At 44.8% G+C, this 57,671-nt stretch carries 56 protein-coding genes, 5 tRNA genes, 1 riboswitch and 1 other annotated feature (1 of these 63 running past the window's edge); of the genes, 15 read left to right on the top strand and 46 right to left on the bottom strand.

The window, feature by feature from the left end:
* The 6 genes from AR334_RS26915 to AR334_RS26940 form a co-directional block, all read right to left on the bottom strand.
* Positions 1-82, bottom strand: a tRNA-Leu gene (locus tag AR334_RS26915).
* A gap of 8 nt (positions 83-90) precedes the next feature.
* Positions 91-165, bottom strand: a tRNA-Gln gene (locus tag AR334_RS26920).
* 59 nt (positions 166-224) lie between these two features.
* Positions 225-296: transfer RNA gene (locus tag AR334_RS26925), tRNA-Glu, on the bottom strand.
* A gap of 14 nt (positions 297-310) precedes the next feature.
* Positions 311-401: transfer RNA gene (locus AR334_RS26930), tRNA-Ser, on the bottom strand.
* Between the two features lie 4 nt (positions 402-405).
* A tRNA-Asn gene (locus AR334_RS26935) sits at positions 406-480 on the bottom strand.
* A gap of 121 nt (positions 481-601) precedes the next feature.
* On the bottom strand, positions 602-1,075 hold the full coding sequence (locus AR334_RS26940; RefSeq protein WP_066321433.1) for a SprT family protein: 474 nt from the start codon (positions 1,073-1,075) through the stop codon (positions 602-604).
* 98 nt (positions 1,076-1,173) lie between these two features.
* On the opposite strand from AR334_RS26940, the gene cmpA reads away from it, so the two are divergent.
* Entirely contained in the window at positions 1,174-1,287 is a 114-nt protein-coding gene (cmpA, locus tag AR334_RS29765) for a cortex morphogenetic protein CmpA (RefSeq protein ID WP_156431412.1), read from the top strand.
* Positions 1,288-1,304: 17 nt separating this feature from the next.
* On the opposite strand, the gene AR334_RS26945 is transcribed toward cmpA, so the two are convergent.
* The 6 genes from AR334_RS26945 to acpS form a co-directional block, all read right to left on the bottom strand.
* Positions 1,305-3,476: a Tex family protein gene (locus AR334_RS26945; protein ID WP_066321434.1), complete on the bottom strand. Its 2,172-nt coding sequence runs from the start codon at positions 3,474-3,476 to the stop codon at positions 1,305-1,307.
* A gap of 157 nt (positions 3,477-3,633) precedes the next feature.
* Positions 3,634-3,984: a type II toxin-antitoxin system endoribonuclease NdoA gene (gene ndoA, locus AR334_RS26950; RefSeq protein WP_019156408.1), complete on the bottom strand. Its 351-nt coding sequence runs from the start codon at positions 3,982-3,984 to the stop codon at positions 3,634-3,636.
* A 4-nt stretch (positions 3,985-3,988) separates the two neighbouring features.
* Complete coding sequence (locus AR334_RS26955; protein ID WP_066321588.1) at positions 3,989-4,270, bottom strand: CopG family ribbon-helix-helix protein; 282 nt, start codon at positions 4,268-4,270, stop codon at positions 3,989-3,991.
* Positions 4,271-4,539: 269 nt separating this feature from the next.
* Positions 4,540-5,697, bottom strand: a complete 1,158-nt coding sequence (gene alr, locus AR334_RS26960) for an alanine racemase (protein WP_066321436.1) — start codon at positions 5,695-5,697, stop codon at positions 4,540-4,542.
* A gap of 126 nt (positions 5,698-5,823) precedes the next feature.
* Positions 5,824-6,840 (bottom strand): outer membrane lipoprotein carrier protein LolA, encoded by a 1,017-nt coding sequence (locus AR334_RS26965; protein WP_066321437.1) that lies wholly within the window; start codon positions 6,838-6,840, stop codon positions 5,824-5,826.
* A gap of 166 nt (positions 6,841-7,006) precedes the next feature.
* Positions 7,007-7,354 carry a holo-ACP synthase gene (gene acpS, locus AR334_RS26970; protein ID WP_066321438.1) on the bottom strand — a complete coding sequence of 116 codons (348 nt, stop codon included), beginning with the start codon at positions 7,352-7,354 and terminating at the stop codon, positions 7,007-7,009.
* A 90-nt stretch (positions 7,355-7,444) separates the two neighbouring features.
* On the opposite strand from acpS, the gene AR334_RS26975 reads away from it, so the two are divergent.
* A complete protein-coding gene (locus AR334_RS26975) occupies positions 7,445-8,035 on the top strand; it encodes a rhomboid family intramembrane serine protease (protein WP_066321440.1) in 591 nt (196 codons plus the stop codon).
* A 3-nt stretch (positions 8,036-8,038) separates the two neighbouring features.
* On the opposite strand, the gene AR334_RS26980 is transcribed toward AR334_RS26975, so the two are convergent.
* From AR334_RS26980 to AR334_RS27000, 5 genes are all read right to left on the bottom strand, one after another.
* The gene (locus AR334_RS26980) at positions 8,039-9,490 is read right to left on the bottom strand and encodes a PH domain-containing protein (RefSeq protein ID WP_066321443.1); all 1,452 of its coding nucleotides are present in this window, start codon (positions 9,488-9,490) and stop codon (positions 8,039-8,041) included.
* On the bottom strand, positions 9,483-9,962 hold the full coding sequence (locus AR334_RS26985; RefSeq protein WP_066321445.1) for a PH domain-containing protein: 480 nt from the start codon (positions 9,960-9,962) through the stop codon (positions 9,483-9,485). The genes AR334_RS26980 and AR334_RS26985 overlap by 8 nt, the downstream gene beginning before the upstream one ends.
* A 388-nt stretch (positions 9,963-10,350) precedes the next feature.
* Positions 10,351-11,847 (bottom strand): DEAD/DEAH box helicase, encoded by a 1,497-nt coding sequence (locus AR334_RS26990; RefSeq protein ID WP_066321448.1) that lies wholly within the window; start codon positions 11,845-11,847, stop codon positions 10,351-10,353.
* Between the two features lie 362 nt (positions 11,848-12,209).
* Positions 12,210-13,586 carry a UDP-N-acetylmuramoyl-tripeptide--D-alanyl-D-alanine ligase gene (gene murF, locus AR334_RS26995; protein ID WP_066321450.1) on the bottom strand — a complete coding sequence of 459 codons (1,377 nt, stop codon included), beginning with the start codon at positions 13,584-13,586 and terminating at the stop codon, positions 12,210-12,212.
* Between the two features lie 60 nt (positions 13,587-13,646).
* The gene (locus tag AR334_RS27000; RefSeq protein ID WP_066321453.1) at positions 13,647-14,726 is read right to left on the bottom strand and encodes a D-alanine--D-alanine ligase; all 1,080 of its coding nucleotides are present in this window, start codon (positions 14,724-14,726) and stop codon (positions 13,647-13,649) included.
* A gap of 215 nt (positions 14,727-14,941) precedes the next feature.
* Between AR334_RS27000 and AR334_RS27005 the strand changes: the two genes are divergently transcribed.
* On the top strand, positions 14,942-15,598 hold the full coding sequence (locus AR334_RS27005; protein ID WP_066321455.1) for a sulfite exporter TauE/SafE family protein: 657 nt from the start codon (positions 14,942-14,944) through the stop codon (positions 15,596-15,598).
* Between the two features lie 37 nt (positions 15,599-15,635).
* On the opposite strand, the gene AR334_RS27010 is transcribed toward AR334_RS27005, so the two are convergent.
* Positions 15,636-16,412 carry a hypothetical protein gene (locus AR334_RS27010; RefSeq protein ID WP_066321457.1) on the bottom strand — a complete coding sequence of 259 codons (777 nt, stop codon included), beginning with the start codon at positions 16,410-16,412 and terminating at the stop codon, positions 15,636-15,638.
* 284 nt (positions 16,413-16,696) lie between these two features.
* Between AR334_RS27010 and mgtE the strand changes: the two genes are divergently transcribed.
* From mgtE to AR334_RS27025, 3 genes are all read left to right on the top strand, one after another.
* The gene (gene mgtE / locus AR334_RS27015; protein WP_156431413.1) at positions 16,697-18,055 is read left to right on the top strand and encodes a magnesium transporter; all 1,359 of its coding nucleotides are present in this window, start codon (positions 16,697-16,699) and stop codon (positions 18,053-18,055) included.
* Positions 18,056-18,191: 136 nt separating this feature from the next.
* Positions 18,192-19,376 carry an FtsW/RodA/SpoVE family cell cycle protein gene (locus AR334_RS27020; protein WP_066321461.1) on the top strand — a complete coding sequence of 395 codons (1,185 nt, stop codon included), beginning with the start codon at positions 18,192-18,194 and terminating at the stop codon, positions 19,374-19,376.
* A gap of 176 nt (positions 19,377-19,552) precedes the next feature.
* On the top strand, positions 19,553-20,146 hold the full coding sequence (locus AR334_RS27025; RefSeq protein WP_066321462.1) for a DedA family protein: 594 nt from the start codon (positions 19,553-19,555) through the stop codon (positions 20,144-20,146).
* A gap of 199 nt (positions 20,147-20,345) precedes the next feature.
* On the opposite strand, the gene AR334_RS27030 is transcribed toward AR334_RS27025, so the two are convergent.
* The 5 genes from AR334_RS27030 to argS all read right to left on the bottom strand — a co-directional run bounded on the left by AR334_RS27030 (position 20,346) and on the right by argS (position 24,789).
* On the bottom strand, positions 20,346-20,660 hold the full coding sequence (locus tag AR334_RS27030) for a multidrug efflux SMR transporter (protein WP_066321463.1): 315 nt from the start codon (positions 20,658-20,660) through the stop codon (positions 20,346-20,348).
* Positions 20,660-21,001 carry a multidrug efflux SMR transporter gene (locus AR334_RS27035; RefSeq protein ID WP_066321464.1) on the bottom strand — a complete coding sequence of 114 codons (342 nt, stop codon included), beginning with the start codon at positions 20,999-21,001 and terminating at the stop codon, positions 20,660-20,662. The genes AR334_RS27030 and AR334_RS27035 overlap by 1 nt, the downstream gene beginning before the upstream one ends.
* Before the next feature lie 54 nt (positions 21,002-21,055).
* A riboswitch (guanidine-I (ykkC/yxkD leader) is annotated at positions 21,056-21,209 on the bottom strand.
* Positions 21,210-21,267: 58 nt separating this feature from the next.
* Positions 21,268-22,452, bottom strand: a complete 1,185-nt coding sequence (locus AR334_RS27040; RefSeq protein ID WP_066321471.1) for an MFS transporter — start codon at positions 22,450-22,452, stop codon at positions 21,268-21,270.
* A 105-nt stretch (positions 22,453-22,557) separates the two neighbouring features.
* Positions 22,558-23,025, bottom strand: coding sequence for a DinB family protein (locus AR334_RS27045; RefSeq protein ID WP_066321474.1), 468 nt, complete (start codon positions 23,023-23,025; stop codon positions 22,558-22,560).
* 69 nt (positions 23,026-23,094) lie between these two features.
* A complete protein-coding gene (argS, locus tag AR334_RS27050) occupies positions 23,095-24,789 on the bottom strand; it encodes an arginine--tRNA ligase (protein WP_066321476.1) in 1,695 nt (564 codons plus the stop codon).
* 49 nt (positions 24,790-24,838) lie between these two features.
* Positions 24,839-25,053 (bottom strand) — a binding site (T-box leader).
* A gap of 109 nt (positions 25,054-25,162) precedes the next feature.
* Between argS and AR334_RS27055 the strand changes: the two genes are divergently transcribed.
* The 4 genes from AR334_RS27055 (at position 25,163) to AR334_RS27070 (ending at position 29,426) form a co-directional block, all read left to right on the top strand.
* Positions 25,163-25,417 carry an alpha/beta-type small acid-soluble spore protein gene (locus AR334_RS27055; RefSeq protein ID WP_066321478.1) on the top strand — a complete coding sequence of 85 codons (255 nt, stop codon included), beginning with the start codon at positions 25,163-25,165 and terminating at the stop codon, positions 25,415-25,417.
* Between the two features lie 207 nt (positions 25,418-25,624).
* Positions 25,625-27,142, top strand: a complete 1,518-nt coding sequence (locus AR334_RS27060; protein WP_253701380.1) for a spore germination protein — start codon at positions 25,625-25,627, stop codon at positions 27,140-27,142.
* Positions 27,139-28,329: a Ger(x)C family spore germination protein gene (locus tag AR334_RS27065; RefSeq protein WP_066321485.1), complete on the top strand. Its 1,191-nt coding sequence runs from the start codon at positions 27,139-27,141 to the stop codon at positions 28,327-28,329. The genes AR334_RS27060 and AR334_RS27065 overlap by 4 nt, the downstream gene beginning before the upstream one ends.
* Entirely contained in the window at positions 28,326-29,426 is a 1,101-nt protein-coding gene (locus AR334_RS27070; protein WP_066321487.1) for an endospore germination permease, read from the top strand. The genes AR334_RS27065 and AR334_RS27070 overlap by 4 nt, the downstream gene beginning before the upstream one ends.
* A 42-nt stretch (positions 29,427-29,468) precedes the next feature.
* Here the strand turns inward: AR334_RS27070 and AR334_RS27075 are convergent, their stop codons facing one another.
* Together AR334_RS27075 and AR334_RS27080 are read right to left on the bottom strand one after the other, a co-directional pair.
* Entirely contained in the window at positions 29,469-29,648 is a 180-nt protein-coding gene (locus AR334_RS27075) for an Arc family DNA-binding protein (protein WP_066321488.1), read from the bottom strand.
* Positions 29,649-29,659: 11 nt separating this feature from the next.
* Entirely contained in the window at positions 29,660-30,526 is an 867-nt protein-coding gene (locus AR334_RS27080; protein ID WP_066321490.1) for an SPFH domain-containing protein, read from the bottom strand.
* Between the two features lie 176 nt (positions 30,527-30,702).
* On the opposite strand from AR334_RS27080, the gene AR334_RS27085 reads away from it, so the two are divergent.
* Positions 30,703-31,281, top strand: a complete 579-nt coding sequence (locus tag AR334_RS27085; protein WP_066321492.1) for an undecaprenyl-diphosphatase — start codon at positions 30,703-30,705, stop codon at positions 31,279-31,281.
* A 311-nt stretch (positions 31,282-31,592) separates the two neighbouring features.
* Here AR334_RS27085 and AR334_RS27090 read toward each other — a convergent pair whose 3' ends face one another.
* Genes AR334_RS27090 through AR334_RS27100 form a run of 3 tightly spaced genes read right to left on the bottom strand, consistent with a single transcriptional unit; the run spans position 31,593 to position 34,159 of the window.
* Positions 31,593-32,375, bottom strand: coding sequence for an ABC transporter permease (locus AR334_RS27090; protein WP_172799311.1), 783 nt, complete (start codon positions 32,373-32,375; stop codon positions 31,593-31,595).
* Positions 32,376-32,381: 6 nt separating this feature from the next.
* Entirely contained in the window at positions 32,382-33,185 is an 804-nt protein-coding gene (locus AR334_RS27095; RefSeq protein WP_066321498.1) for an ABC transporter permease, read from the bottom strand.
* Positions 33,182-34,159 carry an ATP-binding cassette domain-containing protein gene (locus tag AR334_RS27100; protein WP_066321500.1) on the bottom strand — a complete coding sequence of 326 codons (978 nt, stop codon included), beginning with the start codon at positions 34,157-34,159 and terminating at the stop codon, positions 33,182-33,184. Before AR334_RS27100 ends, AR334_RS27095 begins: the two co-directional genes overlap by 4 nt.
* Before the next feature lie 170 nt (positions 34,160-34,329).
* Here AR334_RS27100 and AR334_RS27105 point away from each other — a divergent pair, with 170 nt between their 5' ends.
* The gene (locus AR334_RS27105; protein WP_066321503.1) at positions 34,330-35,250 is read left to right on the top strand and encodes a nuclease-related domain-containing protein; all 921 of its coding nucleotides are present in this window, start codon (positions 34,330-34,332) and stop codon (positions 35,248-35,250) included.
* Positions 35,251-35,826: 576 nt separating this feature from the next.
* Here the strand turns inward: AR334_RS27105 and AR334_RS27115 are convergent.
* The 8 genes from AR334_RS27115 to AR334_RS27150 form a co-directional block, all read right to left on the bottom strand.
* Positions 35,827-37,017: a M14 family metallopeptidase gene (locus tag AR334_RS27115; RefSeq protein WP_066321508.1), complete on the bottom strand. Its 1,191-nt coding sequence runs from the start codon at positions 37,015-37,017 to the stop codon at positions 35,827-35,829.
* A 100-nt stretch (positions 37,018-37,117) separates the two neighbouring features.
* Complete coding sequence (locus AR334_RS27120) at positions 37,118-38,035, bottom strand: class I SAM-dependent methyltransferase (RefSeq protein WP_066321510.1); 918 nt, start codon at positions 38,033-38,035, stop codon at positions 37,118-37,120.
* 206 nt (positions 38,036-38,241) lie between these two features.
* Positions 38,242-39,624 (bottom strand): FAD-binding oxidoreductase, encoded by a 1,383-nt coding sequence (locus AR334_RS27125; RefSeq protein WP_066321512.1) that lies wholly within the window; start codon positions 39,622-39,624, stop codon positions 38,242-38,244.
* Between the two features lie 186 nt (positions 39,625-39,810).
* Complete coding sequence (locus AR334_RS27130) at positions 39,811-41,127, bottom strand: dihydrolipoamide acetyltransferase family protein (RefSeq protein ID WP_066321515.1); 1,317 nt, start codon at positions 41,125-41,127, stop codon at positions 39,811-39,813.
* 65 nt (positions 41,128-41,192) lie between these two features.
* Positions 41,193-42,173 (bottom strand): alpha-ketoacid dehydrogenase subunit beta, encoded by a 981-nt coding sequence (locus AR334_RS27135; protein WP_066321517.1) that lies wholly within the window; start codon positions 42,171-42,173, stop codon positions 41,193-41,195.
* A complete protein-coding gene (gene pdhA, locus AR334_RS27140) occupies positions 42,170-43,237 on the bottom strand; it encodes a pyruvate dehydrogenase (acetyl-transferring) E1 component subunit alpha (protein ID WP_066321519.1) in 1,068 nt (355 codons plus the stop codon). Before pdhA ends, AR334_RS27135 begins: the two co-directional genes overlap by 4 nt.
* A gap of 207 nt (positions 43,238-43,444) precedes the next feature.
* Positions 43,445-43,921 carry an SRPBCC family protein gene (locus AR334_RS27145; protein WP_066321521.1) on the bottom strand — a complete coding sequence of 159 codons (477 nt, stop codon included), beginning with the start codon at positions 43,919-43,921 and terminating at the stop codon, positions 43,445-43,447.
* A gap of 117 nt (positions 43,922-44,038) precedes the next feature.
* Positions 44,039-44,587 (bottom strand): DJ-1/PfpI family protein, encoded by a 549-nt coding sequence (locus tag AR334_RS27150; RefSeq protein WP_066321523.1) that lies wholly within the window; start codon positions 44,585-44,587, stop codon positions 44,039-44,041.
* Positions 44,588-44,857: 270 nt separating this feature from the next.
* Here AR334_RS27150 and AR334_RS27155 point away from each other — a divergent pair, with 270 nt between their 5' ends.
* Positions 44,858-45,721: an alpha/beta hydrolase gene (locus AR334_RS27155; protein ID WP_253701378.1), complete on the top strand. Its 864-nt coding sequence runs from the start codon at positions 44,858-44,860 to the stop codon at positions 45,719-45,721.
* A 54-nt stretch (positions 45,722-45,775) separates the two neighbouring features.
* Here the strand turns inward: AR334_RS27155 and AR334_RS27160 are convergent, their stop codons facing one another.
* From AR334_RS27160 to AR334_RS27205, 10 genes are all read right to left on the bottom strand, one after another.
* Positions 45,776-46,093 (bottom strand): hypothetical protein, encoded by a 318-nt coding sequence (locus AR334_RS27160; protein WP_066321525.1) that lies wholly within the window; start codon positions 46,091-46,093, stop codon positions 45,776-45,778.
* Between the two features lie 265 nt (positions 46,094-46,358).
* Positions 46,359-46,889 carry a chromate transporter gene (locus AR334_RS27165; protein WP_066321526.1) on the bottom strand — a complete coding sequence of 177 codons (531 nt, stop codon included), beginning with the start codon at positions 46,887-46,889 and terminating at the stop codon, positions 46,359-46,361.
* A complete protein-coding gene (locus AR334_RS27170) occupies positions 46,886-47,419 on the bottom strand; it encodes a chromate transporter (protein WP_301337184.1) in 534 nt (177 codons plus the stop codon). The genes AR334_RS27165 and AR334_RS27170 overlap by 4 nt, the downstream gene beginning before the upstream one ends.
* Positions 47,420-47,490: 71 nt before the next feature.
* A complete protein-coding gene (locus AR334_RS27175) occupies positions 47,491-49,095 on the bottom strand; it encodes a gamma-glutamyltransferase family protein (RefSeq protein ID WP_066321529.1) in 1,605 nt (534 codons plus the stop codon).
* A 105-nt stretch (positions 49,096-49,200) separates the two neighbouring features.
* Entirely contained in the window at positions 49,201-50,226 is a 1,026-nt protein-coding gene (locus AR334_RS27180; protein ID WP_066321532.1) for an ABC transporter ATP-binding protein, read from the bottom strand.
* On the bottom strand, positions 50,226-51,203 hold the full coding sequence (locus AR334_RS27185) for an ABC transporter ATP-binding protein (RefSeq protein WP_066321534.1): 978 nt from the start codon (positions 51,201-51,203) through the stop codon (positions 50,226-50,228). The genes AR334_RS27180 and AR334_RS27185 overlap by 1 nt, the downstream gene beginning before the upstream one ends.
* Positions 51,204-51,212: 9 nt before the next feature.
* Entirely contained in the window at positions 51,213-52,772 is a 1,560-nt protein-coding gene (locus AR334_RS27190; protein WP_066321536.1) for an ABC transporter substrate-binding protein, read from the bottom strand.
* A gap of 60 nt (positions 52,773-52,832) precedes the next feature.
* Positions 52,833-53,729, bottom strand: coding sequence for an ABC transporter permease (locus AR334_RS27195; protein WP_066321537.1), 897 nt, complete (start codon positions 53,727-53,729; stop codon positions 52,833-52,835).
* A gap of 16 nt (positions 53,730-53,745) precedes the next feature.
* Positions 53,746-54,687, bottom strand: coding sequence for a nickel ABC transporter permease (gene nikB / locus AR334_RS27200; RefSeq protein ID WP_066321538.1), 942 nt, complete (start codon positions 54,685-54,687; stop codon positions 53,746-53,748).
* A 332-nt stretch (positions 54,688-55,019) separates the two neighbouring features.
* Positions 55,020-55,463, bottom strand: a complete 444-nt coding sequence (locus tag AR334_RS27205) for an Lrp/AsnC family transcriptional regulator (RefSeq protein WP_253701379.1) — start codon at positions 55,461-55,463, stop codon at positions 55,020-55,022.
* A 215-nt stretch (positions 55,464-55,678) separates the two neighbouring features.
* Between AR334_RS27205 and AR334_RS27210 the strand changes: the two genes are divergently transcribed.
* Both AR334_RS27210 and AR334_RS29225 read left to right on the top strand, forming a co-directional pair.
* A complete protein-coding gene (locus tag AR334_RS27210) occupies positions 55,679-56,923 on the top strand; it encodes an aminopeptidase (RefSeq protein WP_066321541.1) in 1,245 nt (414 codons plus the stop codon).
* 89 nt (positions 56,924-57,012) lie between these two features.
* Positions 57,013-57,671: the 5' portion of an SH3 domain-containing protein gene (locus AR334_RS29225; RefSeq protein ID WP_082693132.1), read on the top strand. 538 nt of this gene lie beyond the right edge of the window; the window shows 659 of its 1,197 coding nt (coding positions 1-659); its start codon is at positions 57,013-57,015; its stop codon lies off the right edge, out of view.

Genomic DNA, 57,671 nt, shown 5'->3' on the forward strand with positions numbered 1-57,671 from the left:
TGCGGGTGAAGGGAGTCGAACCCCCACGCCTTGCGGCGCCAGATCCTAAGTCTGGTGCGTCTGCCAATTCCGCCACACCCGCGAGTTAAATGGCTGGGCTAGCTGGATTCGAACCAACGAATGACGGAGTCAAAGTCCGTTGCCTTACCGCTTGGCTATAGCCCAATATTCATTAAATTAGATAAGAAACAGGAAATGAATTGCGTTTCATTCCCCATCCCTGATGACCCCTACGGGATTCGAACCCGTGTTACCGCCGTGAAAGGGCGGTGTCTTAACCGCTTGACCAAGGGGCCGAATTTTATTTAGCTGGCGGAGAAGGAGGGATTTGAACCCTCGCGCCGCTTACGCGACCTACACCCTTAGCAGGGGCGCCTCTTCAGCCACTTGAGTACTTCCCCAATATGGCTCCGCAGGTAGGATTCGAACCTACGACCGATCGGTTAACAGCCGATAGCTCTACCACTGAGCTACTGCGGAATAATCCCAATTTCACAACCTCTAAAACAGGTTGTCGTCCTTTCGACTCTTTAAATTATAATAACGTAGCATGCTAAAGTCAATACGATTTTTAATAGAAATAACTGGATGAAGGAAATCCTTATCCAATCTGAATCTCCTTTACCTTTACCAGCTTTCCTTTGCAAATTCCGCAAACATACTTACTTGTATTGATGCTTCTTTTTCTCTGGAAGGAAAGATTGCAATTTGAACACTTATATAAAAGGATTTTCTTCACGGTTCGTTTTTTCTTCACGTCCGGGAGCTGGTTGCAAAATCGTGGCGCCCCGACTTTTTTCAAAAGAAATTTGAATTCCGGGTCCCGATGCTGGTAGCCTTTCCCCTCGAGGTGAAGATGATAATGGCATAATTCATGTTTAATGATCCCGATTAATTCGGTTTCGCCCAGCTGGTCGAGATATTTTCTATTGATTTCAATATTATGGGTTCCCAACAAATAACGACCTCCGGTTGAACGTAATCTCGGGTTAAATGTCGCTTTATGGCGAAACGGCTTGCCAAAAGATTCAATTGAGATTTGTTCAACGAGCACTTGAAGTTCTGCGTCTTTCATTTTTTCGGTCTCCCCACTTTCTTTCGAACGTGACAACCTATTATAGCATATATTGTTTATACCCCTTATGAGATTTAACTTTTTGGGAGGTTTTCATAATGCCCACTTGGTTTCAAAACCAAATGAAAAGAGCTTTTTATGAAAAGAACCGCTATCAGATCAAACTGCTAAACCAATGCTGGTTTTTTTACAGAAAAAAACACTGCCAATAAGAGCAGTGTTTTGTGCATTAGGAAGGCTTTAGCATCGTCAACGCGACGCGGCCTTTTTTCATATCGACTGAATCTACCCAGACTGTGACGACATCCCCAACGGATACAATGTCGAGCGGGTGTTTGACGAAGCGGTTGCTTAGCTTGGAGATATGCACAAGCCCATCCTGCTTGACGCCAATATCGACGAACGCGCCAAAATCAACCACATTCCGGACTGTACCTTGCAGTTCCATACCCGGCTTGAGGTCCTCCAGCTTTAAAACATCCTTTTTCAATAGCGGTGCAGGAAGTTCATCTCGCGGATCCCGTTCTGGTCTCACCAGTGCATCAACAATATCCTTTAAAGTTAATTCTCCAATTGCGAGCTCTTCTGAAACAACCTTGAGATCTAGCCCGTTTAATGCGGTTTTTAACTCTTCCGACCCTAAATCGGCTGCGGAAAAACCAAGATTCTTCAGCAATCTTTCAACCTCGGAATAGTTTTCCGGGTGAATGCCAGTCCGGTCAAGCGGCTGCTTTCCGTCCAATACACGAAGGAATCCAATCGCCTGTTCAAACGTTTTTGCACCCAAACGCGGGACTTTCTTTAATTGCGAACGACTGGTAAACTTCCCGGCCTCTTCGCGCATTTTTACAATATTGTTGGCTGCGGTTTTATTAAGCCCGGCGACATACTGCAGCAACGAGGAAGAGGCAGTATTTACATTGACTCCCACCTGGTTCACAGCTGTCTCCACGACAAAGTGCAAGGACTCGGACAGCCGTTTTTGTGACACATCATGCTGGTATTGGCCGACACCTACTGATTTCGGGTCAATTTTCACAAGTTCCGCCAAAGGGTCTTGGAGGCGGCGGGCAATTGAAACCGCACTTCTTTCTTCTACATGGAGGTTCGGAAACTCTTCTCGTGCAATGTCTGAGGCTGAGTACACACTCGCCCCTGCCTCATTGACAATTAAATAAAAGATTTCTCCTCCTGCTTCTTTTAAAATATCTGCGACAAATTGCTCGGTTTCCCTGGACGCTGTCCCGTTTCCGATTGCAACCATTTCTACATTAAACTCACGAAGTATATTGATAAACTTCTGTTTAGCTTCCTTCGTTTTTGAAACAGGAGGATGCGGATAAATAACGTCTATCTTTAAAACCTTCCCGGTTTCATCAACTAACGCAAGCTTACAGCCTGTCCGATAAGCCGGGTCAACCCCCAATACCATCTTTCCTTTTAGAGGCGGCTGCAATAACAGATTACGAAGATTTTCAGAGAAGATGTGTATCGCCTGTTCTTCCGCCTTTTCGGTCAACTCACCGCGGATTTCCCGCTCGATGGAAGGCTGAATCAGCCGTTTATAGCTATCCTCTATCGCCTCCAAAACATAGGCTGCAGAAGGAGCATGCTGTTTTTTAATCCATTTTCTCGACAGATAGTTAATGACGACATCGGGATTCATTTTAATTGAAACCCGCAGGATCTCTTCCTTTTCGCCGCGATTTAACGCCAGGATGCGGTGCGGAACAATTTTATTGACCGGTTCTTCATATTCATAGTACATTTCATAAACGTTTTTCTCGTCTTTTTCGGCTTCCTTGACAATCGAGACCACAGCACCTGATTTAAATGTTTCGCGGCGGATCCATTTTCGGCCGTCAGCATCATCGGAAACCATTTCGGCGATGATGTCCTTGGCCCCCGTAAGTGCATCCTCAATTGTGAGGACCGCTTTTTCTTCGGAAAGAAATTCTTTTGCTTTTTCCTCGATACTTTCGTTTGAAAAAGTTAGCAGCCATTGTGCCAGCGGTTCCAATCCTTTTTCTTTGGCAATCGTCGCTTTGGTCCGGCGTTTTTGTTTATAAGGGCGGTATAAGTCCTCCACCTCTTGGAGTTTTTCCGCTTTGACTATGCTTTTTTGGAGATCGTCTGTCAATTTTCCCTGTTCAGCGATAATCCGCAAGACTTCTTCTTTACGCTGTTCGAGGTTTTGGATGTATTGCCAGCGTTCCTGAATGGAGCGAATTTGCACCTCATCAAGCGCTCCGGTCATTTCCTTCCGGTAGCGGGCAATAAACGGGACGGTATTCCCTTCGTCTAATAAGCCTATTACGCTTTTTACTTGTTTAAAAGATATAGCCAGTTCAGCAGCTACTTTGCTTAATAGCTGATCGTCTTTTACCAATGTTTCAGTCACTTGAATAACCTCCAATCCATCTTTACCCATTTTAGCAAAATCAGTTGGGTATTTCATTTCAAAAAGAAAAGCAAGCCGTTAAGCTTGCCTGAGCAGTTGAGTATGAGAACAGCATTATGTATGAAAAAGCGCCCTTTAAATAAAGAGCGCATATTGCTTAAAATTCGATGAGACCAAGGCTGATTTGCAAGGCTTCATCCACTTTCTCCATCATTTCGTCATCGAGATGGGTTATTTTATCGGTTAACCGCTGCTTATCAATTGTGCGAATTTGCTCTAACAGAATGACCGAATCTCGTTCAAATCCGTAGCGCTTCGCATCAATTTCAACATGAGTAGGAAGCTTCGCTTTTTGAATTTGAGCCGTAATCGCTGCAATAATAACTGTGGGACTAAACCGATTCCCGATGTCGTTTTGGATGACAAGTACCGGACGGACACCGCCTTGTTCAGAACCAACAACTGGGGATAGGTCCGCGAAATATACGTCACCACGTTTGACAATCAAGGGATTATCCTCCGCTAACTAGACGTTCGACTGTATGCTCTGCCTCATATTCTGCCTGGAATGCCTCAGATGCAATCAATAGATTAATCTTCGCCATCTCCATGTATCCGCGTCTCATGGACTCGCGAATTTGTCTCTTTTTACGTTCGCGTAAATACATCTTTGTTGCTTGGTAGATAAACTCACTGCGGTTTACGTTTTCGAGCTTAACGAAACCATCTAACTCGGTTAACAGATGTTGCGGTAATTCTACTAAGATTTCCGTAGTTGCGCTGGATTCAGACACAAACATACACCTCCACCATCACTACACACCAATTTTTTTTATGCTTTTTTCTTTCTATACGCAAAATTCAACCATGGTTATTGGCACCCAAAAAAGGGCAGTAAAAAATAAATTATCTATACCATCTTTTATAATAGCACTATTCACAGCCGATGCATAGACTAAATATCATTCCTATTGTATTATAAGCCAATCTTTCGTTCTTTTATGCACAAATCAGCCGCCCTCACATAAATATGTTGAAGTTTTAAAAAAAACGACTAATTTTTTCAAAGAAGATAATTTTTTGACTCGACAATTTTCCCGCCTTTTTTATAAAGTCGGGGTACGCGTTTGGCGATGATGCAGGGTACTTCGTAATTAATCGTCTCCAGTTTGGCAGCAATCTCATTGACGGAAATCTCTTCATTCCCTGCCCTGCCGATCAATGTAACAGTCGTCCCAAGCGGTACCTGCTCTGAGAGGCGAATCATGCATTGATCCATACAGATTCTTCCGACAATCGGCGACCGCTTGCCGTTCACGAGCACTTCCTGTCCCTGCAGCCTGCGAATCCAGCCGTCAGCATAACCGATCGGTATCGTGCCGATCCACTCCTCTTCTCCACTCTCATAGGTTGCCCCGTAACTGACTTTTTCGCCCTTTGGCAATTTTTTCACATGGACAAGCTTTGCCTTTAACGCAAAAGCCTCCATTAGCGGGAAAGGTATTTCTTTTTCCATCTCCGGAGAAGGGGTTAAACCATACATGGCAATACCAAGCCGAACCGCATTAAAATAGGCCTTTGGAAATCGAATTGCAGCTGCACTATTGCTGGAATGGATGTATTTAGGCCTGCGTTCCAACTCGCCGATTATTTTTTCAAATCGCACAAATTGCTGCTCAAAATAAGTGTTATCCATTTCATCTGCCGTGGCAAAGTGCGTAAAAATGCCTTCAAATACAAATCGCCCGTCCTCCGAAATCAGCCGCTCCAATTGCTTTAATTCCTCACTGTTTCGGACTCCAATCCGCCCCATTCCGGTGTCGACCTTAATATGAACCGTCACCTTGGCGTCCTGCGGCAAATGCTTGGCCGCTTCGTGTAGCCACTCTTCCTGAAATACGGTTAGCGTGATGTTAAAGTCCGATGCAACTTTCACATCCTGCGGGCGCGTCGCCCCCAGCACAAGAATAGGTGCTGTGATTCCGTTATTCCTTAAAGCAATCGCTTCATCCATAAACGCAACCGCCAAATAGACTGCCCCGGCATCAAGCGCCGTCTTTGCCACCTGGATATCTCCATGCCCATATGCATTTGCTTTAACCACAGCAAAAAGGGCCACATCAGCAGGCAGAAGCTTTTTTACGGCGGAAACATTTTCTGAGATACAATCCAAATCGACTTCTACCCATGTATCCCGATAAAAATATTCCTGCTCCTCCATAATTCCACTTCCCAAATGTTTAAATGATTATTGTTTCATTTTAGCAAAAAACAAGAGCAGTCTCCAAATTTTAAAAGCAGCCAAACAAAATACAGGCCCAGCACTGGAGCCTGTATTTGCATCATATTATTTAACCGCTTCACCTTGGACCGATTTAGCCACTTCAATCATTTCTTCACGTGTCAGGTTTTTCGAGGCAATCATATAATCGACCCCATCCTGTGTCCAGCTGATGGAATTGTCTGTTACCGCGCCAATTGTGACGCCAAGGTCAACCAGGTCGCCGTCCACATACGTTGGGGACGTTGCTGCGGCTTTTGCTTTTACTTTCTCCTGAACCAGAGTATATGATTTCTTCTTGCCGTCATAGGTTAGGACTACACGCTTGCCGTCCTCAATCTTCACTTCTTTTTCTCCGGTAAGCTTGGTGCCTGCAATTTCATATGTCGGGTATTTAATCGTGAAGGATTGGTCGCCGCCACCTGCCATTGCCGGCATGTTAAGCTCGGCACGGGTCATGTTTTTCTTCATATCGAAGTCGTCTTTGTCAAAATCAGCATTAAATTTTACTTTGGCAAATTCAACTGTCACCAGGGCATTGCGATCCGGATCCATCACTTTTACCACAGCTGGCGATAAATCTTTTCTATTCAGTTTAATTTCCTGTATGGGTAGCATACTATTATTTTGATAGCGGGTTTTTGTTTCAAACACATAGTGTTGTTTCGTAGTCGAGAATTTGGCTTCCTTGTCGGCAACAATATCATTGATCAGGGACTCGTACAGGTAGGCCTGACTGCTGTTTTGTGGCCAATCGCTTTGGAAGCGGAAGCTCTTTTTCAATGCTGGCGTCAGCACAAACACGCCTTCGTTATTCCTTAATATCATTTGGCTTTGATCTTTCTCCGCATTTTTCAGATTAACGCGATAGAAGTTCGGATCCATATGCCAGATTTCCACGTCGTAAACCTGTGAATCTGACCCCATCTTTAAAGTCATTTTTGCTTGAGCCTTGTAGCTTGTTAAGGCTTTCTGCTTTCCATCCAGCTCCTTCACTATATCTTCTTGCGATTTAGAGCCGCAGGCGGCGAGCATGAAGATGGCGATTAGCCCTGTGATGAGCAGCAACAACTTTTTCCTCATTCCTTCAACCCCTTCTTGTCTCATTTCATATTATTGAGAAGAGAAAGGCAGGGATCAGGCAGTGATAACCGAAATGACCATAGCTGACCTTGTCTCTCCTAATTCTCTACGAATATATGAGACAACCCGTGGGAATATGCTAATGAAGTAAACAAGCCTAAAAAAATTAATCCTCGAGAATGACTTGGGCAACCGCATAGTCTCTACTGTGTGAGATAGATAGGTGTCCCTTCGCCTCGGGCTTTACAATGTAGGGCTTGCCGAGGTCATCCGAGGCAATCTCAATATCCAGAAAGGAAAGGTCCTTCCCAATACCGGTACCAACCGCTTTGGCAAAGGCCTCTTTGGCCGCGAACCTCCCAGCTAAAAATTCAACCTTTCGCCGCTCCGGCAAGGCTTCAAATCGCTGTTTTTCTGCTTCCGTTAAGATTCGGTCGACGAATTTTTTTTGCCTGCTGATCAACTCCTTGATTCGGGAAAGTTCAATTATATCTATGCCGATTCCTTTAATCATTGCAATCTTCCTTCTATTTAAATTTACAGGTGCATAATAGTGTACAAGGTTAAGAAAACGTCTATCATGGTTATTGAGGGAGGTTTGGCCATGTTCACTAGAACCGAGAGCTTCAGTGAGTTTCTTCGCTTCTATCCGATTGTTTCGTTTATAGTTGCGATCCATATCGTCTTATATCTTTTAACCATTCTACCAGTATTCCCAAACTTCTGGTTCATCGAAAACCTATCCGGGGTGAATCTTTATATTATGGAGGGGGAATTTTGGCGGCTCATTACCCCCACCTTTATGCACAGCGGTTTTTCGCACATGCTGTTTAACAGTTTTTCTCTGGTGTTATTCGGACCAGCGCTGGAACGGATGCTTGGCGGAGTTAGATTTTTGCTTGTGTATCTAGTTTCCGGTTTTATTGCCAATGTTGCCACCTTATTGCTGGAGCCACTGACTTACACCCACGTCGGATCGAGCGGGGCAATCTTTGGGCTTTTTGGCTATTATATCGCTATGATTGTTTTTCATAAAGATAGACTTTCCAAGCAAAACTCGCAAATCATCATCACACTTTGCGTAATCAGCTTAATTATGACATTTATTGAGCCGAATATTAATATCACGGCCCACCTGTTTGGACTGCTCGGCGGTTTTATATTGGGGGCAGTTCCACAAAAAAACAGGGCTTAACCGCTAATCTAGGCTGCCCTGTTTTTGCTTTTCTCTTGAATACCATTGATAAATTTTTTGTACATCACTTATTTCCAGATCGGACACCGTGCCGCCTGCCCCGCCAAATCCAGATGATACTGACGCCCCGACTGTTCCCAAATCCTGTCTCCTTTGAAAATAGCTTTCCTGCATTTCGAGGCTTTGAATTTTATTTTTCAACATAAAAATGGTCACGCGATCTATGGTTCGATACCTCAAACTCAACTGGCGCTGGTGAATATTCCACCCGCCCGCCTTGAACTTTGCGATGGCCCAGAACGATCCAAGTGCCAAAAGGATTAACGACAGCAAGCCCCAGATTTTCAGAAAAATTATGGCCGCCGTGACAACCGGGATTGTAAAAAACCAGCTCCGAAACAGATATCGCCGCTTGGCCCGCTTTGGCAATGGGGTGAAAGCTGTTGTTAGAGCATATTCCGGCAGGTAAGGCCCGATGATGGCCCGAATCTGGTCTACCTTTACGATTGGAAGCAAAGTAACATTGGCTCCTTCCTCGTTCGCGGAGGACCCGCCGGCGCTTTCAATATAGACCGTACCATAGCCAATCAGCTGCCTGATTATCGGTTCATTGATACGAATGGCCTGAATCCGCTTTAAAGGAACGGTTATTTGCTTTTTTTCCAGCAGCCCTTGGGATATGATGAGGTCCCCTTCTTTTTTCACCACGGCAAAGTTCGCATACTTTAGCATCGTGATGATGAGGCCGATCATCCAGGCGATAAATAGGCCGATAAAGACGAAAATAACGATGGTTATTAGGTTATGAATCGCCCAGTCCTCGATGCCCCTGAACAGTCTTTTAAACGGGATGAAATCATCAAACTGCGACAGCAAGGCAAAGAGGGCGGAAATCACCACCCCGGTGCCGCCGGAGGTCAATGAGAGAATGACCAATTGCCGGGTGGAGATGTTAAAAATTTGCTCGATTTCCGGTTCGGCTTGCGTGTCCCGGGTATCGGCATTTTTCGCTGCCGCGACATAGTCTTGAATGAGACTTGCTTCTCCCTTGGAGATGGCTGATAGGACGGCTTCCGCCTCATCGTCGCCGCTACTCCCGGCTGTTTCAATTTTCACTTTAACAAGCCCAAATAATCGTTGCAAAATACCTTCGGTTAAATCCATGCTTTGGATTCTTTCAAAAGGTATATAGCGTTTTTTCCGAACGAATATCCCATATTCAATCCGAACCTCGTCATTTTCGATTCTGTATGTATAGCGGTACCACGACAAGATGCCGGAAACAAAGGTGAAAAGGACGATTACGAGTGCGACTATCAGAGAAAAAATCATTGATAATCCGCCATCTCGACCGGCCGAAAAGAGAATGGCAGCCACAGGAATCAACATGTTTTTAATTCCCTTAAGTGTATTAATCACGGTGGCAATCGGGTGAAGCCGTTTCGGTTCAAACATCCTCCTCCACCACCCTTGCCAATTTTGATATGTAGTGGCGCAGCTCATCGGCTTCGATTTCATCGAGGGCGGGAACGGTATGCATGGTTGCTGCCGTATGAACAATCACAGAAGCCAGTTTGTAGTTTCTAAGAATGGGCCCCTGGACTGTGTCGACGTGCTGGACGCGTACCATCGGGACAAGCGTACGGGTGCGGATAAAGATTCCCTCCTGCAGTTCCAGTTCTTCTTCCCTGACCTCATAGCGCCAGCGCTTCCACCTGAGTGACGGAAAGATCAATATATGTAATATGGTAAAAATAACGCCAAGTATGATGAGTATGATGGATATCCATTGAGGTCCTTCGAAAATATGCAGCAGGACGATCGCTGTAGCAACGATTGACCACTCGACAACTGCTCTAATGACCCCTGATATCCGCCACACCGTTAACGCTTTTGACGAAATTCGATTTTGTGGTTCAGTTAGCATACGTATACCCCCTTTGCGGCTTACCACATATAAGTATACATGGAAATGATTAGGGGGACTAGTGCGCAAAATGTCTGGATCGGGGGTAGACTGCTATTGCGTAACGCGCTATTAGACACTTTTACTCTAACAGCACTCATTTTGTCCTTTAGAAGCTGTCTATTAGACACTTTCCACTCTAACCCCACCCATTTTGTCTTTTAGAAGACGTCTATTAGACACTTTCCACTCTAACCCCACCCATTTTGTCTTTTAGAAGCTGTCTATTAGACACTTTCCACTCTAACCCCACCCTTTTTGTCTTTTAGACAGCTTTCCTTTGTCTCAATCTCCTCCCTAGAGCACAAAAAAAGCATAGACCGCAACGGTCCATGCTTTTTAAATAATCTTATTGATGATTGTAGCTTTTTGACTTCGGCTTACTGCCGCTAGGTCTGCGGTCGCCGCGCGGTTTTACGGGCGCCTTTTTCCGGCGGTCATCAGATCTGTAGCTGCGAGAATCATCCCTTCTTCGGCGGTCTCCGCCACGGTCGCCACGGTCAAATGACTTTCTTTCCCGTTTATTTGGAAGCGGCGCTTCTTCTGTCAGCTTCACCGGTGTTGTGTCCGGCTCTTTCGTCAGCATTTTCAAAACTGCTGCAACAACAGTCTCGGCATCATTGGCTTCCAGTAATTCCTCAGCAGCCGCTCTGTAATATTGTAGGTTGTTCGAATCAATGGTTGCTAAAATCTTATCAACCACTGCACGCTGTTGGCCTTCCAATGCCTCATCAAGGGTTGGTGGCTTCATTCTTTCCATTTTACGCTTCGTGGTTTTTTCCACTACAAACAAATATGGCTTTTCGCGCGGTGTTATAAACGTCATTGCCACACCGGTTTTGCCGGCACGGCCAGTACGGCCAATACGGTGAACATAGCTTTCCGGATCTTGAGGAATGTCAAAGTTATACACGTGGGTCACACCGGAAATATCTAGGCCGCGAGCCGCTACGTCTGTTGCCACAAGCACATCAATCGAACCTTCTTTAAACTTGCGCAGGACAGACAAGCGCTTCGCCTGGCTCAAATCGCCATGGATACCTTCAGCAGTATAGCCGCGCAGGTTTAATGCCTCTGATAATTCGTCGACACGGCGCTTTGTTCGTCCGAACACAATCGCCAGTTCAGGTGATTGAATATCGAGAAGTCTTGTTAAAATATCAAATTTGTTCTTTTCCTGAACCTCCACATAATATTGCTCAATCAAAGGTACAGTCATTTCTTTCGTTTTCACGCGGACAATCTGAGGATCCTTCATGAATTTTTCCGCAATGCGCTGAATTGGCCCCGGCATTGTCGCCGAGAACAGCAATGTCTGGCGCTCTTCAGGAATCCCCGCCAAAATGGATTCAATATCCTCAATAAAGCCCATGTTGAGCATTTCATCCGCTTCATCTAGAATTACGGTCTGAATATTGTCAAGACGCATGGTTCTTCTGTTAATATGGTCGAGAAGCCGTCCCGGTGTACCGACAATAATATGTGGAGCTTTCTTTAATGAACGGATTTGCCGTCCGATGTCCTGGCCGCCGTAAATCGGCAAGACGCGCACTCTCTTGCCCGCCCCGATTTTATAGAGCTCCTCGGATACTTGGATCGCCAGCTCCCGTGTTGGGGCAATGATAATCCCCTGAATCGCCTCTAAGCTCGTATCAACCTTTTCAACCAATGGGATTCCAAATGCTGCCGTCTTACCAGTCCCCGTCTGAGCTTGGCCAATTACGTCTTTATTTTCTAAGCTCAATGGAATCGTTTCTGACTGGATCGGGGTAGCTTCCTCAAAACCCATGCGCAGGACAGCTTTTAACGTCGCCTGGCTTATACCTAAATCTTCAAACTTGGTCAATGTTTTCAATCTCCTTCATCTATTTAAGAATATTTTTGATATTCAGTGCCAAATCTATTCTCCCGTTACGGTTCAATTCACATTATATATTTTACCAAAAAAAAGACATTCCTCCCAAGGAGTATGCCCTCATTTACCAAAACAAAATCAAACTTTCTTGATTCCGTACACATAAATTCAACTACGTCAAACGAGCAGCCATAAAACGGCCGGCCGATACGAGAGTTTTCATTTAATCATCATTAGACACATTGTAAATAATCATACCATCTTCATGATGAATATGCAAATGGGGACAAGGCATTAATTACAGCCTTGTCCCTAATTATTGTTAAAAATAAAACCCACAATAGGGGAAACTGTCAGCTTTGCAGTGCTTTGACCACTTCTTCCAATTTCATGCCCCTTGAAGCCTTTACAAGTACGAGCGAATGGTTATTGACATGCTGCTCTAGTTCTTTAATAAGTTCACTTTTTTCCATAAAAGCAAAAACCCGCTGTTCCCCTAAGGTCTTACGCGCTCCTTGGGCAATATGACTGCCTAGTACCCCAAAGGTGAACACGAAATCAATTTTATCAGGATCCAAACCTTCGCCAATTTGATAATGATACTGTTCCTCCTGCGGCCCCAGCTCAAGCATATCTCCGAGAACCAGGAGTTTTCGGTCATAGCCGCGAAGGTTGGCCACCAGTTCAATGGCTGCCATCATGGAAGTTGGGCTGGCATTATAGGCATCATTGATGACCTTTTCGCCATGCTTGCCTTCGACGAGTTCCATACGCATATTTGTCAGCTTGACTCTGCGGAGCCCTTCCTTCATTTTTTCAAATGGTATGGAAAAGTGGCGGGCAATCAGCATCGAAGCTAGAGCATTAAGAATATTATGTGTTCCCAATACAGGCAATTCAAAGGTTTCAGCCGAAGCATTAATTTTAAAACTGTTTCCTTGATCCAGCTGATGGATTTCAGTTGGGTACAGATTATTTGTATCACTTCGGCCAAAGGTCTGCACCTCGATATTGCCTTTAAAGCGGTGAATCCGTTCCATCAACAACGGTTCATCTCCGTGCAGGACAGCTAGTCCGCCTTCTTTTAGCCCCTGAAGAATTTCAAGCTTTGCTTCGGCAATGCCTTCTCTTGAACCAAGGTCAAGCAGGTGGGATTCGCCAATGTTGGTAATCACAACGGCATCCGGACAGGCAAGCTTGGTCAGGAATTCAATTTCTCCCCTGCCGCTCATCCCCATTTCCAAAACAGCAATTTCCGTATCTTCCCGTAAGCCCAGTACGGTTAATGGCAGGCCAATATGGTTATTAAAATTGCCCTCCGTTTTTTGCACCTTATATTCTAACGCCAACAAGCTAGACGTCATATCCTTGGCTGTCGTCTTGCCGTTGCTGCCTGTAATGCCAACGACTTTTACCGATAACTCCCTGCGATAGCTGCGGGCCAATTCCTGCAGTGCCACCAGGCAGTCATCTACTAGCAAAATTGGCAGATCCTTCGGCGGGTTCGGGACATCCTTTTGCCATAACGCGGCTGCCGCACCATTATGAATCGATTGGATGACATAATCATGGCCGTCTACATGCTCCCCCTGAAATGGCACAAACAGGTTCCCGCGTTCAATTTTTCGCGAATCGATGGTAACCCCTGAAATGACGATATCAGCAAACGGGGTAATGTCATTTTGTATAGAAACCATCTCGGCAATTTGCTTTAATGATCGTTTTATCATCGGTTAACCCTCCTTCAATATAAAATCGACACGGCATTAGCGAGCCGTGTCATGTCAGTCTTAGAACGTGTATTTAATCTGCTGCTTTTCGGCATGCCTTTCCTTCGCTAGATTAACAAGACGCTCGATTAGTTCCGGATACTCGACACCGGTATGCTTCCACAATAGCGGGAACATGCTGAATGGGGTAAAGCCAGGCATGGTATTTACCTCATTAATCAGGACTTTCCCTTCCTTTGTCAAAAAGAAATCAGCGCGCACCAGTCCGGAACAATCCAACGCTTTAAAGGAGCGTATTGCCATATCTTTAATTTCTTCATACTCCTCTTCTGTTACATCGGCTGGAATGATCAGGGCCGTATCGCCATCTTCATATTTCGCTTTATAGTCATAAAAATCCTTTTTCGGAACAATTTCACCGGCAACTGAACATTCCGGTTCATCGTTTCCAAGGACGCCAACTTCGATTTCGCGAGCCACGACACCTTCTTCAATAATTACTTTTCGGTCAAACTGGAACGCCTCTATGAACGCCGTCTGTAATTCCGCTCTGTTTCGGCACTTGCTGATTCCAACACTCGATCCGAGATTGGCCGGTTTGACAAAGCACGGATAACCAATTGCGGCTTCAACCTTGGCACAGGCCGCTTCCTGGTCCTTCTGCCATTCGCTTTTAATAAACGAAACGTAATGAACTTGGGCTAGGTCAGCCTGGGCAAAAACATTTTTCATCATCACTTTATCCATACCGGCTGCAGAGGCCAGAACTCCGTTACCGACATACGGAAGGTTTAAAAGTTCCAGTAATCCCTGTACGGTTCCGTCCTCGCCGTTAGGCCCGTGCAAAAGCGGGAAAATGACATCAAGCTGTGCATTTTCCTGCTGCTCTGCCTGGAATAGCGCCGGGGTAAGTGAGGCTGTTGACAGCTGGCCCGCTTGGGAAAATTCAAGCTGGCTAATATTTTCTGGTGGAGCGGTTAATTGCGGCCCTTTAATCCACTGGCCATCTACATTTATGTAAATCGGATAAATATCGAATTTTTCAAGATTTAATGCCTTAATAACCGCTAGAGCCGTTTGCATTGATACCTTATGCTCCGCAGATTTTCCGCCATATAACAAACCTAATTTTGTTTTCATACAAGTGCCTCCATTTTTTCATTCACTCTATTTTAACACTTTAGTAAATCAGAAAGGAAATACCTCTGCTCATGTTTTAATGTTTTTTTCTAGTATATGAATCATGATGCTTGCCTCACAACAATCTCTCGGAAATTTGTCAAGATTTCGCCAAAAGGTGGATGTTTTTTCCTGTAAGATAATTTTGTAGACACATATTTTGGAGGTGCCAAAAAATGTCGGGGACGTTTTTATCAGTATTATTTTTTGGATTTCTGCTTGGAATCAAGCATGCAATCGAACCTGACCATGTTATTGCCGTTTCCACCATTGCCAGCGAATCAAAAAATATCAAACGTTCGGCGTTTGCCGGAATCTACTGGGGAATTGGGCATACAGCCACATTGTTTATATTTGGCATGGCAATGATTGTCGCTAAGAATACCATCACAGACACGCTTGCCTTAAGCCTGGAATTTTTAGTCGGGCTTATGCTTGTCACCTTAGGTCTGTCAAGTCTTCATTCGGTTGTTCCCCATAAGCACAGTCATCCTAGCGAAGCGTTAAACGGCAAGAGCCGGCCGCAGCTGAAGTCGTTTTTCATCGGGTTTATCCACGGCCTTGCAGGAAGCGCCGCAATGGTGCTTTTAACGATGAGCACGGTCTCGACCGTCTGGGAAGGCGCATTGTATATCCTAATCTTTGGTTGTGGCACCGTAATTGGCATGCTCTCCTTTTCAACAATTATCAGCCTGCCATTTGTATTGACATCTGGAAAACAAATTAATCGAAAATTAAACAATGTTGCAGGAATTATCAGTATTCTGTTCGGCCTTTATTATATGTATAACTTGGGCATTAACGAAGGATTATTTTCACTTTGGTTTTCATAAAAACACGTTGGGGGGTGACCCTCTTGAGTCACCCCGTTTATATTACATTCAGCTTCCATTCTTTTGTCTTTTTGTCATAAATAATTTTGGCATGGCACGGTTTATCGGCCATTTCCTCATATTCCTCGTACATATCATCCATATTGGCAAAGTCCCCAAGAACCCAAGCAGGTATTTCAATCTTTGTCCGCTGTACATCTGCATCCTTTAAAGCAAGACAAAGCCCTTCCTTAAAAAACGGCGTCAATGACAGGAGAATTTCCTTATTCACCGGCGGATAAGTCCGTTTTTTTCGGAGCCCAAGCAAAGACTTTTCAGGCTTCAATTCGCCAAGCTTGGCAGCAATCGTGTCGCTTAATAGCTGAAAGAAATCCTTAAACGTGCGATAATAGGTTTTGTTGAACCAGCCATCATCATGTGCCAAATACACAAAGCGATTGCCCAATTTATTATAGAACGGCATTTTTAAATGGTGTTTATGGTGGCCCAAGTATAGTAATTCCGCCATTTCCTGTCCTGTCAGTTCATTTAGCCCTTCTTCCTCCTGAAAATCAATCCAGCAGAAGTTTCCGTATCCATAAACATCGTCTGCAGCCAATTTGCCAATCCGATTATCTGGACAATATTCGAGCAGGGTATGCATATTAAAATCAGCATCATCAAAACGGTGTTGGAGCAGAAGCAAGTTATTTAATGAACCAGAAAAGACAGCAGCAAATTCAGTGAATTCAATACCATGGGTTAGCACATACTGGTCCGATTGATTTAAATGGATATAGACTAGATCCCGTATGTCCTGATGATGCTTTTTCACTGCCAAACTCCTCCGATCAACAACAATTGAATAATTATTAGTATATAGTTTCCTCGTACTGGAAATTCCTTTTATTTCACACCTATTCATTTTAACAAATAATAGGCCAAATAGCTTATTTCAATTGTTTTACAAAAAGTATCTTTTGATTAATATTCCTGTAACTTTTTACGGTCGATTTTCCGGCTTTAATATCGCATACTATTAACAGGCATATAGAGCCTTTTATAGTAAACCTCGTCACGGCACCACGGGATCAGGCCCGGCGGAAAGGAGTGACTTCCGTGATAAAAGATATGACGCATGAAGAAATAAGTTTAATGATCATCACTATGCTGACCGAGAATAAAAAATCGGACTTTGAAACAATCATCGACGAACTTCAGCCGTACGATGTGGCCGCCATTTATAAGGAACTCCCGGAAAAGTATAAGGGGCGGTTTTTGCTATTTTTAAAAATGGATCTGCTTGTGGACCTGATGGAGGAGCTTGATAAGGAAGAACAGCTGGATTTATTAAATAAGCTGGGGATCGAAAAATCAAGCAAGGTCCTTAATTTAATGGACAATGATGACCTGGCAACTTTATTGCACGAGCTATCTCCCGAGAAAATCGACTCGCTGCTGTCTGAGATGAAAGTCGAGGAATCAGAGGCGGTCAAGGATATCATGAAATATCCGCCTGAAACGGCCGGAAGGATCATGAACAATCGGTTCGTTTGGATTCGCAATTATTTTACGGTTAGGGAAGCGGTTGATAAGCTGAAAAGCTTTGCCCAATTTGCCGAGTCGCTCAATTATTTATACGTTATTGATGAGGGGCGCAGGCTTGCCGGGGTCGTTTCTTACCGCGATTTGTTATTGGCGGAACCTGATGAGAAAATTAACAATATTATGTTTGAGCGGGTCATATCCGTCACGGATACAACCGACCAAGAAGAAGTCGCGACAACTGTTCAGCGCTACGATTTTATCTCCGTGCCCGTTGTCGATGAGAATAATGTCCTGCTTGGAATTATTACGGTCGACGACGTGATCGACGTCGTCATGAAAGAAGCCAATGAAGATATTGAAAAGTTATCCGCAACGGGTAAGTCGATCGATTTTGAAACGAAAACACTTGTCGCGGCAGCAAGAAGACTCCCGTGGCTAATCCTGCTTTTATTTATCGGAGTCCTTTCCGGACGAATTATCTCCAGTTTTGAAGATACCTTGAAGCAGGTTGTCGCGTTGACCTTTTTTATGCCGATGATCGCCGGAATGACCGGGAATACAGGCACCCAGTCGCTTGCCGTTGTCGTCAGAGGGCTCATTTCGTATGATATAGATAAAAAAGTGATATTTCGGTTGATTATGCGGGAACTCGGCGTCGGCATTTCAATAGGAGTGATTTGTGCGATTTTAATCTCCGTTATCGCTTATATTTGGCAAGGGAGTCTAATTTTGGGTTTCGTCGTCGGCTGCTCTCTGTTTTTTACTCTGATCATCGGAACCTTGGCCGGAACCGTCATCCCAATTGTGCTTTACCGGCTGAATATCGACCCTGCGGTGGCGTCAGGACCGCTGATTACCACATTAAATGATATTTTTTCGCTGCTCACCTATTTCGGGATTGCCACTGCCTTTTTAACACATTTAATGTAAGTCTTTTTGAAACCTTTTGACCGCGAAAAACGTTATGTATTTATGGGTATGTCATATTTTGCCTAGAAAATTGGTTGTGAGGATTTGGTTTCTCTGCTAGTCTTGAATTAACTTTAAGGTAAACTGGGTGTTGCTGATGGAAAAATACATAAAAAAATCGGATCGATTTGATTGGTCATTAACTTTACTATTATTTCTCTTTTTCCTGGTCAGCTGCGCGGCCATTTACAGTGCCCAAGCGACCGGGCAGTATGGAGATCGTAACTTCCTGATCATGCAGGTTTTCTGGTATTGCGTCGGGGCGGGGATTATTTTAGGATCCATGTTTTTTGATAGCTATCAATATCGCAAGCTGGCTTGGGTTTTGTACGGCTTTGGCATTTTATTATTAGTTTTTCTGGCCGTTGCCCCTGAGAGTATTGCACGTCCGATAAATGGCTCGAAAAACTGGTTTCAGATTAAAGGCTTAGGAACCATACAGCCATCCGAGTTCGTCAAAATCTTTTTGATTTTGGCGCTGAGCCGGGCAGTTGCCGCCCACAATGAAAAATATCTTGAAAAAACGCTAACGACAGATTTATTTTTATTAATAAAACTTGGTGCTATAACGGCAGTACCGCTCGGAATGATCGTGGTCGAGGATTTGGGGACAGCACTGGTGGTTATGGCCATTTTTACAGGTGTGATACTCGTTTCGGGGATCTCCTGGAAGATTATTTTGCCAATCTATGGTGCAGGAGCCGCATTTGTCGGGCTAATCTTTTATCTTGTAATAAGAAAACCGGAAATGATTGAAAAATTCCTCGGTGCTAAAACCTATCAACTTAACCGAATTTATTCCTGGCTTGACCCGGTTAACCATACATCCAGCTCGAGCTATCATTTGATGAAGTCGTTAAGCGCGATTGGCTCCGGGCTTATTTCCGGCAAGGGTTTCGGAAACGGTGAAGTCTATGTCCCCGAGGCCCACACCGATTTTATTTTCAGTGTAATCGGTGAGGAATATGGCTTTTTCGGGGGCAGTGTCGTAATCGGCCTGTATTTCTTGTTGATTTACCATTTAATCAAAACCGCTCTGGATACGAATGATCCGTTTAACACATATGTCTGTACGGGTATCATCAGCATGATTACGTTCCATGTATTCCAAAATGTTGGCATGACGATTCAGGTCCTGCCAATTACGGGAATTCCGCTGCCGTTCATCAGCTATGGGGGAAGCTCGTTAATGGGCAATATGTTTGCAATGGGCCTTATCTACAGCATTCGTTATCACCATCGCAACTATATGTTCTCGACGGACAATTCAATTGGCACATAGGATTGGGGGCTTGAGCAGTTTTCAGGAACTGACTGGCGAGAGTGACCAATTAGGAAGAGGCGGCGGTTTCGCTGCCTTTTTTACGGGGAATGTTAAAACCCATATTTATTTCATTATCAGACAAACTATTATAAACTATTTAAAGCGACTAATTTATCATAAGTGAAGGTGCATTTATGAAGGAGTTTATTTTTTCGATTTTAGATTTCTTATCCGGATTGGGTTATTTCGGGATTGCATTAGGTTTAATGATTGAGATCATTCCTAGTGAAATCGTGCTTGGCTATGGCGGTTATATGATCTCACAAGGAAAAATTGGCTGGGTTGGGGCAGTCATTGCCGGTACGATTGGCGGGACGCTTGCCCAATTATTTTTATATTGGGCCGGTTATTATGGCGGCAGGCCGTTCCTCGAGAAATACGGAAAATATGTACTAATCAAAAAGAAACATATCGATATTGCTGAACTATGGTTTCGCAAATATGGCGCCGGGGTTATTTTCTCAGCGAGATTCATTCCCGTTGTCCGTCACGCGATCTCCATTCCTGCCGGTATCGCAAAAATGTCGGCAATGAAATTTACGCTGTATACGGTTGCAGCAATCATTCCATGGACCATCCTCTTTCTTTACTTAGGGAAAATTCTCGGCAAAAACTGGGCTGATATTAAAGAATTTGCTCAACCATACGTCATGCCGATCATTATCGGTGCGTTAATTGTTGGCGTTATCTACTTCCTATATCAAAAAACAAGAAAAACCACCGATTAAATGATTATCGGTGGTTTTTACTTTAGTGAAGCTGTTTCATATTTTTATTGGCGGCACTTTTCTTTGATTTTTAGCCAGATTTGTCAGCAATACGCCTTATTGGTGACACTTTTTACTTTTTCCTAGCCAAAACTGTTGCCAATACCACTTATTGGCGACAATTTCCTGATTTATCCAGACGATTTTGTCGGCAATCCAATTAGGAAACAAGCTTCAACCCAATGGCTGCCCCCAGAACCATAAAGATAAATACGAGCCGTTTCCAATCCCTCGATTCATTATAAAGCAACATGCCCAGTATCGCGCCGCCGGAGGCACCGATACCCGTCCAGATGGCGTATGCCGTGCCCATAGGCAGTGTTTTCATCGCATAAGCAAGGAATAAGAAGCTTGCGCCAAAACCGGCCGCCAACAAAACATAGGATTGCCAATTACGGTCGTGATGCACTTTATTAATCATCACCACACCGAACATTTCACATAGTCCTGCCAACACCAATGAAATCCAAGCCATCAAGAATCTCCCCCTTTCCCAACAGAATCTTTAGTAACCAACTTCAACCCGATTACTCCTGCCAGCAGCACAAGAATCAACAGGATTTTTGCCGTTTCAAATCGTCCCCCAAAAAAGAGAATCTCTGATATTACAGTTCCAGCGGTACCCAATCCAACAAAGACTGCATACACCGTGCCAACAGGGAGTTTGTTCCCCGCCGCAATCAATGCGTAAAAACTCACAATAATCGCCACAACTGTCCCGGCCCATTCCAAAGCACTATCTGCATGCTTTAAACCAATCACCCAAAACACTTCAAAAAAAGCGGCAAAGAACACTTTCAGCCATTGCAGATTCATTTCTTTTACTCCTTTCCGACAAAAAAAGCCTGGGAGATAACTGTATCATCAGTAATCTCCCAGGCTTTTATCCCTCCGTGTACACAGAAAAGCGGAAGCGCCTTGACTAGGCGCCAAGCTGGACAATTTCCAAAGTCCAATCTGTGCGTTTTCTCTCGGACCAGGCCGGCTTACCTAAATAAACCGCGGAACCCTAGAAAACTTTTCATATTGATTTTGGTTTTTATTTTAACACAAAAGGCTGCGATTGGGAGTGGAAATTTTTATCAGCTTTGCTCAGCAACCCCGGCCTTTTCTTTTACTAAAAAATAAACATACAACATCATCGTGATGAATACTGATATGGCCGAGCCTATGTAGATGCTACTGTAGCCAAACATATGCCCAACCTGGCCAAATATCATGGCTCCAATCCCAATCCCTAAATCAAAGAATGAAAAGAAGGTCGCATTGGCCATCCCGCGCCGGTTCATTGGCGATTTTTCGATGGCCCAGGCCTGAAGGGCAGGCTGTACCGTGCCAAATCCTAAACCATAAAGACAGGCAGCGATATAAAGAACCAGGCTGTTGGGTAGCCAGGCCAGCAAGATCATCGCAAGAAGAATCAGGAATGTTCCCGGAATAAATACGGCTTGATGCCCTTTGCGGTCATACAATTGCCCGGCAAATGCCCTTGTAACCATTAAGGCGATGGCATAGTACAAGAAATACCACTGAATACCCTCAATATCCTTTTGGGCAGTGTACAGCGGAAGGAATGCGGCGATTCCACCAAATGTAACGGTAATAAAGAATAACAATACCGACGGCTTCAGGGCTGACTTTTCATAAAAATCGTGCTTTGCTTTCGTTTTTACCTGCTTCGGTTCCGCCTTCTTATAACTAATTCTCAATGACAACAATAATGCGGTCAGTCCTAACCCTGCACAAATGAGGAAAAATACGTCAAATGAGAGCTTCCCCGCCAAAATTAACCCGAGCGATGGTCCCAATGCCAGCGCCACATTCCCGGATAAGCCGTAATAGCCCATGCCCTCACCGCGCCTTGTGGCCGGGATTAAATCAGTGGCAATCGTGCCTGATGCGGTAGTGGATAAACCCCAGCCGACACCTTGAACGACCCTCATCATAAACAGCAGGAGGATACTTGGCAAAAATCCGAACGAGCCTACGGAAAGCACGAAAATCGCTAAACCAAGGATATAAACAAAACCTCTGCCCTTCGTTTCAAGCGCATTTCCGGCATAGGGACGGAGCAGCAATGCCGAAAAGGTAAAAATCCCAATGACAAGTCCGATTAACTGCTCGTTGCCGCCCAAATCCTCCACAAATAAAGGAATGGTCGGCAGCGTCATCTGAAACCCAAGAAATATGAAAAAGTTAGCTAAACATATGAGTATAAAATCCCTTGTCCAAATTTTTTCTTTCGGTCTTTCCAGCTGTTTTTCCATAAAAAATGAAGTTCCTCTCTCTTTTCTTCTATTTTATCCATCTTCCCTTCTAAAAAATGAAAAACCGCTTCTGCACCATGGCAGAAACGATCTTTCTATAGCACCTTATTTTGTAACAGCCGCTTGGACCACTCGCTTCATCGCAAGAATTTGCCCCAAATGCAGGGTTTCATGGAAAATCCCAAAGTTTGCGAGCTCACCGAAGGTTTCCTGGCCAAGAAATGGCGTTTTTAACTTTTCGCTAAAGCTTTCAGCCGGAATTTCTTTGATTCTTTTCAGTTGCTCTACCAATTGCGCTGATAGTTCCTGTACAGACGGAACGTCTCCTTGCCAATGTGCTGGCTTTGTTCCGTTTCCGAATAATTCTAAGTAGTTTGCAGGTAAATGTGCCGATTTTTTTGGGTAACCAAACATAAACTGCTCTGCCACTGTTAATACATGGCCAACATGCCAGTGTAGTGTATTGTTAAATCCCTCCGGCTTAATATCAACGATGCTTTCGTCAAGTGCCGCCACAGTTTTCAAAAGGTTATTTCTTGTTAACTCAAAATGCTTAAAAAATAACTCGCTCATTTTATCCCTGCCTCTCCCGTTATTAATTCTATCTTATACCAGAATCAGCCAATTTTTAAATAAAATGCCTTACATTTCTTCCGGCGCTTTAATTCCCAGCAAACGCAGGCCTTCTTTAAGGATTTCCGTTACAGCATATACCAGCGCTAGGCGAGCTGTGCGCTCTTCGCTTTCCTCAAGTACTTTTACCTCGGCATAGTATTTATTAAAGGCTTGGGCAAGGTCAACAATATATTTTGCGACTTGGGATGGGTCGAAATTGACGCAGGCACGCTTAATCGCGTTAGAAAACTCCAGCATCATGCTGACAACCTTCCATTCCTTTTCCCAAGTGGATTGGAATGCAGGAACTTCAGCGCTAGCTTGCCAATTGCCTTTTCGTAAAATCGAGCATGCTCTCGCAAACGTATATTGTACGTAAGGGCCTGTTTCGCCTTCGAAACGGAGCATTTCCTCTAACGAAAACTCGATATCGTTCATCCGGTTATTTTTTAAATCATGGAAAATGACCGCGCCGACACCGACCTGTTTCGCCACTTCATCCTTATTCTCAAGGCTTGGGTTCTTCTCTTCAATATTATGACGGGCCATCGCAATGGATTCATTTAAAACTTCTTCAAGTAGGACGACCTTTCCTTTACGGGTTGACATTTTCTTGCCGTCTTTTAGCATCATGCCAAATGGAATGTGAACCATTTTATCGGCCCAATCGTAGCCGGCTTTCTTTAACACGGCAATTAACTGTTTAAAGTGTAGGCTTTGCTCATGGCCCACCACATATAGTGACTGAACAAAGTCGTAGTTTTCCTTGCGGTACATGGCGGCCGCCAGGTCACGGGTTGCATAAAGGGTCGCCCCGTCTGATTTTTTAATTAGGCATGGCGGCAGTTCTTCGTCCGTCAGCTCCACAACCATTGCCTGGTCGGATTCCACTAAGAGCCCTTTCTTTTCGAGCATCTTAACGACTGGCTCCATTTTGTCGTTATAAAAAGCTTCGCCCGCAAAGGAATCGAATTCCACGTTCATTAATTCATAGATTCTTGCGAATTCCTTCAACGACTCGTCACGGAACCATTGCCACAGGTTTTGTGCTTCCTGATCACCGTCTTCAAGCTTTTTGAACCAGGCACGTCCTTCATCCTCAAGAGCCGGATTTGTTTCAGCTTCCGCATGGAATTTTACATATAGCGCCAATAATTCTTTAATTGGATTTTGTTTTACCTGTTCCTCGTCGCCCCAGTGCTTATAAGCGGAAATCAGCTTGCCAAACTGGGTGCCCCAGTCGCCAAGGTGGTTAATTTTGATTGGCTTATAGCCACATTTCTCCACGATTAAGGCAATGGCATTCCCAATAACGGTCGAACGCAAGTGCCCCATGGAAAACGGCTTGGCAATATTCGGCGATGACATGTCAATCGTGACATTGCCGCCCTCGCCAAAGTTCATGGAGCCAAAATTGCCTTTTTGTTTGATGACTTCGCTGACTACTTGCTGTGCAACCTGCTTTTTATTTAAAAAGATATTTAAGTAAGCGCCGACCACTTCTACCTTTTCAAATGTTGGGGACTCGATTTTCCCGCTTAATTCCTGCGCAATCAAATTTGGCGCCTTGCGCTTTAATTTGGCCAGTGAAAAACATGGAAACGCCAGATCCCCGTGCGCAGCGTTTTTCGGTTTTTCAATCAGCATTTCAAGATCACCAACAGCAATCTCGCCTTCCAAAACTGTATGCAGAATTTCTGCAAGTTCCTTTTTAAAATTCATGGTTTAGTCCTCCTTTTTGTATAAAAAACAAAAAACCCCCGCCTCTAATGAAAGAGACGAGAGTTGTTATTCCCGCGGTACCACTCTAATTGTTCTAATGAACCAGCTTTTCCCCTCGTAACGGCGGTTTCCCCGGCAGGCCCTACTCATGTTCAGGTCCGCATCTCCAAAGTGCGCTTCATTATCTGCTCCGTATCAGGCTTCCACCATCCCTGACTCGCTAACAACTTGACAGGTAACTACTCTCTTTTTCATTGATTTTTAAAAATTTGATTATCAGTTATTATACTGGAAGCTTCGAGAATAATCCAGTTTTCACTGATGATTTTTTTCTTAATAAGGAAATCCTAACGTATTAAAGGAGGGAAAAGCAATGGCCAGAAGAAATAAAATTCTTGTTCCCGCAGCACGGCAAGGATTGGACCAGTTGAAGGCAAGGGTCGTCCAGTCGCAAAGTCCTGAAAATGCCAAGTTCGAAGCCGCCGAAGAGGTCGGTGTTCCATTGAAAAAAGGCTATAACGGCAAGCTAACCTCAGAGCAGGCCGGAAAGGTCGGCGGCAGGCTCGGTGGCAGCATGGTGCGCGAGCTAGTAAAAATGGCGCAGGAAAATTTAGCGAAACGGCCATAACATGGGGAACTAAAAAAGACTTGTGCGACTTGGTCCCACAAGTCTTTCTCTGTTCCCTGCAAAAATCTTTGAAGCCCACCCTCATTTCAATGTATATACCACACTGGAATTGGAAAAATATGCACAGGATATGTGAGGGGTGGTATCGAGATGTTTGTTTTCCGGAAGCGGAAGCGAAGACCAAAACATAAAAAAACATTGGATGCGATGCCATTTAATGAAGAGCTTAGTGATGACCTATCTGAAAATGAAAAAATCCTCACGAAAATCTTTCATAATTGCGGGGATTTTATCGTCCGGCCGATCCAGATTAACGGGAAGCCGAAAATGTTAATGTTTTATTTGGAAGGATTATTGGATACGAAAAACCTTGAAATTGTTTTGTTAAAGCCATTGCTCTTTCATGGATTGCCTGAGGGATTGGGAAAAATCACTTCACTCAAACAAATTATCGAGCAAAACCTGATTCCGGGTTCATCGTTTAAGACAGTTTCGAAGCTTGAAGAGCTTATAGAAGGAGTATTAAAAGGCGAGTTAGGGATTATTGTTGAGGGTGAAAGAAATGCTTTACTTGCTGATTTTAAAGGAATGGAGCAAAGGAACGTCGAGGAGCCGGCAACTGAGGCGACGATTCGCGGTCCACGTGACGGCTTTACCGAGACCTTAAGAGTCAACACCTCTTTAATAAGAAGGAGAATCCGCAGCACCCGATTAAAATTGGAGCCTATGACAATTGGGGAACTTTCACGGACGGATGTTGCAATCGCCTATATCGATGGGATTGCACCGGAATCATTGCTAAAAGAAGTTCGATCAAGGCTGAGCAAGATTGAAATAGACGGGATTCTCGACTCTGAGTATTTAGAGGAATTTATCGAGGATGTCCCGTATACTCCCTTTCCGCAAATACAGAATACCGAGCGACCTGACATTGTCACGGCAAATTTACTCGAAGGCAAGGTTGCTATCCTTGTAGATAATACGCCATTTGTCCTCATTGTCCCCATGACCTTTTGGAGTGGATTGCAGGCGGTGGAGGATTACTATGAACGATTTTGGTACACTTCCTTTATTCGATTCGTCCGTTATGTCTTATTCAATACAGCTATGTATTTACCATCTATTTATGTTGCTTTGACCACTTATCATCCAAAGCTAATTCCAACAACGCTATTGATCAGTGTTGCTGCCGCACGGGAAGGCGTCCCGTTTCCAGCCATCATTGAAGCATTGATCATGGAATTTGTCTTTGAGGGGCTGCGTGAAGCGGGGATTCGTCTGCCCAAAGCTGTCGGCTCAGCGGTCAGTATTGTCGGGGCGCTGGTGATTGGCCAGGCTGCTGTCCAGGCTGGCATTGTATCCGCACCAATGGTCATTGTCGTCGCGACAACCGGTATTGCTTCATTTGCGATTCCACGTTATAACCTTGGAACAGCGCTGAGGCTGGTCCGGTTTCCGATGTTAATTTTGGCCGGGATATTTGGTCTATATGGTATCTGCATCGGTTTTATTGCGCTGACGATTCATCTAGTGAACCTAAGGTCCTTTGGTGTCCCCTACTTTACACCGGTAGCGCCGCAAATCCCTAGTGACCTCAAGGATGTGTTAATCCGTGCGCCGAGATGGGCTAATAAGTATGGCCCTTTTTTTACCTTTGGCAGGAATAAACAGCGGGTTGACTCTGGGCAAATGCCCAGTCCGGAACGCGGAGGAACGGACCAATGAAAAAGGTATTTTTCCTCCTCATTTGTTTCGTTTTCCTTACCGGCTGCTGGGACCGCAAAGAATTAAATGAACGGTCGATCTGGCTGGCCACAGGCTGGGACGTGGCCAAGGATGGTGGTGTGGAGATTAGCGGCCAAATTGTGATTCCCGCCAATGTACAAACCCAAGGAGGCGGCGGCGGAGCAACCGGGCAAGGTTTTTTCGCCATTTCAGCAAAAGGAAAAGACGTGAGAGATGCCTTGCAAAACATGCAGACAAAGCTTCCACGCGAGGCTTTTTTTGGCCAGCGCCGCGTGATATTCCTCGGTGAAGAATTTGCCAAGCGCGGAATTAAAGACAAACTTGATATCAACGACCGTTCCGCCGACGTCAGCCTTCGCACAGATATATTTGTGATAAAGGGCGGTACCGCCAAGGAGATCATAACCATTGCGAATCCATTGGAGAAATCACCTGTAATCGCCACATTAAAAGAACATCAAGAAAGCGGCGGCAGAGGCGATACGGCCTACTTAAACTTCCTAATCGCCGCCAACCGTGATGGGATTCAACCCTCCATCCCATCAATAGAGATTAGCACTTCGTTAGAAGGAAAACCGGCCGGAAAAGAGAAATCACCAAACCCTAAAGTATTGCGCTTGGCAGGTGTCAGCATATTTGATAAACAGTTAAAAATGAAAGGCTTTTTGAATAACGAAGAAAACAGGAACATCCTTTGGGTTATGGGGGCCTTGAAAAAGATGACCATCACCATAAAAGGCGGAGACGGCAACAAAAGCATTGACATGAGGAAGATCCGCAGTAAAGTCAAACCAACATTTGATAAGAATGGCAAACCAAGCTTTACCGTCACTCTGACAGGAGAAGGAGCCCTGACCGAAAACAATTCCGGGCTGGATGTTACGTATGCTGATAATCTTAGACGATTGGAAAGGGAATTCTCCAAACAAGCACAAGATCAGGTGCAGCAAACCATAAATAAAGTTCAAAAGGACTACGGCCTAGACATTTTTGGTTTTGGCCAGAACCTCCATCAACATCATCCTAACAGGTGGAAAACATTAAAAACTAATTGGGACAAAACCTTTACGGAAACCACTATTACGGTCCAAGCGAAAATCAAAGTAAAACAAATTGGAATGAGTGGGCCATCTTTATTATATAGGGAAAGCGAGATTAAAAAATGAAGCTTTCAGGGCTGCAGATATTTTGGCTGATATTCACGTTTCAAACAGGAAATATCATCTTACTCACAATCAGTCCGGTCATGAAGGATGCCAAACAGGATGTCTGGATTTCTTATTTAATCGCCAGCGTTTTAGGGGTGCTAATCGTTTATATTGCAGTTAAAACGGCGCTTCTGAATCCCCGTCAGACCTTGATTGTTTTTAGTAAACGAATTCTGGGCAAATGGCTTGGGACGGTGATTGTGCTTGTTTATCTTGTTCAATGGTATTCGGTCATTGGCAATATTTTAAGAGAATTTGCCGATTTTACGATTACCGTTTTGCTCCCGCGCACACCGTCTTGGGTTCTTTTATTTACCATGCTTTTACTCCTCGTCTATATTACCTATATAGGAGGAATCGAAGGGATTGGGCGCTGTTGCGAAGTTTTTGGCCCCATTATCATGTTCTCAGTCGTGATGCTGATCATTTTTTCAATGAAGGATTTTAATGCCGCAAATTTATTACCGGTTTTTACCGATACTGGTGTGGTGCCGATTTCGAAAGGGGCATTAACACCACTCGCCTTCCTTGGTGAGTCTGTCATCATGCTAATGCTAGTTTCCTTTACGGACAAGCCAGATAAAGCGCTAAAAGGTGCATTGTGGGGCATTACACTTTCTGCCTTAACCGTAACGATTGTTGCTGTTTGTGTGCTGTTGGTCTTCGGTCCAGATATCTCTGCTAAACTTCGGCATCCCTCTTTTGATGTTACCAGTTATATTTCAATCTTGGGATTTATCCAAAACCTTGAAATTATTGCGGTATTAGTCTGGATTTTAAGCGTTTTTATAAAATTGTCAGTCTATTTCTTTGCTGCTAGTTATGGGACTGCCCAACTGTTCAAGGCCAAAAACTGGCGGACGCTCATCTGGTTTACTGCACCTTTTTTTTTCTGTTTGGCCATGTTTGTCCCAAGCCACGCCTATACGTTTGGTTACATGAAAACGTATTGGGTTTATTATGCTTTACCCATTAATATGGCAGGAATTCCATTGCTCATGTTACTTGTAGGGACCATCCGGAAAAAACTGGCGGCAGTACCTCCTGGACAATAATTGGTTATACCGAAAAAACCGGAGGCGTGTTAGCCTCCGGTTTTAATCTTCTTTTTCATTGGATTTTCCTGATTTTTTCAGTCTCCCGGAATCCTTTAGCGCTTTTTTGATAATTACTTCAATTTGCGCATTTACACTACGAAATTCATCCTCCGCCCATTTTTCCAAGGCATCATATACCTTGGGATCAATGCGCAGCAGGAATCGTTTTTTTTCAGCCACAAAATCACACCCTAGTAAATCGATCCTGTATTGATTACCGGCTGGCTCCCTTTTTCAGAAACAATTGCCACCATTAAATTATTGACCATCTGTGCTTTCTTTTCTTCATCAAGGTCCACAATCCCTTCTTCCTTCAATTGGTCAATTGCCGATTTAACCATCGTGACCGCACCTTCCACGATGACCTTCCGGGCGGCCAGCACCGCTTTCGCCTGCTGTCTTTGCAGCATCGCATGGGCAATTTCACTGGAATAGGCCAAGTGCATGATTCTCGCTTCAATAATTTCCACTCCCGCCAGTTCCAAACGCCTTTGCAAATCTTTAGTCAATTCATCGCCAACTTCATCAGAATGTTGGCGCAGCGAGATTTCGAAATCATTATTGACATTGTCATAAGGGTACTGGCTGGCAATATGGCGCAGCCCGGTTTCACTTTGTGTATGGACAAACTCTTTGTAATCCTCTACGTCAAACACAGCCTTTGCCGAATCAAACACTTTATACACAACAACCGCGGCAATTTCAATCGGATTCCCTTCCAAATCATTTACTTTTAATTTATCGCTATTAAAGTTGATTACTCTGAGAGATACAGTTTTTCTTAATGTTAACGGAACCGTCAGCCAAAATCCTTCTTGCTTGATGACACCCAGGTACCGGCCGAACAGAGTAAACACTTTGGCCTGGTTCGGCTGAATAATCGTGAACCCGGAAATTAGGAGAAATAGCACGATTGCACACAGTATGGCAAAAGCAAATGATAGGAAACTCTCAGTTAAGACAAAATTCCTAAACAAGACTACTGTTACCCCCGCAATTATCAGGAACAATATAACCCCCAAAAATCCGTTAAGCTTAAACATTTCTTTCTCTCTCATCGTAAACAACTCCCTTTTTTAAGATATTGCTTCTATATCATTATGATATCACTTTGTTATCAAAAAGGGAATGGGTTAATTAGTTTTCAATACCCATTTTTTCTGGTGAAAATTCTTTTTTGCACAGTGGAAATAAAGTATAATCCTTGTATCTGAATTTTCGGGGGTATAGATAGATGACACTAACTGAATTAAATATTGAAGGCTTCAGGCTAATTAATGACCTTGGCAAGCAATACACCTTTTTAAACCCCGCCATTGTAGCGATTGCCGAGTATACGCTGTATGCAATAATTATTTGCATGCTGTTATTTGGATTCTCCAAAAATGGACGGAATCGGGTAATGGTGATTTGTTCTATTTTCACCATTACTTTTGCAGAATTACTTGGAAGATTGGTTGGAATGCTTCACTCTAACCAGCAGCCTTTTGCCGAACTGGCAGCTGTTAATAAGCTGATTGAAAAAGCCGTCGATAATTCTTTTCCAAGCGACCATACGATTTTGGTTTTTTCAATTTGTGTGACCTTTTGGTTGTTTAAGAGAGGCTGGAGCTCTTTATTAGTGTTGTTGGCCGTTCTGGTAGGGTTTTCGCGGATTTGGGTCGGGGTTCATTACCCTGGGGATGTTCTTGTCGGCGCCGTGCTCAGTATCATTTCGGCCGTGATTGTGTACAGGGCTGTTCCGAAGCTGGGGTTTGTTCGGAAATTATCAGGAGTACAGGATCAAAATCATTCGAGGTTTGAACATTTATAATATTTTACGAAAAATACCCGGGCAAACCGGGTGTTTTTTTATAGAGTATACTATTCAAACGTTTAATTAAGAATGTGCTGTACTAATCAATCGTTTGGCTAAAAAGTCATATGTTGAGAATTCAAGGCTTGTCATCAAATAGGATATACTACTCAAACGTTTGATTAAAAATAGGACTATACTAATTAATCGTTTGGTTAATGTCTATTGAAACTAATCAAACGTTTAGTTAATGCCCATTGAAAGTTATTCAAACGTTTGGTTAGCTCATGAATGAGCGGCTGGAGGTGTTAATTCCGGCCGCTTTTACTTCATGATCCTGTAGACCGGTAGTGCCTAACACCAAATTGCCAGAAGAGAACGCAAGGCAGGATAAACAAGCTACCAAGCGCGGGAATCAGCATATATAACAAGTCATTGCCATTATTTTTTCCAAGCAGGTACATCAGCGGCAAGTAGTTGACTGTCCCGAATGGAATGACATAAGTAAAAAAACGGGCCACCCATTTTTGGTATATATTTAACGGATACTGCGCCATCTCCCGGCCACCGTCGGTAAAAATATTGGCTACTTCCAGTCCTTGTACCGTCCAAAAACACATCGTCGCCTGGAGGATAAAGATGCCGGTAAAAATGAGTACACCGCTGGTAATCATCAATATCAAGGTTAAGATTTTTGCCGGGCTCCATTGGAGTGACAGGCTACCCAATGCCCAGGCCAAAACGACGGCGCTTTGCAGCAGCCTTCCAAATCTCGTGAATTCAAATTTCGAGCCCATCACTTGTATGAACGTAGAGCGCGGCCTGACGAGAACCCGATCAAACTCACCCCTTACCACCATGCCGGAAAACATGTCAAACCCGCGGGCAAAACATTCACTTATAGCGAATGCCATGTGGATTACCGCAAAGCACAGAGCCACTTCGAAAAAATCCCAGCCCCTGATTTGGCCAAAGCGGTCAAATAAAAAGTACAGCCCGGCAAAGACGGAAAACGGAATGAAAAACTGGCCGGTCATTAGCAGCAAAAAGGACGCCCGATACTGCATCTGCGATTTAAAAAGAATTTTTAAATACTTAAAATAAAGACTCAAGGTGTGTCAGCCCCCTTGGACTACAACTTTTTTTAGAATATTGTTTAGCGCGAGCCTGCCCAGCCAAACAAGACATAGGATGTACGCGAGTTGGATCAGGATGCCAATGATGGCTTCGTTCTGTGGGATGTGTCCGGAATAAACGCGAAATGGAAAATCGGCTGTCCAGCGGAACGGAAGCACGTAGGCAATTTTTTGAAGCCAGTCAGGCATTAACGGTACCGGGATGATGAGGCCGGCAAAGAACTCGCCAAGGACGCTGAAGATTAATAATGATCCGGTCGGTGACATCGTAAGAAAAACAGATATATACATGAACATCGAAACCGCCACCAACAGGAATAGGCCAAGAATTAACGAACTAATGAATAAGATGAATGCAATGAAGCTTGGCGGCAGGGTCATGTCGTACGGCTTTGGCAGAAAAAAAGCAACGATTAGGATTGGAAAGCAGCGCAATAGGGCACTTGAAAGTCGTTGGGCGAGCAGCTTGGCATACCAAAATCCGTATAGTTCGCACGGCCGGCACAGCTCATAGGCGATGTTGCCGCTTGTAATCAGGTCGAATAGTTCGTTATCGCGAAACCAGATGGTCACGAACACAAGAAATGCCTGCTGCAGCCATATGTAAGTAATAATTTCTTTTAATGAGATTGGCGGTGTGGTGACGGCATACTCATAAAAAGCTTGGAAAACCATGATGATGATGAATCCCCAGAAAAATTGCGTCGCCACCCCGGCGAGTGCTGCAGTGCGGTATTGCATGCCTATTAGGAGACGGAGCTTTAGGACCGAATGATACACCCTCATATTTGATACTCCTTATAGAGCTGGACGATGATATCCTCGATTGGCTGCGCCTCAATTGCGACATCCTTTAACTCTACTATATTGGATAGCTTGGTAATTACTTGGGAAGTGTTTGTTTTTTCTGTATCCACGGTAATAACAGCCCGTTCCGGTGTCCAAGACAGGGTTTGGGTGCCCGGGATTTGGAGTGGTGTCGAGTTTTTTTGGTAGTCGGCGGTGATTGTTTTTTGTGTAGCATATTGCTTCTTTAACTCCCCCAGTTGCCCATCGTACAGGAGGCATCCTTTTCCAATTAGGATCACCCGGTCGGCTAGCGCCTCGATATCGTTCATATCGTGGGTTGTCAGGATAATTGTGACCCCTTTCTCCTTATTTATTGTTTTGATAAACTGGCGGACGGCCATTTTGGACACGGCATCAAGGCCAATCGTCGGCTCGTCGAGGAATAAGATTTTTGGACTGTGAAGCAGTGATGCCGCGATCTCACAGCGCATCCGCTGACCTAAACTAAGCTGTCTTACTGGCGAATTGATAATTTCCTGGAGTTCAAGTGTTTCAATGAGGAGATTCTTGGTAGCTTGATAGTCTTGCTGCGGTATTTTGTAAATATCTTTCAGAAGTTCAAAGGAATCGATGACGGGCACATCCCACCACAGCTGCGACCGCTGCCCGAAAACGACGCCGATATTCTTCACATACGCGGCCCTGTCCTTCCACGGTGTATAGCCCATAATTGTACAGGTGCCGGTGTCAGGCACCAAAATGCCGCTCATAATTTTGATGGTGGTCGACTTGCCCGCACCATTCGGTCCGATGTAGCCGACAATTTCTCCTTGGCTAATTTCAAATGTGACTTCTTTAAGAGCCTCTACGGTAGTATGTTCCCGATAGAACAGTGCCTTAGCTGCCTGCTTCAGGCCGGTTTGGCGTTTCGCCACCTTGTAAGACTTGCTTATGCCTTGCAGTTGGATCACTTTCAGATTCCCCCCTTTTCTAGAGTCATAGAGGAAAATAATAGCATCGGGTTGAGTGAATTGTCAATGATTTTCAAATTCACAGAAAGTTCATGTGTCGGTGTGGTATGAGGTGGATTTTTTTATAAAATGAACTTGGAGTTTATTTTTTTGAAAGGATGTGATCGAATGTGAATTTGAAACCGTTGAAGGAGTCAAAGAAATTAAAGATTTACCATTCTTTGAATGTGAGGGGTGAATTGAACTCAGATCAAAAGCTCTATTATCAAAATTTAAAAGCTGGTTATGAGGGCGAGTTGTATTTTCAGTCTTTAACAGATCAGCTGCAGTGTGAATGCTATGTACTTAATGATTTACGGTTTGAAATTGGTAACACCTTGTTTCAAATTGACTCCATGATTCTTTTTCAAAATATCTTTAATATGAATGAAGTGAAAAATTTTTACGGCGATTATTACTATGATGGTGGAAAATTTTATGATGCTAATGGAAAAGAACGAAATGATCCGTTAGTTCAGTTAACACGTTGCGAATCTTCATTTAGGCAACTCCAACTAAAACTCGGCTGCAAATTACCCGTTGAGGCGAATGTTGTCCACGTCAACCCCCAATTCACCTTATACCAAGCACCCCGGAACAAGCCGATTATTTTACCAACACAAGTACCTAGATATCTCCAAAGATTGGACAATACTCCTTCCAGATTAAATGGTTATCATAAAAAACTCGCTGAAAAATTAATATCCCTGCATGTTGAGGAATCCCCTTATAATGATAAGATGATGCCTCTATATGAATTTGGTTCATTGCGAAAAGGGCTTTCCTGCGGGATTTGCAGGTCTTTATCCGTTTCCGTAGATGGCCAGCGATGTATTTGTGGTTTATGCGGGCACGAAGAGAAGGTAGAGTTAGCGGTATTGCGCGGGGTTACTGAGCTGCAACTGCTATTTCCGGATTTAAAAATTACGACTAATTTGGTTTATGAGTGGTGCGGGGATGCGGTGTCGAAGAAGACTATCTTTAGAATTTTATTGAGGAATTTTGATATAGTCGGGGACCGAAGATGGACATACTTTGTGCAAATAAAATGATTATATTTTTAGAAAAAAGGTATTTTAATGCTTTTTTAAACTATTAGCTCTCTATAGATTAGAGGGCTTTTCTTTTTGTGCTTTCTATTAGACATTTTCAACTGGACCACCACTATTTTGCCTTTTAGGTACCCCCTATTAGACACTTTCCCCTCAACAGCCACCATTCTGTCTTTTAGAAGCCTCCTATTAGACACTTTTCCCCTCAACAGCACCATTCTGTCTTTTAGAAACCGCCTATTAGACACTTTCCCCCTCAACAGCACCATTCTGTCTTTTAGAAGCCGCCTATTAGACACTTTCCCCTCAACAGCCCACCATTCTGTCTTTTAGAAGCCCCCTATTAGACACTTTTCCCCTGAACAGCCACCATTCTGTCTTTTAGAAACCTCCTATTAGACATTTTCCCCTCAACAGCCACCATTCTGTCTTTTAGAAACCTCCTATTAGACACTTTCCCCTTGAACAGCCCTCATTTTGTCTTGTAGACACGTTCTATTAGACTCTTTTTTCATTTTTTTAAAAGAAAAAGTAGCCGTCCCCCTAAAAACGGCTGCTCTTTCCCCCAAAAAAACATCACAGATAAAGCCCCGCTAAGAATATGCCCAACGCCTTCTGGTAGATTTCATCAAATTGCGTTAGCGGCAGCGGGTTCACGCCACGGCCAAGTTCAACGGTGAAGCCCGGCCTGCGCCAATCCTGGATAAACCAATCCTTGTAGCCTGCCCAGCTTTCAATCGTTTTAACAGGTTGATATCCGCTGACCCTGCTAAACTCATTAACCATTGTCTCCGAAACAGGCGGTTCCATATTCTCATAACCCCAGTAAATCTCTTCACCCTGTGTGTGAAACGCCAGCACCCGGGCGTAATCCCTGCGCCTTGTCAGCTCCGCCATCGCAATCGCTTCCGGCTCCGATAACGGACTCTCGCCGCCATAATCTCTTGGGCCAGGGACTTTCGGATTGCGTGCCCGTTCATCCTCCCACCTGGCCGGGAATTGGTCGTTTAGATCAATCCCCCTAATATTGGCCTTCCAGCCCGAAAAATCGGTGCTGCCTTTATTAAACTCAACCACTCTGCTTCGCCAAGGCTCTGTCGCCGGTGGCCCGTTCAAAACAAGACTGACACCATCCGGGTTCACCATCGGCACTGTTGATAAAGTGGTCTGCTGGTAAAGGCGGTTCGTCGCCAACCCGCGAAGAGCCGTTTGATTAGTCAGCGACAGCAAATAATCATTTAAAAAGGTCATTAACACCGGAGTAGTAATCCATTCGTTCGCATGAAACGAAGCGTTGTAATGGACCCGTTTCGCACCATTTCCAATTAACATTTCTGGAATTTCATTGCCGAGTACCGAGTTTCCAATACCTGAAACGCGAATAAATGGATAAACAGTCTCCAACCGCGAAATATCCCTCATCATCCGACTATAATCATAATGCTGTTTGCCTTGCACCAGCCGCCAAGTGATTCGTACCGGTACCCTAATGGCCTGGCCGACATAAAGCTGATTCGGGTTTATTCCCGAATTGGCCAACAATAGGGCATCAAGCTGCAAGTTTCGGCTCTGGGCAATCGCCCAAAGGGTATCCCCGTGCCTAACTCGGTAATCCTGGGCCACAAATCCCGGAATTCTTACCCGCTGCCCCGCGGAAAGCTGATTCGGCTGCAGCCCCCGATTTGAATCGATAATAAGCTGAAGATTCATATGAAACAATTGGCTGTAGTACCATAACGTGTCACCGCGCCTAACGATTATATCCATGCAAGCCTCCTGCAGCTAAAAAATGGTATCAATTAAGTGTATGCAGGCATCTCTTTTTTAAAAACAAAAACCACAGCCGCTGGGGACTGTGGAAAAATGATTATTTATGAACAACTAGGTGGGCAAAATGGAAATGGTCAAACGCACGCAAACCATCTTCCCTGCCCGCAAAATACATTTCGTCTATGTTGGCGGGAGCCAGATTTTCATATACTAACATGTTGTAATCCTGAAGTTCTCGGTCGAGTTCAAAAGGGTCAAAGCCGGTTATCATCGGTTCACCGGTTTGAGCGGTGATGTACCGCATTTGGGTGAGTTTCTTGGAGGCGAGTTGATCGTTAAAAGCAGTATCATCGAGATAGTCAAAAACAAACGAACTTCCGGATTCAGACATATCCGAAACGGTTGATAGAAGCCGGTAGAAGTCTTTTTTTTCGAGATACATAACCACTCCCAGCAAACTGAAATAAGCTAACCGTTTTTCATTAAATCCGCTATTTTTCAGTTCGCTCTGAAGAGAATCATGCTTAAAATCTACAGGGACAAATTTAACGTTGGCAGGGATTTCGATGCCCTGTTCCTTAAGGCGGTTCCGCTTAAAAGCTTGGGTTGCCGGGTGGTCTACTTCAAAAATCGTAAAATCATCCGGAAAATCGCCTTGTCTCAGAGCAAATGTATCAAAGCCTGCCCCTAAAACCACGTACTGGCGAACGCCCCGCTTGATGGCGGCCATCAGGCCATCTTCCGCATATCTGGCCCGGCTGACTAATTGCGGAATGTTTCGGGTATTCATCACCCAATCCAATTTTTCATCGAAGCTGTTCAAAGTCGTGCTTTTTTCAGGGTCAAAAAAGGCAATCGCATTTGCCCAGTTGGAGGCAATTAGCTGCTTCTCTTCTTCTGTCAAAAGAGCATTTGCCAAAAAATCGTTAAAAACGGGCTGACTGGACCTGGATACATGGTACCCTCTTGAAAAACAGCTTACCAACGCGGTTAAACTTTCTTTCGCTTTTTCCAAAATAAACTCCCCCTTCTATTAAGAAAAAGAAAAAACTCCCAGCCCAAAACAGAGCCAGGAGTTTATAGTAATCCACATTATACAACTAGTCAATATTATAATATACCATTATAACACGAAAATATTTTTTTGTCAATTAAATTGTCTCGAATTATTTATCGCATTTTAGACAAATAATTCGGATTCCTCATGATAACTCCTCTGCTTTACACTTTCACGGGATTTACATCAAAAATTTTCCCCGGATTCAAGATGTTATTCGGGTCAACCAGCGCTTTAATCCCCTGCATAATCGGCAAGGAATCCCCATGCTCTTCGATTAGGAAAGACTTTTTCCCAATACCTACACCGTGCTCCCCAGTGCAGGTTCCCCCTTTTGACAGGGCGTACTGGACAATTTGAGTATGAACCTCTCCTACCCGCCTCATATGATCTTCATCATCCGCATCGACAGAAAAGACAGCATGATAGTTTCCATCGCCGATGTGGCCAAAAATCACCGCGTCGATTCCATATTTGTCGACAACTTCCCTAGTATGTTGCAATGCATTGGATAGCTCGGACAACGGAACACAAACATCGGTGACCATATGGCCCTTTCCGGGGTTTACGGCAATAATGGCAAGTGCAGCCTGATGCCGGGCTTCCCATAGCTGCGCCCTTTTTATTGAATCGTTCTCAAATTCGAAGGAGACGCAGCCCTCATCGTTGACAATATCTTGGACGATTTCGATCGTGTTGACTACTTCAGGTTCGCTGCCGCTGAATTCCATAAATAGTGTGGGCTCTTCGCGAAAGCTCGTATTTTTGTAGGCATTAACTGCTTTGATTGTCATTTGATCAACAAGTTCAATTTTTCCTATTGGCAGTCCCGCTTTTAGGAGCATGGTCGCCGCTTTGCCGGCTGCCTCAATGGACGGAAAGGTCACCTTCACGTCGGTGGTAACCTCAGGAATTCCTTGCAGTTTGAGAATGAGCTCTGTATATACTCCGAGCGTCCCCTCGGAGCCGACAAACAGTCCGGTTAAATTATACCCGGCCGACGACTTATAGGAATGCCCTCCGGTTCGGATGATCGAGCCGTCGGCCAGCACAACCTCTAAGCCAAGAACCTGATCACGCATGACCCCGTATTTGACGCTATTAGTCCCACTCGCATTCGTGGCGGCCATACCGCCGATTGTCGCATCCGCTCCCGGGTCGACAGGGAAAAATAGGCCATACCGCTTCAATGCCTGGTTTAACTGATTTCTGGTGACTCCAGGTTGAACGGTAACGAGAAAATCATCTGGTCGGATAGAAATAATCTGGTTCATCAAGGTTAAGTCAAGGCTAATCCCCCCATTTACCGGGATGATTTGCCCTTCAAGGCTTGACCCGGCACCAAACGGAACAATCGGAACCTTGTGCTCATTGGCAAACTTGAGGACCGCACTAACCTCCTCCTTAGATGCAGGGAACACCACCACATCCGGATTCCTCGGCGTATGATACGCCATCCCTTTACTATGCTGCTCAATAACCGTCCCATTTACAGAAACCCGCTCAACGTCACCAATAATACTCAGTAACTCATTATATAAATTCAACGCTGGCCACCTCATACATCTACATAAATTGCACAAACAACTCGTTACGGGGTGTCCACGCGTGGCGTACAAATGTCCACGGGTGGTGCCTGACACCATTTGTTACTCTGTCACATTTCCTATGCTCTCAATATTGCAATTCACCCTATCTTCCCACTTATCTGTACTTGCCGCCCAACCACCCAATTAACGGCATTGGAGGATAAACAGTTCTGGATTTTCGAGGAAGGTGTGAATTTGTTCCATGAAGGCGCCTGCTGGCGCGCCGTCGATGACGCGATGGTCGAAGGTAATGGACATGCCCATTACATCACCAATGACGATTTGGTCATCTTGGACGATTGGTTTCTTCTTAATACTATGAACACCAAGGATGGCAACCTCCGGGTAATTAATGATTGGGGTCGCAAACCAGCCGCCCTTTCCGCCCGTACTGGAAATCGTAAAAGTACTGCCTGATAACTCATGAGGCTTCAGTTTCCGTTCTCTCGCCCGGCCAGAAAGGTCCTGGATCTCCTGTGCAATTTCCATAACAGACTTTTTATCCGCATCCCTGACCACCGGGACAACCAGTCCATCATTCGTTGCAGTTGCGACACCAATATGAATCCTCTTTTTATAAACAACTTCCATCCGCTCGTCGTCCACTGTCGCATTAAAGATGGGATTCCGTTTAAGCGCTATCGCCGCCGCTTTGACGAAGAACGGAAGATAGGTCAGCTTGACGTCAGCCTGTTCCGCATGGGGCTGTAGCTGCTTCTTTAGCTCCACCAGCTTAGTCATTACCACCTCATCCATGGCACTGCACTGAATGGCAGTTGACATTGACAGTTTCATGTTTTCATAGATTTTCTTCCGCAAGCCGCGGATTGGCTCTCTTACATCCTCATCTCGGTCTATTTCTTCTTCCTCCGCTCCCATCAACTGAACGGAAGCTGTTGCTGAGATAGCCGGAGGTGAAACTTCAGATACCTCAGGCGGCACAGCAACCGCCGCAGCGACCTCCCTTTCCGCCTGCACCTTAAAGTTTCGGACATCCTCTTCCGTCACCTTGCCGCCTTTGCCGCTTGGTGTCACCTCGGTTATGTCAATCCCCAACTCCCTAGCCAATTTTCTAACAGACGGCGCCGCAATCACCCGTTTTTTCGAAGCGCTTCCCACAGAGACAGTACTCGCTGTTTCTTGCCCTGACGCTGCCGTGTGCTGCAGCCCGGACTCCTCCTTCTTTACGGATGCCGGAATTGTAGCAACTCCCACCGCAACGGCGTCCTGCTCAACCGTAAACAAAACCTCGCCGACCTTCACAACTGCACCAACCTCAGCCCCAAACGACTGAATCATTCCGCTTACCGGAGATGAAATTTCCACCACCGCTTTATCCGTTTGAACTTCAACAATATTCTCATTCTCCTTTACATGGTCACCGACTGCCTTGAACCATGCCAGGATTTCCGCCTCATGCAGACCCTCTCCGATATCGGGAAGGCGAAATTCATAAGCCATAACTGAATGACACCCCTATTCGAAAATTAATGCGGGTACTTTGACCAGTTTCTAATTTTTAAAAATTAATGCGCCAATACCTCGTTCAGTCCCTGTGCAATTCGGCTGGCACTCGGCAGCCAGTCATCCTCAACCGATGGCACCGGATATGGCGTGTCAAAGCTTGCCACTCTTATGATTGGCGCGGACAAGTGGAATAACGCTTTTTCATTGATCAGAGCGGAAACCTCTGCCCCGACTCCGCCGGTTTTGACCGCTTCATGAACGATCACAGCCCGGCCGGTTTTTTGCACAGACTCAATAATCGTCTCTTCATCGAGCGGAGAAATCGTCCGTAAGTCAATGACTTCAATCGACACATCCGAGGTCTGCTCCACCTGCTCGACCACCTTGCTCACCAATGGCACCGCCGGCCCCCATGTAATCACCGTGACATCCTCACCAGACTTCAGCACATTGGCCCTGCCAATCTCAAGCAAGTAGTCCTCTTCCGGCACTTGCTGCTTGAAAGCGCGGTACAGCTTCATCGGCTCGAGGAACAGCACAGGGTCATTTTCGCGGATCGCCGACGCCAGCAGTCCCTTGGCATCATAAGGCGAGCTCGGCACAACAACCTTCAAGCCTGGCGAATGCAAAAACAAAGCTTCTAAACTATCAGAATGCAGCTCGGGTGTTTTGACGCCGCCGCCATATGGAGCGCGGACGACCAGAGGGGCCCCAAACCTGCCGCCAGACCTAAAGCGAAGTCTTGCCGCCTGGGCGGCCATTTGGTCCATCGCTTCATAAATAAATCCGAAAAATTGGATCTCTGCAACCGGCCGAAGCCCGCGGGCTGCCATGCCGACTGCGGCCCCGACTATCGCCGACTCCGCAATCGGTGTATCTACAACTCGATCTTCGCCAAACAGCGCTTGCAGGCCATCGGTTGCCCGGAACACGCCGCCGTTTTTCCCGATATCCTCACCCAAACAAATCACCTTAGAATCCCGTTCCATTTCCTTTTTCAAGGTAAAATTGATCGCCTCTATCATCGTCATAGCGCTCATTTCAACACCCCCTCCACGGAACCCGCCGCTTGCTGCTGTTCGGCCAACTGCGCAGTCTTTTGCTCATAAACCACCTCGAACACTTCCTCCACACTGCTTTTCGGCGTATTCACAGCTATTTCAAACGCATCACTAACCTTTTGCTCGGCAGCTTCGTATTCCTGCCGTTCCAATTCCTCATTCCAAATGCCCTTTTCAACAATAAATGCCTTCATCCGCTTCAGTGGGTCCTTGGCCAGCCAGTTTTCCACATCATCTTTATTACGATACTTTGTCGGGTCATCCGCTGTCGTATGCGGTCCTTGCCTGTATGTAACAGCCTCCACTACCACCGGGCTGCCATCGCGCGCCCGCTCCAACGCCTGCTTCATTACCGCATAAACCGCCAAAATATCGTTTCCGTCTACCTGAATCCCGGCCATCCCATAGGCGAGCGCCTTTTGCGCAATCGTCTGGCTGGCGGTCTGCTTTGAGCACGGAACACTAATCGCCCACTGGTTGTTTTGCACGAAAAACACAACCGGGAGCTTATATACCCCGGCAAAGTTCAGCGCCTCATGAAAATCGCCTTCGGATGTGCCGCCATCGCCGACATAAGCCACACTTACGCTGTTTTCCCCGTTGTATTTGCCGGCCCATGCCCCACCAACCGCATGAAGGCACTGGGCGGCAATGATGATTTGAACCGGAAATACATTCGCCCCTTCGGCATCCGTTCCCTTAAGATGACCCATTGTATAAAGGAAAAAGTTTTTCATTGGGAAGCCGTGAACAAAACAGGCCGCCCCTTCACGATAGCTCGGATAGATCCAATCCTGCCTTTCCAAGGCGAATGAGCTTCCAACCTGGGCCGCTTCCTGGCCGCTCAGCGGGGCATACGTGCCAATTCTTCCTTGACGCTGCAGCTTTAGCGCCCGCTGGTCATACACCCTGGCCAGCACCATCCATTTGTACATGCTGATTAAATCGGCATCGCTGACATCCGGGGCCTGCCCCACAAGCTTTCCATTCTCGTCCAACACTTGGATTCTCTCAATCTTCAATTCACTCGGCTCAATCCACATAGAATTCCCCCCATTTTTGAAAAATTGATTCCACTTCACCTGGCACCTTGGAACTTCTTGACATTTTGTCCATACTTGCCATTAGCATATAATTTCCTTCCCAGCTCTGTCAACACAATTACCAGAACGTTCAGAAATGTGTGTAAATAGTATCAGATTTACACAAAAAAGAACTCTTCGGCTGATATCATCCGAAGAGTTCTGGTTTTACTTAGCTTTTTCAACTGCTTTTATGTATTCCTCATACCACTTTTTCCATTCTTCTTGCCGGGGCCCGAAATCTCTGCCCTCCGCCAATGCCACAATAACATCTAGGCAAACATGCCAGCCTGCGAGGTCCTTTGGGGTATGGTCGGTAATGGCATGTATTTTTTCAATTAAAACTAATTGGCATCCGTTCGCTTCCTCGCTTAATTCAAAACGGATACTGTCCTGCCACCAAGAAAATTCCAATACAGATAAGGTTTTGAAATCGGTAATCGCCAGCCGCTCAAAAATATCCTCACCCATATGAAATGACATGTACCCGCCTTCCCGAAGCTCGCCTGCGCGGAGCTCGCCAAACCAAAGAGCCAGCTTGTCATTGTCTGTCAGCCAACCCCACACTTCTTCGGGAGACTGCTGCAGATGCCGCTCGAAGCGGGCAGTATATCCGTGTGCCGCTTTTTCAATAGTAGCTATCATCCTTTCACCTCCAACTTTCTTTATATCCCTACACTATCATATCCAAACATTTTTTAAAAAAATATAGACAGAGGCTGAAGCCCCTGCCCTTTTCCGTGAACAACCACTTAAGGGTGTTTAGTTTAATTGTTTTATAAACTCTCTCATAAAGCCCGGAAGATCAGGCCAGGCGTGACCGGATACAAGATTTCCTTCCACATGGAGATGGTTTTCGATATAGGTCGCTCCAGCCGCTTCCACATCCGGCTTGCAGGCGATATACGCCGTCAATTCGCGTCCTTCCATGTACTGGCGAACCGTTGTCAGGATCAGGCTTGCGTGACAAATGGCGCCAACCGGCTTGTTGGCTTCAAAGAAATGGGCCACGATTCTTGGCACGTTTTCATTGAGGCGGATGTATTCCGGGGCTCTACCTCCCGGAATAATTAGGCCGTCGTACTCTTCAGGATTGACATCCTCAAAGGCTGTTTGGGCTTCAATTAAGTATCCTTTACTTTCGGTATAAGTATCCCAGCCAATGAAATCATGAACGACTGTCTGTAGCTTCTTTTTCGATGGCGCAGCAATTTGCACATCAAACCCTTCCTCGAGGCAGCGGAAATACGGGTAAAAAACCTCCAGCGCCTCCACCGCATCACCGGCCAAAATCAGAACCTTTTTTGCCATTTTTAAAACTCCCCTCTTTGAAAAAATAGGGCAATTGCCCTTTATGTATATATTCATCATTTGGTTAGAATTTCCTTTTATGATTGTCGCAAAGTTAACAAAATGTTCAGGAATCTCCAGGTTTAAGAATGGTAAGATTTAATTGGACTTTGAAAAAAGAAAGATTTACAAATTACATTTTTGACATTTATTGCATTGATACGACAAGAAATCCAATATATTCTTTTTATAAAGGGTACTCTATTTTTTAAAAGATAAAAGGTGATGCACTTGAAATGGTTAGGTTATAAAGGGGCACGGTATGTTGGATTCTTTTTTTTGCTGCTACCTGCTTTTACGGCGTCCTTTACACAATATACAAGTGGGCGGGACCTGAATCAAAAGAATATTAAATACGGATCTGATGGTAAACAGGCTTTGGACTTGTATGTGCCGAAAAACAACAGAGATAACCCGGTTATCATTTATGTCCATGGCGGGGGCTGGATGCGGGGGGATAAAGCCGATGTTGGTGACAAGCCCGCTTTTTTTACCGATAATGGTTATGTATTTGTTTCTGTTAATTATCGGCTTTTTCCTAATGCTGACTACGAAAAGATGGCGACAGATGTTGCGACAGCGGTGAAATGGGTTTTTGACCATGCCGAACAGTATCAAATTGATAGAAGGCGGATTAATTTAATGGGGCATTCGGCCGGTGGGCATCTGGTCACCCTAATCGGCACCAACCAAAGCTATTTGAAACAGGTCGGGCTGCCTCCAGGTACGATTCATTCAATCGTAAACTTGGACGGACCAATTGATCTGGCGGAATTTCTTCAACGAAATAGTAAATATAAAACTGTTTTTGGTGAGGATGATCAAGTCTGGACAAAGGCATCTCCTATTACCTATGCGACCGAACAAAATTCACCTCCGGTATTGCTTGTTTCACCCAAAAGGCCTTCTATATCTTCGTTTATAGAAAGGACCAATGATAAGGCCAAAACTTTTGAAATTCATTCATTATCACATGGGGAGATTAAAAAACTGCTCGGGTCGGGGAATGCTCCAGAGGAAGCTGCGAACATGACAAATGCCGTGGCTGAGTTTTTGCATAGTGTAAATTACTCCGGACGGCCTCCACTACCATAAAAAAACGCGCGGTCGATTACATTTATTGTAATAGACCGCGTGTTTTTAATTAGTTTAGAATCTCTCTGCTTTTGGGCTGCATCTCTTTCGTGTAAAAATAAAGAGACTTCCTCCGAGTGTAAACACAGAGATAAATTTGCTCGCCAGAATTAGATAGGAAGTGGTTTGATAGTCTAAGGTGATATGCGGGAGTACAATCAGAGCATAAATAACGAGCATCCCAAAGGCAAGGATCGAATAGGCATTATTAAATGCCCTCCTGATAATTTCCTCGCTTTTTTCTTCTCCGAGGTTTGTAAAAATAATGATCGTATAAGCCACCACTAAAATCATGAAATAAGTTAATCCAGCGATTGCTAACTGGATACTCATTTTTATCTGCCTCCTTTATTAATAGGTAGTCTCGCCCCTCTCTCGATGTGTGACTTGAATCCAACCAAATACAAAGAGTCCGCCCCTAAAAGGGCATACCAATCCCCCTGCGACAGACTCCACCTAAACTTGCAAAATTATTTCTATCAAAAAATAGATCCACCTTTATTATCGCATAAAGGTGGATCATTTTGAAGGGTTTCGCTCCCCTAAACCGTTTTCTTCATAAAATAGACATATCCGCCGCTATAATATCCCGAGAATATCAAATCCCCGTAACAGCGCCGACCGCCAAGGCAATGACGATGACGAGTGCCGGGTGCCACTTGAGTCTTTCTAGCATCACATAGCTTCCGATCAATAGGATAATCGTGTAGACGGGACCGAGGCCGATGAAAGAGTCCTTGGCAAATTGGTATGTCATGACTCCAAGCAGAACGGCGATGATTGGCCGTACAATGCTGGAGATGTTTTTGACCTGCGGTTTGTCCTTATATTTCAACAATACCGCCATCAAGACGAGCATCAGAATGATGGACGGGGCAACGGAGGCAAAAAGCGCAACCAAGCTTCCGATGACACCGCCTTCTGTGTAACCAATATAGGCAGCCAGTTTTGTAGCGATAGGGCCAGGCAAAGAATTGCCTACTGCCAGCACTTCACTGAATTCCTGTCTTGACATCCAGCCATAGTTCCCGACCACTTCATTTTCAATTAATGGGATCGAGGCAGGCCCGCCGCCATATCCTAATATCCCCGGAATAAAGAAGGCCATGAAAATCTGCCAGTAAATCATGAGTCGGACCTCCTATTTCCAAAAGGCAAAAATACGTAAATGATCAACACTAAAATCAGAATGGCCGGGTGTACTTGGAAGCCTTCCGTTAAAATGAGAGACCCAATAATGATGGCAATCCCTTTTGTCCAGCCAAGTGTTTTTCCCGACTTCTTGGTGAAATCCCAGGTCATGGTAGCCAACATGACCGCCACCACTGGTACGACCGACATCGACATATGCTGTACCCAAGGCACATCTTTGTATTGCTGCAATAATTGCAGCAAGAAAATCATCATCAATGCCGTTGGGGCTACAGTCGCCAGCAGGGCACCAATACAGCCCATAACACCGCAAACCCGATATCCGATATAGCCACCCATTTTTGTCGCAATGGGACCAGGCATAGTATTCGCAATCGCCAGGGTATCCGCGAATTCCTCTTCTGTCATCCACTTATATTTCTTTACTGCTTCTTGATGGACAAGCGGAATGGAGGATGGTCCCCCGCCAAAACCTAACATGCCAACGCGAAAAAACGCTGCGATCACATCCCAATTTCTTCTCCAATACGGGCGTGGATTGGATGAAGAATCAGACGTTTTTTCCTTGGCTAGTACATTTACCAAGCCGCGATAGCTCCGTCCGTCCGTGATTCCGTGCCACCCTGAAGCACACCTGTTTTATTGTCTCTCCAAATAATTTGACCACGCCCGAAGCTTCCCCCTTCTGGAGTTACATGTACTTCATGACCTTTGCGGGCAAGCGCCTGGACTAAATAGTTAGGAAATTCCGGTTCAACGTGAACCGATTTTCCCTTCATCCACTGCCATCTCGGCATGTCTAATGCCGCCTGTGGATTCAATAAATAATCAATCGTATTAGTAATCACCTGAAAATGTCCTTGTGGCTGCATGTATCCTCCCATTACCCCGAATGGACCAACCGCTTGGCCATCCTTTGTTAAAAATCCCGGTATAATGGTATGATACGTTCTTTTCCCTGGTTTTAGTACATTTGGATGCGACTCATCGAGGGAGAAGTCAGCGCCGCGATTCTGCAAGGCAATTCCCGTGCCAGGAATGACGATCCCAGAACCAAACCCCATATAATTACTTTGAATATATGACACCATATTTCCTTCCTCGTCCGCAGCCGCCAAATAAACGGTACCGCCTTTAGGAAGTTCATATGGAACTGGGTCAGAGGCTGTATCTGTAATCACTTTGCTGCGCTCTTCGGCAAACTCGTCAGACAGCAATACCTCTGCCAAAATCGGCATATCTTCTGGTTCTGTGATGAACGCTTGACCATCGGTAAACGCCAGTTTCATCGCTTCGATTTGCTGATGGAGCGTTTCCGCGCTCTGCCAGGCAGGATGAGACAATTTTTCGAAAATATTCAGTGCCATTAAGGCAACCATTCCTTGGCCATTTGGCGGAATCTCCCAAACATCATAACCCCTGTAGTTCGTTGAAATCGGCGTTACCCATTTTGGCTCATATTTGCTTAAATCGGATTTGGAAAGATAGCCATTGTGCTTTTTCATGAAGGCATCCATTTTGTCGGCAAGCTCTCCTTCATAAAAAGAACGTGCTTCACTTTCTCCAATCGACTTTAAAGTTGCTGCATGATCCGGAGACTTCCAGACCTCGCCAATCTCAGGCGCTTCCCCCCCCGGTGCGAAGGTTTCAAACCACGCTTCAAACTCTTCTGTCGTGAAGTTCGTCTTAAATTTATTATAGGCAAGCTTCCAATACTTCCCTAAAATTGGGGTTAGCGGGTATCCTTCCTCTGCATAGCGGATGGCAGGCTGGAGCGCCTCCAGCAAAGATAATTTGCCAAATCGTTTTGATAATGCGGCCCATGCGGCGGGAACACCAGGTACTGTTACCGGGATGACGCCATGAATAGGCATTTTCTCATGCCCTAATTCTTTTAACGCTTCAACAGAAATGGATTGGGGTGCTGGTCCAGATGAATTCAATCCAAATAATTCATCCTTTACCCAAACTAAGGCAAATGCATCTCCGCCAATTCCATTTGAGGTCGGCTCCACTACAGTCAGGGCAGCCGCAGTTGCAATCGCTGCATCTATGGCATTTCCTCCCTTTTGCAAAATCTCAAGCCCTGCTTGAGCAGCCAATGGCTGTGATGTGGCGACCATGCCCTTTTTGGCAAAAACAGTATGGCGTTTTGACGCAAAAGGGTGATATAAATAATCCATTTGTCTTCCTCCTCGACACTCTCGGATTCCGTTAGAGTTCTTGTGTTAGTCTACGATTTGCTGAAAAGTAAGATTCCCCCTACTTAGTAGGTAGGAGGATGAATTTTATTGATGTATGGACTGTCCGGCGAAATGGCAGGCAGCAAAATGATTCGGTCCGTATTCCTTCCACTCCGGTTTTTCCGCTGAACACCGGTCAGTTGCGATCGGGCATCTTGTATGAAACGGACAGCCGCTTGGGGGATTTGCCGGATTTGGCAGATCTCCCTGCAATCGGACCCTGGTCCGGTTTCGATTGACAGAGGGTCTTGGAATTGCTGATAGCAGCGCCTGGGTGTAAGGATGCAACGGCCGCTCAAATAGGTCCCCTACGGAAGCCAACTCGACCGTATTCCCGAGATACATAACCAAAACCCGATCGCAAAAGTAGCGGACAACCCCTAAATCATGCGAGATAAATAGATAGGAAAGGTTATATTTTTGCTGCAAGGATTTTAGCAGTTTTAAAACTTGCGCCTGCACGGAAACGTCAAGGGCGGAAACGGCTTCATCACAGATGACAAACGAAGGATGAAGGGCGATGGCACGGGCAATGCCAATTCGCTGCCGCTGGCCGCCGCTAAACTCATGAGGATATTTATAAAAATGCTCCTCTTTTAAGCCTACTTCCTCCAATAGGCTAATCACCGTTTCCCGTTTTTCCTTAGCCGACATATTGGTATGCATTGTGAATACCTCTTCAAGCGCGTGACCAATTCGCTGGCGCGGATTTAATGAGGCAAACGGATCCTGAAAAATCATTTGCATCTGCTTCACAAATTTCAACTTTTCTTTTCTCTTTAAATCCTGAATTTCCGTACCCTGGAAAATCACTTTTCCGGCTGTTAATTCTTCCAATCCCAAAATGGCTCTCCCCAGAGTGGATTTGCCGCAGCCGGATTCGCCTACAACCCCTAAACTCTCGCCTTCACAAAGCTGTAAGGAAACATTTTCGACTGCTTTGACGTCGCTTTGTTTCCGCTGGAGGATTCCCCCTTTAATAGGGAAATATTTTTTAATACCTTGAAGTTCCAGGAGCACCTTTGGTTCTGTCTTCTTGCTTGTAGCTATTTGTTCTGTTGAAACGGCCATCAGTGCACCTCCTCCTCAATTAGCCAGCAGCTGACCTTATGTGTGCCAGAGACGTTTGCTACCTGCGGTTCTTTCGTTCGGCAGCGGTCTGTCGCAAATTTGCATCTGTCATGAAAGCGGCAGCCGGAAATCTGTTCATGTAAGCTTGGCAGCGAGCCAGGGATAGGTTCTAGTTCAAAGTCAGGGTCATCAACATTAGGAACCGAATTTAACAGTCCGATCGTATACGGATGTTTCGGATTATTGAAGATTTCCTCCACACTTCCTTCTTCTACCTTCTTGCCCGCATACATGACCATGACACGATCTGCCACCTCAGCGACAACACCCATATCGTGGGTAATTAACATGACACCCATGTTATATTTTTCTTTCAAATCGTTAATCAAATCCAAGATTTGCGCCTGAATGGTAACATCAAGGGCGGTTGTTGGTTCATCGGCAATCAACAGTCCGGGATTACAAGATAAAGCAATGGCAATCATCACCCGCTGCCGCATCCCGCCGCTCAGCTCATGAGGATATTGATTCATTCTTTTTTCTGGATAAGGTATTCCGACCTGCTTTAACAGCTCAATCCCTTGTTTCGTTGCTTCGCTTTTTGACAGGTTATGATGGAGCATTAACGGCTCGCGAATTTGGTAGCCGATTGTCAGCACCGGATTCAACGCCGTCATTGGCTCTTGGAAGATCATCGAAATTTTATTGCCACGGATTTGCCGCATTTTTTCCTGGGGCAAGTTATGAATCGGCGCCCCCTCAAACAGGACTTCACCGCTAGTAATTTTTCCGTTGCTTGGCAATAGACCCATAACCGAGAGAGAAGTGATACTTTTCCCACACCCCGATTCACCGACAATGCAGAGTGTTTCCCCTTTTTTAATAGAAAAGGAGACATCACGCACAGCAGGCAGCTGCCCGTCTGCTGTGCGGAATTCAGTCACGATGTTTTTGACTTCAAGTAATGTCTCTCCCATTTTTCAACCCTACTTTCTTGTAACGCCCGATAAATCCCATTTTCCAGTCGGATAGAGTTCAAGGCCTGTGAATTCATTATTCAATGCTGCAGTGACAACACCATGGTACATAATAACGACTGAATCGTTCTTCAGCATTAATTCGTTGGCTTGATTCAAATAGTCTTCACGTACTTTTTGATCGGTTGTTGTTCTTGATTGCTCAATCAATTTATCCAATTCAGGATCCTTTAATTGGGTCATGTTGGAAGAACCAACGTTTGCACTATGGAAGTTAGGATATAACAATTCAGAACCATCACCGGTAACATTCGACCAGCTTAAGAACGTAAGGTCAAACTTTCCGGCGCGTGCTGTATCCAGAAACGCTGCCCATTCCATTGATTCGATTTCTACTTTAAAGCCAGCTTCTGTCAGTTGGGCTTGAACCAGTTCAGCCATTAATGGATAGGTGCCGCGGTTTGCTGCCAACAGCTTGATGGTTTTGTCGCCATAGCCGTTTTTCTTCACTAACTCTTTTGCTTTTTCTAAATTATAAGCTGTGCCGCCTTTATCGGCAGAATCTTTATGGCCAAATACTTTTGGTCCGATGACGCTGTCGCTTCTTACACCCAAACCATTTAATTTTTTCACAATGGCATCTCGGTTAATGGCACTTGCAAGAGCCTTTTTGAATTCAGGATTAGCAAATTCCGGTTTTGAATGATTCACTGTTAAGAAATATTGAGGTGTTCCTTGAATCTTTTCAACTCCTACATTTTTCAATGCTTCAACACGGCTTAATTGCTCCGCCTGAATACTGTCAATAAATTGCACTTCACCTGCCTGCAGCATGGAAATCGCTGTAGATACTTCCGGAACCACTTTAAAAACTAGCTTTTTGATGGCAGGAGCACCGTCACGATAGTCAGGATTTGATTCTAAAACAACTTGGTCACCAGGAGTCCAACTGACAAATTTGAACGGTCCGGTACCAACAGGCTCTTTCATTAGGTCTTGTTTCTTATCTGCTGTTGGGCTTACAATTGCCGCATTGGAGTGTGATAAAGCAGCTAAGAACGGTCCATATGGATATTTTGTTTTGATTTCAACTGTATTTTCATCAACGACATTGATTGTATCAACAGGAGCCATCAAGCTTGCGCGCGGTGCAGCAGTTGCTGGGTCACGAAGTTTATCGAACGTATATTTAACGGCTTCAGCATTAAAATCTGTGCCATCGTGGAACTTAATTCCCTTTTTCAATTTAATAACCCATGTATTTTCATCCGGGTTTTCATAGGATTCTGCCAATAATGGTTCAATCTTGCTATCTGCATTTCTCTTAAACAGTGTTTCATAGACATGTTCGGTTACATTCGAAGATGCGGAATCGTTCGTCATGATTGGAGATAAGCCAACCGCATCGGTAAGTGAAGCATAGGTAAATGATTCAATCGCTTCTTTCTTTTCTTTTCCCTTGTTAGTGTTAGTTCCTTCATTGCTTGATTTGGAAGCTGAGCCTCCGCCACAGGCCGCAAGTAGTAGCGCCGTGATAATGGTGAATAACAACAGCAAATTTTTCTTCATAATTATTTCCCCCTCATTTTTATTTGTCCAGCTCCAGCGCCTAGGCGTTTGTAGCTTTTCTTATTGAATATCCATATTTGGATCAATTGCATCGCGCAATCCATCGCCCACAACATTAAAAGCAAATACTGTCAGCATAATGGCAATACCAGGTACGACCGTTAAGTGCGGCGAGCTCCACATGAAGGCCTGCCCTTGTGCAATCATCGCACCCCATTCGGGTGTCGGCGGCTGCGCCCCCAAGCCAAGATAACTTAGCGATGCTGTTGAAAGAATCGCGGTTGCCATCCTCATCGTCGCAAATACGATGATTGGCGCAAAGGCATTTGGCAAGATATGCTTGACCATAATTCGAAAATCTGAGGCACCGAGTGATTTCATCGCCATGATGTATTCTTTTTCCTTAATGGAAAGAACGGAGCCTCTGACAATTCTCGCACATGACGGAATCGACCAGATGCTAATCGCGATCGCGACATTGATCAGGCTTGTACCTAAAATGGCAATAATCAGCATTGCTAGAAGGATGCCAGGGAAAGAGAAAAGCAAATCTACTATTCTCATAATCACGCCATCTAATTTTTTATAGTAGCCGCCAAGCAAACCTAGGGTCACGCCTCCTAACAGGCCCAGGGTAACCGCGACAATTCCGACTACCAATGAGATGCGGGCCCCAAAAACAATTCTGCTCCATACGTCGCGGCCATAGTTATCGGTACCCAGCCAATGTCCCTCGCTAAACACCGGCAATTCACTTGCTTCTAAATTTTGTTTTACCGGATCATAGGAGGTAATCAGCGGTGCAAAAATGGCCATGCCAATTTGCAGGACGATAATAATTAAGCCAATCACCGCCAGTTTGTTTTTCAATAATCGTTTTGCAACGACCTGATACGTTTTTTCTTTACTTGGTGCTTTTTTCACATTGGCCGCCGCCACTGTTGCTGTTTCCGCCATCGTGCCCCCTCCTTTCTTATTGATATTTGATTCTTGGATCGATATAGGTATAGACAATGTCAACAACTAAATTCACTAATACAAACAAGGTGGCCACCAACAGGACGGATCCTTGCACCATTGGAAAATCGCGTGCTGCGATTGCATCAATCATCAACCGGCCCACTCCGTTAATGGCGAAAACCTTCTCGGTAATGATGGTTCCGCCCAAGAGCCCTCCAAAGTTTAGGCCGATCACGGTGATAACCGGAATCATCGCATTTTTCAAGGTGTGAATCCAAATGACATTTCGTTCTTTTACCCCTTTTGCTCTGGCCGTTCTGACAAAATCCGCCCTGACAACCTCCAGCATCGATGACCTTACCATTCGGGCAATCATCGCGGCGGAACTGGTTCCTAACGTAATGGCCGGCAGGATCATTTCTTTCATCCCTTCAACGGTAAACCAGGAATTTGATAATCCCGCTACAGGCAGCCACTGAAGATTGACGGAAAAAACTAAAATCAACAATGCCCCCAGCCAAAAGTTTGGAATTGAAATTCCTGCCAATGCAAACGTAGTGGAGGTTACATCCAGCCAGCTGTTATGTCTAAGAGCTGAAATCAGACCGGCGAATATCCCGATGATTACCGCAACAATCATACTGGCGACTGCCAATTTCAAAGTGTTTGGAAAGCGAACAGCGATTGCTTCAGCAACAGGCTGGCGGGTTTGGTAAGAAAAACCAAAATCCCCCTGGGCAATATTAGCCAAGTAACTTCCGTATTGGACCAAGAAAGGATCATTCAAGCCCAAATTGTCTCGAATCGCTTCCAAATCAGACGCTGTAGCTGTGGGTCCTCCAACCATCGCTGCGGGGTCCCCGGGAGCGAGATACATGGATGAGAAAACCAAAAACGATATTCCAAACAAGAGGAATATTAATTGAAAGAACCTGCGGACAATCATTGAAATCACTATGCACCCTCCTCCTTACGACATTTGTTAATCAATTTTTAATTTTTGATTACTTAATGTTCTGAATAATATAAAAGTGATTATAATCCTTTTCATTTTAAAAATCTACAAAAAACACTCATTTTTTTAAAAATTTTTCAAATTTCAACAACTTTATGGTTTTATTTACCCGATGAACCTTCCGAAATGTCGACATATTCCTGAAAAGTGCTTTATTTTTGAATCGCAAATCTAGAACGCTTACATTTTCGTTTTGTAAAACTAATTATTCGATGGTATCTTCCCTTAATGCACAAAAAAACTCATCTTAACGATGAGTTCCTTGCTGCAGATTATAGTTTTAGCCCTCTTCGGCTTTTAAATCGCCTTAATAAAATATGACTCTCCACTCTTGTAATTCCATCCAATACGTATAACTCCTCATTGATAAATCTTTCTAAGGCCCCGAAGTCATCAACCAGGACGTGGGTATGCAAGGTGGAAGGTCCTGTCATTTGATAGCAGCTCGCCACATTTGGATTTTCTGCCAATGCCTCCGCCACTTTTACAAGGGAACCAGGCTCGCAATCAATTTCAAAGAAAGCAGAAACCCCTTTTCCTGCCTTGCTGCTATTAATGACGATGGTAAATTGCTCGATAACGCCATCATCGATTAATTTAGCGACTCTTTCTCTTACAGCAACCCTGGATACCCCCAATTCCTTTCCGATATCAACGTACGATAGCCTGCCATTGTCGACTAATAATTCTAATATTTTTTTATCGTATTGATCCAATCTGCATAAACCACCTTTCGATTTCTCCCAATTACTAGTATTATATGGGAAGTTTATATAAAATGTAATAAAATTCGCATTATTTTCGACAAACTGTTTGTAGAATACCGCTTTTTCTTTCGATGTGAAGATCAACTTACCCACGCTCCCCGTTGCATCTTTTTCAATCAACTATGCTACTATAAGATTGAAACTTAATTTTTGGAGGGACAGAAATGGTGCTGCCTAATTTTGAAGAGAACTTACACAAGTACGCAAAGCTGTTAGTGGCGAAAGGAATTAATGTTCAACCCGGGGATTGGGTGAAGATGACAATTAACGTCGATCAGGCGCCATTAGCCAGGTTAATCACAAAAGAAGCATATGCCCTGGGGGCTGAGAAGGTCATTGTCAAATGGTCCGATGACGAAATCACAAAAGAGCATTACTTAAATCAACCCCTCGAGGTATTGACGAACATTCCTGACTATGAAATCCAGGAATCCGAAGACCATGTATTAAATCATCGCGTCAGCCGTTTGTCGATTCTTTCGAGCGACCCTGGTTTGTTAAATGAAGTCGATCCGGCTAAGGTGGCACAATACCAAAAGGTAGCCGGAAAGGCATTCCACGCACAACGCAAGGCGACTCAGAATGATGATTTGAAATGGACAGTTGCCGCTGCTGCCGGCGCCGGCTGGGCTGCCACAGTATTCCCGAACCTAGCCACTTCCGAAGAACAGGTCGATGCCCTTTGGGATCAAATTTTTAAAACCTGCCGTGTTTACGCGGAAGACCCGATTGCCGCTTGGGACCAGCACAAACAAACATTGGATGAGAAGGCGGAAAAATTAAATGAAATCCAATTTGATGCGCTGCATTACACAGCACCAGGCACAGATTTAACCCTCGGCCTGCCGAAGAACCATATTTGGGCCAGCGCCGGAAGCGTCAATCCAAAAGGCGAAGAGTTCCTTGCCAACATGCCTACAGAGGAAGTGTTCACGGCCCCTGATACCCGGCGCATGGATGGGGTAGTCCGGAGCACGAAGCCGTTAAGCTATGCGGGGACATTGATTGAAGGAATTGAAGTGCACTTTAAGGATGGAAAAATTGTCGATATTTCTGCGGAAAAAGGCGATGAAGCCATTAAGAAATTAGTGTTTGATAACGAAGGCGGAACAGGCCTTGGTGAGGTCGCACTGGTACCAGATCCATCACCGATTTCACAATCGGGAATTATTTTCTTTAATACCCTGTTTGACGAGAATGCCTCCAACCACCTGGCTATCGGCTCGGCTTACCCGACAACGATTCAAGGCGGGACTAAAATGAGCCAGGAAGAGCTACAGCAGCACGGGATGAACACCGGAACTGTTCATGTGGACTTTATGATTGGCTCTAACGAGATGAATATCGACGGAATTAAACAAGACGGCACCGTTGTTCCAATCTTCCGGAATGGGGATTGGGCAATCTAAAAATGTAAAAAGTCTGAGAGACCGCGGAAGTGTCTCTTGGACTTTTTTGTGAAAATAAATTTAGATTAATGGGAGGAATAAGAGAGTAAATGAGCAGTGGAACACCAAGAACGAGCAGAAATGTTGTAAGAACGGGAGTTAGTATTTTTGCCATATTATTTATATTAGTTCTTTCATTCATGCTTGGATTTTCAAAACTAGACTCAAATACACAGGTTGAAAGAAAGAATGTTGAAGTATCCGCTAAACAATCCAAACAGGATGCAAAATCGATTCCGAAGGAAAAGGATTTGAGTGCATCACCTGAAAATAGCTTAGAGGAAATAGAAGTTGAAAAGAATACGGATACTCCAAAGCCCGAACCCGCTCCTGCAGTAAATCCGGCAATAAAATATGTAACGGCAAGCATTTTAAATATTCGTAGTGGCTCTGATACGAGTTATCCCGTCATTACCACTATTAAACTAGGCCAGCAAGTGTCAGTTTACGAATCTAATGGATCTTGGAGTAAAGTCATGGTTAACGAGCAAACAGGTTGGGTTGCCAATCAATTTTTATCCGATACCAAACCTGTGATAAAGGAACCGGAAAGTCAAAAAACAGTCCAGAAACAAGCACCTGTTTCAAATCCTGCGCTAGCTCCGGCACCCGCTACCAATTCAACTACTGAAAAGCAGACAGCTAATAATAGTCTGGCTGATGGATTAAAGACCGTGGACAATAATAGCCAGTTAATCCTTGTCACGAC

Source organism: Bacillus sp. FJAT-29814, assembly GCF_001510715.1.
In the GTDB taxonomy this organism is placed as follows: Bacteria; Bacillota; Bacilli; order Bacillales; family Cytobacillaceae; genus Neobacillus.

What these genes read in the sequence shown, in the direction of transcription:
- pdhA (WP_066321519.1), bottom strand. Translation starts at nt 43,237, where the DNA reads ATGTGGATTGAGCCGAGTGAATTGAAGATTGAGAGAATCCAAGTGTTG.
- AR334_RS27180 (WP_066321532.1), bottom strand. Translation starts at nt 50,226, where the DNA reads ATGGCCGTTTCAACAGAACAAATAGCTACAAGCAAGAAGACAGAACCA.
- AR334_RS27160 (WP_066321525.1), bottom strand. Translation starts at nt 46,093, where the DNA reads ATGAGTATCCAGTTAGCAATCGCTGGATTAACTTATTTCATGATTTTA.
- AR334_RS27195 (WP_066321537.1), bottom strand. Translation starts at nt 53,729, where the DNA reads ATGGCGGAAACAGCAACAGTGGCGGCGGCCAATGTGAAAAAAGCACCA.
- AR334_RS27000 (WP_066321453.1), bottom strand. Translation starts at nt 14,726, where the DNA reads ATGAAAACAAAATTAGGTTTGTTATATGGCGGAAAATCTGCGGAGCAT.
- AR334_RS27130 (WP_066321515.1), bottom strand. Translation starts at nt 41,127, where the DNA reads ATGGCTTATGAATTTCGCCTTCCCGATATCGGAGAGGGTCTGCATGAG.
- AR334_RS27030 (WP_066321463.1), bottom strand. Translation starts at nt 20,660, where the DNA reads ATGGCTTGGATTTCATTGGTGTTGGCAGGACTATGTGAAATGTTCGGT.
- AR334_RS27190 (WP_066321536.1), bottom strand. Translation starts at nt 52,772, where the DNA reads ATGAAGAAAAATTTGCTGTTGTTATTCACCATTATCACGGCGCTACTA.
- AR334_RS27210 (WP_066321541.1), top strand. Translation starts at nt 55,679, where the DNA reads ATGGTGCTGCCTAATTTTGAAGAGAACTTACACAAGTACGCAAAGCTG.
- AR334_RS26985 (WP_066321445.1), bottom strand. Translation starts at nt 9,962, where the DNA reads ATGCTAACTGAACCACAAAATCGAATTTCGTCAAAAGCGTTAACGGTG.
- AR334_RS27150 (WP_066321523.1), bottom strand. Translation starts at nt 44,587, where the DNA reads ATGGCAAAAAAGGTTCTGATTTTGGCCGGTGATGCGGTGGAGGCGCTG.
- AR334_RS27020 (WP_066321461.1), top strand. Translation starts at nt 18,192, where the DNA reads ATGGAAAAATACATAAAAAAATCGGATCGATTTGATTGGTCATTAACT.
- AR334_RS26940 (WP_066321433.1), bottom strand. Translation starts at nt 1,075, where the DNA reads ATGAAAGACGCAGAACTTCAAGTGCTCGTTGAACAAATCTCAATTGAA.
- AR334_RS27145 (WP_066321521.1), bottom strand. Translation starts at nt 43,921, where the DNA reads ATGATAGCTACTATTGAAAAAGCGGCACACGGATATACTGCCCGCTTC.
- AR334_RS27025 (WP_066321462.1), top strand. Translation starts at nt 19,553, where the DNA reads ATGAAGGAGTTTATTTTTTCGATTTTAGATTTCTTATCCGGATTGGGT.
- AR334_RS27040 (WP_066321471.1), bottom strand. Translation starts at nt 22,452, where the DNA reads ATGGAAAAACAGCTGGAAAGACCGAAAGAAAAAATTTGGACAAGGGAT.
- AR334_RS27115 (WP_066321508.1), bottom strand. Translation starts at nt 37,017, where the DNA reads ATGGATATAATCGTTAGGCGCGGTGACACGTTATGGTACTACAGCCAA.
- AR334_RS27080 (WP_066321490.1), bottom strand. Translation starts at nt 30,526, where the DNA reads ATGAGAGAGAAAGAAATGTTTAAGCTTAACGGATTTTTGGGGGTTATA.
- AR334_RS27045 (WP_066321474.1), bottom strand. Translation starts at nt 23,025, where the DNA reads ATGAGCGAGTTATTTTTTAAGCATTTTGAGTTAACAAGAAATAACCTT.
- AR334_RS27065 (WP_066321485.1), top strand. Translation starts at nt 27,139, where the DNA reads ATGAAAAAGGTATTTTTCCTCCTCATTTGTTTCGTTTTCCTTACCGGC.
- acpS (WP_066321438.1), bottom strand. Translation starts at nt 7,354, where the DNA reads ATGATTAAAGGAATCGGCATAGATATAATTGAACTTTCCCGAATCAAG.
- AR334_RS26980 (WP_066321443.1), bottom strand. Translation starts at nt 9,490, where the DNA reads ATGTTTGAACCGAAACGGCTTCACCCGATTGCCACCGTGATTAATACA.
- AR334_RS27175 (WP_066321529.1), bottom strand. Translation starts at nt 49,095, where the DNA reads ATGGATTATTTATATCACCCTTTTGCGTCAAAACGCCATACTGTTTTT.
- murF (WP_066321450.1), bottom strand. Translation starts at nt 13,586, where the DNA reads ATGATAAAACGATCATTAAAGCAAATTGCCGAGATGGTTTCTATACAA.
- AR334_RS27055 (WP_066321478.1), top strand. Translation starts at nt 25,163, where the DNA reads ATGGCCAGAAGAAATAAAATTCTTGTTCCCGCAGCACGGCAAGGATTG.
- AR334_RS27060 (WP_253701380.1), top strand. Translation starts at nt 25,625, where the DNA reads ATGCCATTTAATGAAGAGCTTAGTGATGACCTATCTGAAAATGAAAAA.
- AR334_RS27035 (WP_066321464.1), bottom strand. Translation starts at nt 21,001, where the DNA reads ATGAATCTGCAATGGCTGAAAGTGTTCTTTGCCGCTTTTTTTGAAGTG.
- cmpA (WP_156431412.1), top strand. Translation starts at nt 1,174, where the DNA reads ATGCCCACTTGGTTTCAAAACCAAATGAAAAGAGCTTTTTATGAAAAG.
- alr (WP_066321436.1), bottom strand. Translation starts at nt 5,697, where the DNA reads ATGGAGGAGCAGGAATATTTTTATCGGGATACATGGGTAGAAGTCGAT.
- AR334_RS26975 (WP_066321440.1), top strand. Translation starts at nt 7,445, where the DNA reads ATGTTCACTAGAACCGAGAGCTTCAGTGAGTTTCTTCGCTTCTATCCG.
- AR334_RS26965 (WP_066321437.1), bottom strand. Translation starts at nt 6,840, where the DNA reads ATGAGGAAAAAGTTGTTGCTGCTCATCACAGGGCTAATCGCCATCTTC.
- argS (WP_066321476.1), bottom strand. Translation starts at nt 24,789, where the DNA reads ATGAATTTTAAAAAGGAACTTGCAGAAATTCTGCATACAGTTTTGGAA.
- AR334_RS27135 (WP_066321517.1), bottom strand. Translation starts at nt 42,173, where the DNA reads ATGAGCGCTATGACGATGATAGAGGCGATCAATTTTACCTTGAAAAAG.
- AR334_RS27165 (WP_066321526.1), bottom strand. Translation starts at nt 46,889, where the DNA reads ATGATTTACTGGCAGATTTTCATGGCCTTCTTTATTCCGGGGATATTA.
- AR334_RS27185 (WP_066321534.1), bottom strand. Translation starts at nt 51,203, where the DNA reads ATGGGAGAGACATTACTTGAAGTCAAAAACATCGTGACTGAATTCCGC.
- AR334_RS27085 (WP_066321492.1), top strand. Translation starts at nt 30,703, where the DNA reads ATGACACTAACTGAATTAAATATTGAAGGCTTCAGGCTAATTAATGAC.
- AR334_RS27095 (WP_066321498.1), bottom strand. Translation starts at nt 33,185, where the DNA reads ATGAGGGTGTATCATTCGGTCCTAAAGCTCCGTCTCCTAATAGGCATG.
- AR334_RS27070 (WP_066321487.1), top strand. Translation starts at nt 28,326, where the DNA reads ATGAAGCTTTCAGGGCTGCAGATATTTTGGCTGATATTCACGTTTCAA.
- AR334_RS27005 (WP_066321455.1), top strand. Translation starts at nt 14,942, where the DNA reads ATGTCGGGGACGTTTTTATCAGTATTATTTTTTGGATTTCTGCTTGGA.